This is a genomic window from Marinomonas sp. SBI8L (assembly GCF_001624705.1).
In the GTDB taxonomy this organism is placed as follows: Bacteria; Pseudomonadota; Gammaproteobacteria; order Pseudomonadales; family Marinomonadaceae; genus Marinomonas.
This window is the reverse complement of sequence record NZ_JSEO01000003.1, coordinates 346,028-403,698: the sequence shown is the minus strand read 5'-3', so window position 1 is coordinate 403,698 and position 57,671 is coordinate 346,028. Positions and strand designations below refer to the sequence as shown.

The following is a 57,671-nucleotide window of genomic DNA, read 5'->3' as shown; positions in this document are numbered from 1 at the left end:
AAACTCAAACTTATAATCTTGTTAACAATTTATAAAAATATACTGTGCTTTCTAACTTACCATTTGAGCCAAGTGCAAATTGTGGAATTTTACCTGCTTCAATGTAACCAATCGAACGATATAAGTTTGATGCTAAGTCACCTACTCTAGTATCTAATACCAAAAGTGTTAAGCCAATTTCGACAGCGACACATTCCATCAACTTCATCAGTTTTTTACTAATACCTTGGCCTCTTGAAGTCGTTTTTACCATGAGTTTTTCAACTTCCGCCCTATGGGCACCATTAGCTTTGGCACACAAAGAAAGCTGCACACATGCCACTAGTTCATCGCCCTCGAAAACTGCAAATAATTTACGTTTCGCCAAGGCGAGGTCCGACTCAATTCCATTCCAATAGGTACTAATTTCATCGCCCTTAACAGGTGTAATAAAACCAATTGAAGCGCCACTTTCGATGCTATCAATTAACAACTCTTTAAACCCGTTTTCATGCCCTTTGATAGAGCTTAACTCTCTAAATTCCATATCTCTCTTCTTATTTGTTTTTATACTTTGCATAGGTTCACTTTGTTCAATACACAAACCTCTTGATTTAAACGCATCATCAAATCGCACCTTTTTAGAGCAATGCAAAGCCGATTAGCCTTACAAGATGGCCAAAAAACCAGTATTAGGTGTAGAAAAAGCATTAAGCTAATCTCAGCAAAACCTATGCCATTCAGGCTTATAAAAAATAGAAGAAATGTCAGAAAGGAAATCAGTTCAAAAAGTAGCAGACTAGGGAACCTGCGATTAAGTCACCTATTCTCAGTCTGCTCTTCTAAGGTATATGAGAAAAAATATCACACAAGGCGTTACTTTGCGTTTACTAATAGAAAACCAGTGTAGGTACCTTTCGAGAAGTGACAACACAGGGCGTTACTTTTTCTGAAATGCCGTTTAGGTATTATTCAAAGACCCGAAGGGCGTGGTCTAAAAGACCTAGCTTCTTGCCCTGATTTTTTGGTAATACATACGTTTATCAGCCACATCTAAAAGTTTATCCATATTGTGACCATCCTCAGGGTAAACACTCACACCAAAAGTCGCTGAAACCTGCAAAGGCTTATTTTCAAAGGGGATAGGTTCAAGAATTTTGTCATTTAAGTGATTAATAATATCCTCTGCATTTACCAGATTATTAAAGACGATAACAAATTCATCACCACCCACTCTTGCCACCAAATCAGTACGTCTTATTGTGCTATTGATTCGATTCGCAATCGCCGTTAAAACCTGATCTCCAGCCTTGTGGCCATAGGTATCATTAATGGCTTTAAACTTATTCAGGTCCATATATAAAAGAGAGAACTTGGTTTTTTCTCGCTCAGATCGAGCAATAGCAAAGGCGATACGTTCACTAAGAAAGTTGCGATTGGCGCAGCCTGTCAAACTGTCATAGAGAGCAAGTTGTTTAAGCTGCTCTTGCTGCTCACTTTGCTCTTCTAGTAACTTAGAAATTCTTTCATGATCAAAAACATGTTGGAGCTCACTTTCAATCACTTTTTTCAACTGACCTAAGAGTTTCACAAAGCTCTCTGAATAATCCGTTGGGATAGTATCTATTACGCAAATTGAACCGAATAAAGAGTTATCAGGCCAAAAAAGAGGGTAACCAAGGTATGAGCGAACAGGCCCTTCACTAACAGGGGGAGCACTGCACCATTCATTCGAATTTTCTGCGTCATTCACATAAAGAACACTTCGCGTTTCCATAATACGGCGGCAAAAACTTTTCATTTCCCAAGGCCAACTGGCATTCACCTCAAGAAAGCTACCGTCATTGTTACTCGCCGAAACAACATTAAAAATATCATTTCTAAACTGAACGACAACGCCACTAGATGCACCGTAAATTTCAGCCATCATATTGACTAAAACTTGCCATTTTTCAAAATCGATATTGGGTTGTTCAAGAATACAGGTATTAAGGTTAATCATAGGATGAGGCTTCCTAAGTTAAATGCTTATCAATCACCGTCAGGCCTAATAAGTCATCCCTCTCTTACCTAACACACGTCATAAATAAGCATAGTAATTAACCCTTATTGGAGCAAATATGAAGGGCAAATAAGAGAGCTAAATATGAGGGCAAAAAGTTTCGCTCTGAATGAGCTTTCCATCCTTTTAACTGGTGTGAATGAAAGCCTATAAATGGTATGTCAGCGCCATTTGAATACAGACTCTAAGCGCTTCTTCAGGCAGCTCATCATCAAGTCTAAACACCACAGCTCTTGAGCCTTCAAAGGTAAAGGTATTAGGGAAAAGAGAATTAAAAGAATCAATCAAACTGGTTTGGCAGTTCACGTAGAGGGCATACTGATCTGGGCTTTTACTCTTCCAGTCAATACGAATTGTGGTACCAGGGGCTTTTGCTTTTTTGAGTTTGCCTGATTTATCTTCATATTGGATAGGCAGGGTAATATAAGCAGGCTCACCCCATTTTAGGGTCTCTTCTACTTCTCCTACCTTATTTGTATTAGCGGCCACTTCTAGAATAAGCTGTCTTAAGTACTCAAGCTTGGCTCTCACCTTAACAGGGTAAGTGTCAAACTTTTTCCTAACTACTTCATTCATCATAATTACCCTTCAAAGTGCCCTACTTAGGCTTTTTATGTAACACAAAGTCAGCTTTTGACTTTAAGGTTTCTTTATCGCGAATTTGAGCAAAAGGATCGGGCTTGGCATCTTCTCCATCCTTTTCATTTTGAGGCTCTTTTTCAGTGGTTTTTGCTGTAAATTTTGATGTGGCTTTCGATGTGGGAAGAGCACGCATTTTTGCGATTAGGTCATCTTCTAATTCGTCTTCATCATTTAATAGCTGGCCGTACTTTTTACGCTCAGCCTTACTAAGACTTTCTTTTTTAAAACTCTCTCGTTTAAAAAACAGATTCCAAGCAGTATATAGGCCAGTCACACAAGCAAAGGCAAACCATTTAAGTCCAAAGGAAACAGCAAGAAAGCTAGTATCTTCGTTAAGTTGACTGTAATTCACAAAGTCTTGATGAATTTTTTCGATTAGCCATAAAACTAATAAAAGTAAGGCAGTAGACAAGATTGTTTGCTTGTAACGCTTATAAATAAAGGTCACAAAGGTGATACGAAAAATTTGATTCATCATTAGAGCCAGCTCACACCTAATAGCGCTAGAACAGCTAGTAGTCCCTTACTCTTAATGTCAGATTTAAGCTTATTTTCTTCCTCTTGTACCACAGCCTCTAAGTCTTCCTGACTAAATTCTTCTGGAGTACGGCCAGCAATAATAATGCGTGTTTTCGCCCTTGAGATGGCCTTCTCACGGATAATTTTTTTATACTTTAGTTGCGGGTTATAAGCCTTTAAGCTTTTCACAATATCCAAATCCTTTACTGTTACATCCCTATGATATTGGTACTTTCCTTTCCAAAAACAAGGTTAAAAAAGAATCAATTAATCGCTAATTCACAATAAAGTCGTATTAAATACGGCTAAAAATTGTGCATAAGTCTGTTATTTAACCACACATTCATTCACATTCTCTGGAGTGCAGTAATAAAAGTCCTGATAGTAGATGTCTTTTTCAGGCAGTTTGTTTTGAGTTACATATTGATATAACAACTCTGTCCCTAAGCGCCCCATTTCAAAAGGCTTTTGTCCAATATTAATATTAGATAACTCTATTTCAATTGCTTTTAACTGAACCTCTTCGGCATCTGCTGAAATAATAACAGCCTTACCTGCTTTTATTTTTGCTTGATAAGGCTTAATTCTGTCAACGTAGTCAGGTGAAAACTGAGCAAATCCAGCTACAGCAAGAAAGATAGGTGGTTGTTCAAGATTAAGTATATATTCTAGCTGTCTAACGGCATGCTCTCTTTTACCTAAGGTATAAAACGGGCATCTTGAATACTCTGTCCAGCCATTTTCACCTTGTAATCGAGTCACATGGGTACCCGCTAAAGCATATCTAACACCATCAATTCTCGCATTCAAATTTGGCGTTGTATCATGTCCAGACTGAATGCATATCTGAGTCTCACCCGCTTTTTTAAATGCCTTTGCTTGGTTACCAAGCGCCACACCATAATCAAAATTATTAGTGCCCACATAAGCTAATCGATAGGCTTTATCTTTTGCTAATAAATCTGAATCAAAAGTAATGACGGGGATTTTTGCCTCTTTAGCCTGCTTTAATACCCGGTTAACGAGAAAGCTTGAGTCTGTGATTGAAATAAGTAAACCATCTACCCCTATCTTTAAATAAGACTCAATAATGTAAGCTTGAGAACGGATATTTTGAAAGTCCTGAGGTCCATCATAAATACAATTAATGTCACCCACAGTTTTGGCAAACTTTTTACAGCCTTCATAGGATTGTTCATAAAAACTGTCATTTTTAGTCTTGCCAATTACAACGATGTTTAGCTTTTTATTGGTTGCATCATGGTTAACTTCTGTTGCAGATAGTCCTGTTATATTTATTACACAAGCAAGGAGAAAAGCACTGATAGAGTAATGAAAAGACATACACTTCCTCAAAAAATTTGCATCGAGAGATAGTAAATAAACCATTGATATTTAATATAAAGTTCAAGGAACCTGCGATTAAGTCACCTCGTCTCAGTCTTATCAGAAAAAGTATCACACAAGGCGTTACTTTGACGTAATGTAGGTACCTTTCGAGAAGTGACAACACAGGGTGTTACTTTTTCTGAAAGACCCGAAGGGCGTGGTCTAAAAGCCCTATCTTTATGTTGAGAACCTTATCAATAGAATCACTATTAAGTTGCGCTCCTCGCCATAAATCTAGCGGCTTTTATCCACACGCTGAGGCGGGAGGACTTATTCGCAGGTTCCTTAATCTACATATAAGTGAAAACTAAATTAAGACTAACACCTATCTCTCTCAATGCAACTTGAAGGGAAGAAAGATTAATTTCTCTTAATGCGCTAATTAGCGTACCAAACTGTCTTGGTTTGCAGATATTGCTCAAATGCCTCTAAACCATTATCACGTCCACCGAAACCAGACATTTTATAGCCTCCAAAAGGTGTTGATATGTCCCCTTCAGAAAAGCAGTTAACCGAAACAGTCCCTGCTTTGATTGCCTTAGACACTCTATGAGCACGGCGAATATCCGCTGTATATAAAGACGCTGCCAAACCATATTCACTGTCATTAGCCAGTTTGATCGCCTCTTCTTCCGTGGCAAAACTCACCACGGCCAGCACAGGGCCAAAAACCTCTTGCTTAAACAAAGTCATCTCCGGTGTAACCTCATCAAAGACAGTCGGCTCAATACACATACCCGCCCCTAAATCAGATATCCTGCCACCCTGAATCAATTTCGCACCTTCTTGTTTGGCTATTTCCAAATGAGAAAGCACCTTATCAAAATGCACCTGTTCGACCATAGGGCCAATAGCGACATCTGGATCTTGAGGGTCGCCCAATTTCCAATCCTCAAGGCGTCTTTTTAATACGGCTAACAACGCCTCTTTGATATCTTGATGCACAATCAAGCGTGAACCACAGCTGCAGTTTTCCCCCATATTCCAAAAGGCTGCTGAGAGCACATCATCGGCAATTTCTTCGACAGAATAAACATCATCAAACACCACTTGTGGGCTTTTTCCACCGCACTCTAGCACCACACCCTTTAGATTTGATTGGGCCGCATAAGTTAGGAACAAGCGCCCTACTTCCGTGGAGCCAGTAAAAGACACCATATCAATGTCATTATGTAAGCCAAGAGGTTTGCCGACATCCTCACCAAAGCCTGTAATCAAAGAAAGCGCCCCTTCAGGGATGCCCGCTTGATAGGCCAGTTGCACCATACGATAAGCGCTCAAAGAGGTTTGCTCAGCAGGTTTTGCAATCACAGAATTCCCCGCTGCCAAAGCAGGAGCGACTTTCCAAGCGAACATAAGAGCCGGAAAGTTCCAAGGCAATACAGCCGCCACCACACCAACAGCTTCTTTCACTACAAGGGCAAGGTTATCCCCATGAGTGGGCGCGACCTTTCCAAAGACCTTATCTATCGCTTCTGCATACCAGGTGAAGGTTTGTATCGTTTCAGGAATATCTGTCGCTAAACATTCTGCAATGGGTTTACCTGCATCAATACAATCCAGTGCTGCCAATTCTTCAGCATGCTCCGTCAATAAAGCCACCCAATTTTGCATCACCGCTTTTCGCTCGGCCGGGTGTAAACTCGCCCATTCACCCGATTCAAAGGTTTCTCTAGCAACCTTAACCGCCTCATTAACATGCTTTTCATCACAAGATTCCACCTTACCAATGACACTATGGTCAAAAGGGTTCAGTGTCTTAAAGGCTTGCGCTTCATTATTTGCATAACCTTTGATCAAAGCACCTGCGTATAAGGCCTGTTTTCGCCCAAGCTGAAACACATCTTCTTTAAGAAGCTTTGAGCTAGAAGCTGACTTAGATGTTGAATTAAATGACTGCATACTGGCCTCCTATGCCGATAAAGCTTGGTCTAATAAAGCGATAAACTCAGCTTGAGATTCAGCACTCACAGGCAGTAAAGGGGCGCGGACATTCCCAACAGGCACGCCAACATGGGCACAACCTAACTTAGCTTTTTGATTATAATCTTCCGCTTCTTGATGCTTAATCACGGGTAAAATAGCTGTCATTATGTCTCTTACTTTCGCAAGATCATCCGCCTTAGCCGCTTCAATCAAGGCGACATGTTGAGAAGGTAAGTAGTTAGCTGCACCACCTATCCAAGCACGTACACCCCAGAACAAGTAGTCTGCCGCCTGATCGTCACTGCCGCACACCACTTGGAAGTTGTCTAACTTGGCATTAATTAACGACAAGGCACGGCTAAAGTCACCACTACTTTCCTTAATCCCAACAATGTTCTTATCTGTACTTAGCTCGATCACCGCCTCAACACTGATTTCAACACCAGAGCGCGCAGGGAAGTTATACATAATGATTGGCATATCAGCTTCTTGGCTGACTGTTTTATAGTGTTGAATAATTTCGTTTTCTTGCGGCAAGCAATAGATAGGTGGCGCGAGCATTAAGCAGGTATAACCTAGCTCTTTTGCCTGTTTAGCCTTAAGCACAGAACCTTGGGTATATAAGTCATTCACTCCAGCAATCAACAAGGCTCTATCACCCACATGCTCAGCAATAAAGGCCATTACTTTATAACGCTCTTCATCATTGAAGGTGTAATACTCACCTGTAGTACCACAGGCAACAATACCTTTCACACCAGCATCAATTTGAAAATCCAATAAGTTAGCAAGGGCCGCAAAATCTATACTGCCATCTGTAGTAAACGGGGTAACGACAGGAACTAATACACCTTCAATATTCATTTTCTTATCCTTTTAACATGAGGTTTTGGCTTATTTTAAAAGCCGATTTATACTTACGATTCAATTTATGTATATTTTATACAATTTATTTTTGCAAAATTTTTTAGCACCTTTTAGCTCTCAGTGATCAATCAACTTGATGTAAGAGAGCCTCTCTCAAGCAAACCTGTCATGACGAAATGGCGTCATATCTAACTTAGGTTTTTGGTTATGCGTTAAAGCATCCACCAGCTCACCTGTCACCGCGGCTTGCGTTAACCCTAAATGCTGATGACCAAAGGCTAATATCACCTGACCTTTGGCGCCAACCTTATCTATGATGGGTAAAGAGTCTGGTAAAGAAGGCCTAAAGCCCATCCAAGTTTGTCCAACTTGAGTATCAATTTTAGGTAACAACACTTGTGCATGCCTTGCTAGCATATGAGCTCGTTTCATATTTGGTGAGCTATGCAAACCACCAAATTCAACGGTGCCAGCAAGGCGCAGCCCGTCATTCATCGGCGTCATAATGAAACGTCTATCAGCAGAAGTCACAGGCACTTTTAAACTATTATCGACTTTGGGTAACATGAGGTGATAACCCCTTTCCGTATCTAATGGCACCTTCTTCTGAGTTAATGCCTGCACCCAATGTTTTGACCAAGCCCCTGTGGCTAAAACAAGTTTAGGTACCTGATATGAACTTCCATCAAGTTTCACCTCAACGCCATCATCATTCATGCCTAAGGCTTCTACTTCCTGCTCAATCAACTTGCCTCCCTGTTTGATAAAGTGCTCAGCTAATACACGAGTCAATTTATGAGGGTCAGCCGTATGGGCCGTATTGGGAAACAAAACACCATGACATATATTGCCTGATAGACCCGGTTCTAGTTCTCTTACCTGACAACCCGAAAGGGATTGAGTTTTAATCCCCTGCTCATTCAAAAAAAGATGAGTGTCTTCATAGTCTAAAACCGACTTCTCCGATTCAAATACCAAAAGAGAGCCATCCGCTTTAATTTGTTTTTGCTCACCTAAGCTTTCCAACACCTTTAACCAAGCAGGTAAAGCCGCATTATTTAATCCAGTTAAAGCATCCACCCCCTGACAAAAAGGGCCGCTTCTCGTATTGAGCATAAAACGAATTAACCAAGGAGTGATTTTATGTAGATAAGACCAGCGAATAGACACTGGCCCTAAAGGATCAAGTAGCATTTTAGGTATCTTCCACATCAAACCGGGTGTGGCGAGCGGTAGAATCTGTTCTGTTGCAAAGTGGCCAGCATTGCCTTTTGAGCAACCTTCCCCCACTCCATCCCTATCAATTAAGGTCACCTGATGGCCTGATTTTTGTAAGGCGAGCGCACAGCAGACACCAACAACACCTGCACCTAAAACAGCAATATCCGCTTGCAAAGACTTCATAAAATATCCTTTCATCCGAACTCTGTATATTGTATAAAATATCCTTTGATCAAAAATAAAGCAACGCTATTCATTCTAAAAACCTCAATTACGATAAAAACGGATAAGGAAAATAAGATGAGAGAAGGCACCTTTTTTTGCATTGATGCTCATACATGCGGTAACCCAGTTCGCTTAGTTGCAGGCGGTTATCCTGATCTAGAAGGTCAAACAATGAGCCAAAAACGCCAATTTTTTCTTAATAAGTATGATTGGATTCGACAAGCGCTAATGTTTGAGCCAAGGGGACATTCCATGATGTCTGGCTCTATCGTTTACCCTCCTTGTTCTGAAGATGCCGATGCTTCAATACTCTTTATCGAGACCAGTGGCTGCTTGCCCATGTGTGGACACGGCACCATAGGTACAGTCACAAGCGCCATTGAAAATGGCATTATCAAACCAAAAGTTCCGGGGCAGCTCATCCTAGATGTGCCGGCTGGCAAAATTAGAATTGAATACAAGCAAGATGGCGACAAGGTAGAAAGCGTGCGTATTTTTAATGTGGCGTCCTATCTCGCCCACACAGATGTCGTGGTACAGGTGCCGGAATTGGGCGAGCTTGTGGTCGATATTGCCTATGGTGGTAACTATTACGCCATCGTAGATCCACAAAAAAACTATCAAGGGTTAGAGCACTTTAGTCCTGATAAAATTTTGCAATTAAGCCCTATCGTACGCCAGCTTGTTGATGCAGCGGCAGAATGTGTTCACCCAGACGATGCCACAGTTAATGGGGTTTCCCATGTGTTATGGACAGGTACTCCCACACAAGAAGGGGCACGAGCGAAAAACGCTGTATTTTATGGGGATAGAGCCATAGACAGATCTCCTTGCGGTACAGGCACCAGTGCGCGAATGGCCCAATGGTTTGCCAAAGGCAAGCTCAAAGTCGGCGACGACTTTGTACACGAAAGCATTATCGGCAGTTTATTTCATGGACGAGTTGAGTCTCTTACCCAAGTCGGTAGTCATATTGGCATCATGCCAAGTGTGCAAGGTTGGGCTAAGGTGTATGGCCACAATACCATTTGGGTGGATGATGAAGACCCTTATGCCCACGGCTTTGAAGTTAAATAGTTTTTAGTTAAAGAACGCCAAAGTTAGATAATAACGACCAACTAGTGTTAAGTTTTATTAAAAGGGCTTTTAGAAATACTAAGCTGAGGGTTATATTAAACTTCAGCTTTTTATTAAGCTTTAAAGTGAAAGTGTTACAATAACCCCATAACGAGACTCCACCATACGACAGAAGCGCGGCCCCTACTCCATGATGACAAACTCTATGCCTGTTTATAAAACACGAACCCAAATGGTTGCAGACATATTAAGGAATAAAATCCTGTCCGGTGAAATTGTGGCAGGAGAAGCATTACGCCAGGAGGCCCTAGCCAAAGAATTCGACGTCAGCCGAATACCTGTTCGAGAAGCCCTATTACAATTAGAAGCCCAAGGTTTAGTGGCTTTCGAACCTCACAAAGGCGCCATCGCAACTGAACTCTCACCCGCCAAGATTCACGAGCTCTTTCAATTAAGAGCCATGATAGAGTGTCATGTACTAGAGAACTCTATCGATAATATGACAGAAGCTGACTTTGATGCGGCAGATAAGATAGTTCAAGCCTTTGAAACGGCAGTAGAAACGGGCTCTCAGGTAGAAAGCTGGAGTGATTTAAATTATCAGTTACATGCTGCCCTTTATAAGGCTGCCGACCTTCCCCAAGCCAAAGAAATTATCGAAAGCTTGAATCTAAAATCAGACAGGTATATTCGTCTACAACTACTGCTTACTTCACGCATTGATAAAGCAGAACAAGAGCACAGTGAATTGCTCGCGCTTTGTCGTCAGCGCAATAAAGTTGCCGCCTGCGCCCTGCTTAAAAAGCATATTTTAGAAGCAGGCCAAGCCATTCATGACCTATTAGTTGAACAACAAGAAAACGCAAAATAAAACCATTCTTAGGGAACCTGCGAATAAGTCCACCCGCCTCAGCGTGTGGACTTATTCGCAGGTTCCCTAGCCAGTTTTTCCCCTGATAAATTGGCCTTCACTTCTCACAAGCACAGATTCCCCATCTACTTCTTCCACTTTCAAGCAAACCTGTGCATGGGTTTAAGCAGAAGCTCAAACAGCAAACGCTTTTAACTTAAGCCAGTATCGAGTAATTTAGCTAATGGGACATTTTTGTCCTTTCCATAAAGTAAAAGTAAGGTATATGGCCCTTCAAACTTGGCATCATTCTTTCATTAGCTTTATTAGCAAAACGGCTCTTTAGTAAACAGCTGACGCTGACTTGATACCTAAGCTCTTCCAAAACAATAAAAATAGGATATTTGGAAATGGCAATAAAACGATTTTACTGGCTCTCACAGCTAGGAATTGGCAGTCGCTTATTTTTGGCTTTTGTGATGATTTCCTCTATCACCATCGTCTCTAGTGGGCTGGCGACAAACACCTATTTGCAGCTAAGCGATAGGCTAATGTTACTCAAGCATCAGGATATTCCTGGTCTAGATGCCGCAGCGCGCCTTAATGATAAAAGCCGTTTAATCGTCGCCACTGCGCCTTTAATCGTCACCAGTGACTCGAATGTCAGCCGTAATCAAGCCATGGATACTTTGAACATTGCGATTCAAGATATGGATGGTTTGATGCGTAATTTACCCGACTATAACCGCTATTTTTTAGAGCTCATCACCCAGATCCAAAACAACTTAACCCTGTTAAATCAGAGTGTTGAACGACGAGAAGTTATTCGCAAAAAACTCACTCAACAATCCAAACTCATCTTCCCTTTATTCCAAGATTTAATCGTTGAGTTCGATCGCCTAGAGCAAAGTGAGCAATTAGAAGAAGTCATCAGACGGCTTTATTACTTTTCAGGCCTTATCGAAAAAGTCAGTAACGAAGCCTCCTTTAACGATCTTGATTACACCTTTTTACGGCTTGAAGATTTAGGCCGAGAAATCAGTGCGCGCCTGCCTTTTTTGCCACAAATCCCCCGTTTAAAGCGTCAACTTCTTAGCCAGTTATTAGAAATGAGTTCACGCCAAGGACAACTCTTTTTATTGAAAAATGAAGAGTTAGATTTGCTCTATCAACAGAGCTTCTTTCTGGAAAATAGCCAGCAGCATATCCAACAATTAGCGGCGCAGATAAATCAATATACCAATCAAACCAATACCAGTATTCGTGGTTCTTTAGAAGGAGCGATTAAGTCCATCAATGCCAGTATTAGCAGCATACTTTTGCTCTCCTTAGCCAGCCTTGCTGTTGCCTGTGCCATCTCTTGGTTTTACGTCAGACGAGATGTGTTACAGCGCATTATTGAGCTACAAAAAAACATGCGCGCCATTGCCAGTTCCAAGCTTGATACCCAGATACTAATCAAGGGTAATGACGAAGTATCAGGTATGGCCAGAGACCTGCAATACTTCCAAAAAACCGCCATAGAAGTGGAAAAAACTAACCAAAAACTCGCCGCCGAGATTGAAGAAAGGCTGGCCGCCGAAGTCCAATTAAAGAGCACCCAAAACGAGCTAGTCCAAGCCGGAAAACTTGCCGCTCTTGGTCAATTGAGTGTGGGGATCACCCATGAAATAAACCAACCTTTAACCGCGATTGCTAGCTATTTGCACACGGCCGGACGCCATTTAGACAAGGCCCAGCCAGATAAAGCCAGACTCAATATCGAGAAGATGCGCCAGCTATTAGATAAAATCGCAGGCATTACTCGTCACCTTAAAGCCTTTGCTCGTGAAGCGGGTACAGCACTCAGCCCTGTGTTATTAGAGCCCGTCATTCTTGATGCCATAGAGTTAATGTCGAATCAGATTCGTGAACAAAATAGCCATTTAGAGTATCAAAACAATGTCAAAGACCTGAACGTATTGGCCGAGCCTATTCGCCTCGAACAAGTCTTGGTAAACCTTATTAGCAATGCGGTGGATGCCTTATCCAGCGCGCCTTTAAAGCAAATTCAAATAGCAGTAACAGAAGAAGAAAGCCAAGTACTCATCAGTGTCAGCGACACTGGCATTGGCATAGAAGCCGATAAGCTCAACCAGATATTTGACCCCTTCTTCACCCAAAAAGAAGTGGGCCGAGGTTTAGGGCTAGGCCTCTCCATTAGTTACAACATCATTCAAGATTTTAGTGGCCAAATCCGCGTCAGCTCAACCCAAGGACAAGGCAGTAGTTTCACATTGGTTTTACAAAAAGCGAGCACAAAATGAAGCAAGCGATTCGCATTCTTATCATAGATGATGAGCAAACCATCATTGAAGCCCTGACAGAGCTTTTAGAGTTAGAAGACTTTCAGGTAGACACCTTCTTAGATGCTCAACAGGCATTAGATTCTCTCAATAAAAATAGCCCTGTGGTTGTGCTCTGTGATGTAAAAATGCCAAAAATGGATGGCATGAGTGTGCTATCCAGACTCCAAGCCCTAGACTCTGAATTGCCCATTCTCTTGATGAGTGGCCACGGTGATATTCCTATGGCCATCGAAGCAATGAAAGAAGGGGCCTATGACTTTCTCGAAAAGCCGCTGCAACCTGCCAAGCTAATTAGCCAATTAGAAAGGGCCATAGAGAAGCGCCGCCTCATTTTAGAAAACCGTAGCCTCAAGCAAAATCTTGCCAATCAAACAGGCCTAGAGAACTTTATTATTGGTGAGTCCGCTGCCATTAAAGGCATACGCCAGCATGTAACAGCCTTCGCCCAAGCCAATGTGGACACCATTATTTATGGGGATACCGGCTGTGGTAAAGATGTGGTCGCCCGTGCCTTACACCAATTTAGCCGCCGCCATGAAAGCCGTTTTATCGCCATAAATTGCGGTGGTATCAGTGAAAGCTTGATTGAAAGTGAGCTCTTTGGTCACGAAGCAGGCTCTTTTACTGGTGCCAATAAACGTCATATCGGCAAGATAGAAGCCGCCAATGGTGGTACTCTGTTTCTTGATGAAATCGAAACCATGCCCTTGCCTGTGCAAATAAAACTTCTCAGAGTGTTGCAAGACAGGACCATAGAAAGAGTCGGCAGCACGCAGCCTATTCCCGTTGAACTCACTGTCATAGCCGCCAGTAAAGATGACCTTGCCCAATTAGGCGAAGAGGGGAAGTTTAGAAAGGACCTCTTTTATCGCCTCAATGTGGCAAGCCTCACCATACCGCCACTTAAAGACAGGCCAGAAGATGTACTGCCATTGTTTCACTATTATGCCCGTAAAGCCTCCGAGCAATTCGACCGCCCTTTGCCTGAACTTACCCCAGAGTATCTTGCCTTTTTATTAGAGCAAAAATGGCCTGGTAATGTGCGAGAACTCAAAAACGCAGTGGACAGGTTTGTCTTAGGTATCACAGAAACCTCTCTCGCAACCCTTAAACGTGATGAAGATTCTAACGGCAGCTACGAGGAACGCATGGAGCAATTTGAGCGCAGCATCCTTGAGCAAGGCCTTAGGGCATCGGGCGGTCAACTTAATGAAGCGGCGGAGCTATTAGATCTCTCTCGTAAAACCCTTTATCGAAAAATGAAGAAACATCAATTAGATAAGCAGGTTTTTAAGGCGACATAGAAGCTTCATCAAAGGGACTCAAGAAAAAAGACACATGTGTCCCATTTAACAAAAAACAATGAGACTAAAGCGTCCCAAAGCCGTGACTTAGATTTTTAAAAATATCGTAAACATATGAAATTAAACAATATTTTAGACTTGGTATTGCTTTTGCTCTAACTGGGTCAGATCCACAACATTGTGGGGCTGACTCATCTCCGATCAGGGTCTTGCCCAATTGGTGATAAAAATAAAAATATCTAATGAGGAAAAGTGAGATGCCAAACAAATTGCTTACCGGTTTACTTCTAACTAGTTCGTTATTCTTAGGCGCCAGCGCTGTACAAGCAGAAGACTGTAAATACCGTGGCGTATTAGACGACAAGTTTTGTGATGACAACTATGACCTTGTTGCCGACACACCAAAAGATCCTAGCAAGTGGCGTGATCCAAGCACTTTGGTTTTCACCTACACGCCCGTAGAAGACCCAGCGGTGTACAAGGATGCCTTTAGCGACTTTCAAAAGTACCTAAGTGATGTCACAGGTAAAAAAGTGGTTTATTACACAGTTCACTCAAATGCGGCCGAAGTTGAAGCCATTCGCTCTGGTCGTTTACACATTGCCGGTTTCTCCACAGGCCCAACTGGCTATGCGGTTAACCTAGGTGGTTTAGTACCCATCGCAGTAAAAGGCACAGCAGACGGTTTCCAAGGTTATAACCTGATTACTATTGCCCGTTCAGACAGTGATATTTATAAAATGTCTGACCTTAAAGGCCGTGTTGTGGCACATACCTCAGCTTCCTCTAACTCAGGTAACCTAGCCCCTCGCGCTATCTTCCCTGCATTAGGTATTACCCCTGATCAAGACTACAAGGTGAAATACTCTGGCAAGCACGACCAATCTATCATGGGTGTACTATCAGGTGACTATGAAGCCGCGCCTGTCGCATCAGATGTATTTAAACGTATGGTGGCAGCAGAACGAATTGATGCAGACGATTTCCGTATCATCTACACCAGCCCGCGCTTCCCTACCTCTTCATTTGGTTATGCTCATGACTTGAACCCAGAGCTAGTCGCTAAAATCAAAAAAGCTTTCTCTGAATTCCGTTTCCCTGCGGATATGCAAGAAACCTTTGGTGGCGCGGACCGTTTCTACCCGGTTACTTATAAAGTTGACTGGCAAGTTATCCGTGACATTGCCCACGCATCTGGCACGGCTTACACCAAAACAGGCCTAAAACGTTTAGCTGAAGCTGACGCAGCAAAAGCGGCGAAAAAGCGTGCTGCCGCAGCGGCTAAAAACAATGGTTAATGGCTAACAGGCCAAATTAACCACCTCAGTTTTACCGCACATTTAATTAATTGAAATAGCTCATCAGCGACCTGGGAAACCAGGTCGTTTGCACCTCTTATTGCTTGTAGGATACAGATTATGTCTTCAACTCACGCGGCGGTTGATCGCTCCAACTTCCTTGAAATCAAAGGATTACAGAAAGAATACGTGCCAGGTAACCCGATTTTAAAGGGCATCGACATTAATATCAGCGAACCCGGCATTGTCGCCATCATCGGTCCATCAGGCACAGGTAAAAGTACCTTATTACGTTGTATCAACCGTTTAATTGACCCAACCGCTGGGGCCATCTTGTTTGATAATGCAGACCTTAGCCAAGCTAAAGGGGGCGAATTACGTAAGCTACGCCGCCAAGTCGGCATGGTGTTCCAAGAATATAATTTGGTTGAACGTTTAACCGTGATTGAAAACGTATTAACCGGTCGCCTTGGTTATATGAGTGCGTGGCAAGCTTGGCGTCGTAAATTTAGCCAAGAGGACATTAATGGCGCATTTGAATTACTCGAAGCAGTTGGTCTAAGTGAACATGCCAATAAGCGTGCAGACAGTTTATCTGGCGGCCAGCGCCAGCGTGTTGGCATCGCCCGCGCTGTTATGCAAAATCCGCGAGTGTTATTAGCCGACGAACCAACCTCTTCCCTTGACCCGAAAACGGCGGTTGAGATCATGGAGCTACTAGAACGTTTCTCAGAGGAAAAAAACATCCCTGCTCTGGTCAATATTCACGACGTTAAACTCGCCAGCCGTTTTGCCAAACGCATGATAGGCATGAGTAATGGTGTGGTCGTATATGACGGCTCTCCAGAAGGCATCACAGATGAACACCTTAAACAAATTTATGGAGGTGAATCATGGCTGGACTAAGCACCTCCAAAGAGTATGAAAATCCCTTTAAGCGTAACTGGGTAAGCACAGGTATCTGGGCGCTTGTAGGCGTCTATCTGGTTTATTCTTTCAATGCTATGGGCCTCACATGGGATAGATTTTCACAAGGTTTAGGCCATGCGGACAAACTTTTAGGTCGTATGTTCCCACCTAACTTTGACCGTTGGGAGCTGTTATTAAGCGGCTTAGCAGAAAGTTTAGAAATTGCGGTTATCGCCAGTGTCTCAGGCATAGTACTGTCACTATTTTTTGGTCTCTTTGCAGCCCGCAACTTGATGCCAAACTGGGTCAGTGTGCCTATGCGAGGCTTCATTGCCTTGTGTCGTACGTTTCACCCTGTGATCATCGCCATTCTCTTTGTGAAAAGTGTCGGCTTTGGTGCTCTAGCAGGCATACTCACTCTGATCGTGGCCTCTATTGGCTTTATCGCTAAGCTGTTTGCCGAGGCCATCGAAGAGATTTCACTCAAGCAAGTAGAAGCGATTCGTGCCACTGGCGCAGGCTTTGTGAGTGTCATTCTTTTCTCTGTGATGCCACAAGTTTTCTCCCGTTTCATCGGTTTTTCTGTGTATCAGTTGGACTCTAACTTACGTAACTCCACCATGGTGGGAATCGTGGGTGCAGGCGGTCTTGGTGGCACCTTATTCTCTGCGTTCCAGCGCTTTGATTATGACTTTGTTGCTGCCATCTTAATCACCATTATTGCCTTGATCATGCTGGGCGAGTTTCTGTCTAACATAGTCAGAAATATCTTTAGATAAGCCTTTAGGAGCCAATTAAATGAATACAATGAATCATCAATGGCAGCGTTTTACCCTAAAGCAAAAGCTGTCCCGTTATGCGGTTTACCTAGTACTTATCATGGCTATGGTGCAATCGATTCAATCGGTCGAGGTCATCCCTGAGTTCTTCTTTGATGCACCAGAACAAATGGCAGACATGTTCAGCCGTATGTGGCCTATTGATTTTGCTTACTATCCTGTGACAGTCCATGACGCCATGATAGAAACCCTTAACATCGCCACCCTAGGTACGTTAGTTACCTTGATCTTCGCCCTGCCTTTGGCCTTGATGAATGCGAGCAATATTGTGGCATCCCCTTGGGTACACTGGATTGCACGATTCTTCTTAGTTTCTTCTCGATCAGTAAACTCACTGGTTTGGGCACTCTTGTTTGTGTCTATTTTTGGTCCAGGAGTTATCGCCGGCGTACTCGCCATTGCCTTTCGTTCTGTCGGTTTTGTCGGCAAGCTATTAGGTGAAGCGATTGAAGAGGTAAACATGGGGCCGATTGAAGCCTTAAGAGCTACTGGCGCCTCTTGGATGTCAGTACTACTAAAAGGCTACTGGCCGCAAATCCTGCCAGCCTTTTTCAGTATCGTGCTATTTCGTTGGGACATTAACGTACGTGAATCAGCGGTATTAGGCTTGGTCGGTGCTGGCGGTATCGGTGTGGTATTAAGTGACTCAATGAACCTGTTTGAATGGCAACGAGTGGCAGTCGCATTACTCTCTATCTTTGCCGTTGTTATCGTCGCTGAGATTATCGTGGTGAATATTCGTAAACGTTTAATCTAACGATTTCAGTTAACAATAGCATTCAAAAAAGGGCTCAACTTTATTCTAAAGGAGAGCCCTTTTCAGGTTTAATTAACGCCTGAGACCATTCATCTAAAATGATTTTTCGCTTCATTTCATCCGTTAAAACCAAGAGCTTTAGCCCTAATGCAATGGGCCTAGTATTACCCGTATCCGATAGATCGAACGAGGTATTCAAGTAGTCTTTTCTCACTTTGGCATTAATAGGAAATAAGTTCGATTGCTGAGCAAGTACCTGTTGCCCTTGCTGAGATAATAAAAAATCTAAAAACACTTTCGCGAGTTTCGCATTCGGTGCTGTTTTCGGGATAAAAGCCGTACGCATAATCGCGACTGTGTAATCTTTTGGAAGTACAAACTTAATTTGAGGGTAGGTTTTAGCCCAAGATTTAGCGTAGGAACCGAGCAAATTATAAGCGATTGCTATCTCTCCATCTGCTAAAGCCTTGAGCATAGCAGCGCTACTCGGATAAAGACGGACATCATGAATACCAAAAGACTCTAATACACGCCCATAACTACTAGATTGCTGACTATCATGTGCCCATAAAAGATAGCCAATGCCGACTTTTCCAATATCAAAAGTACCAATCAGCCCTTTAAGTCTGTGTGAATTTTGCCGTATAAACTCCAACATCTGTGCTCGGCTTTGCAAGCTCGGCGCTATGATGCTGGAATTACGAGAAATGAAATCATGGTTATAAGCAATGACTGCTGGCTCATAGGTAAAACCAAAAATTTCATCTCGCCAGTTCGCCCATTCTGGCAAGCTACGAGTTTGCTCAGAACGATAAGCTTGGGCATGGCCATCGTTAACTAACTTGATTTGTAAATCCATGGCGGAGCTTGTAATAACATCCGCATCAGCCAATTCGCCAGCCAGAAATTCTTGGTATAACTCACGTGAACCTAGCTCTTCATATTGCACAATAATATTCGGAAAGCGGTTCATAAAAGCGTTAAACAAAGGCGTTATTTCTGGCGTATCTGCCGCACCTTTTACTTTTAAAATCAGCTTACTGGCGCTCTCGCTCAAGGCATTTTCTTGCTTATTGGCTAGCGCAGTAAAACTTATCATCAAGAGGATAAAAGCAGATAAAAACTTTATCATATTAAGGTTCCAGCAATTCAAAGCTTATGTTCACAATAAGACCTGTGGGCGCATTATCAACAAGCTCTAAGGATGCCCCGTGATGATCAACTACCTCTTTGGCAATTGCTAAACCTAAGCCAGTGCCAGAACGCGGATTATTGGCACTACGATAGAAGCGCTCAAATACATGGGGCTTTTCACTATCAGGTATCCCTATCCCCTTATCTTGTACAGACAAGGCAATCTTAGGCGTTGAGCTGGCATCAATTTTGGCTAGACTCACCACAACAACTGAATGAGCTGGGCTGTATTTAATCGCATTTTCTAGAATATTTCTTAGCATCTGCTCTAATGCGAACTCATCTCCTAAAATGTGAGCTTGCTGCTCTTTTGCAAATGCTTTCTCTCCCTCAAAAGCAATTTCAACCTCTTGCTGTAACGCAGACACAACCACCTGTTTACATACTGTTTTTGTCATTTTAACAAGATCAATTTGAGTTAACTGTTGGCTTTGAAAACGATGGGATAAGGTTGCCTGCATCAGTAGCTGAGTTACAGTATGATTTAGCATATCGCATGACTCAATCACACGTAAAAGCTGCTTATGTCTGACATCTTCATCCTCTTCGGACACGGCGTTTTGTGCTTGGGATTTTAACCCAGCCAGTGGCGTTCTTAATTGATGGGCCGCTTCACTGGTAAAGCGCTGCAGTTGATTCAAGTTGTTCTCTAGCTGTCCCATAAAATGATTAATACTTTGCACTAACGGCTCAAGCTCTGTCGGCACGGGTAAATCAATTTTCGACAGATCAAAACCTGTACGAGAAGAAAGCGCTCGATTGAGTTTATTTATGGGCTTTAGTAATTGCCAAATACCTAGCATAACTAAAATAAAACCCACAGAAATAAAGGGAAAGACAAGCTGAATACCACGCCAACTAATTTCATTTGCTAGAGCCTCTCTAGCAATCACGGTCTGCCCAATTTGGATGCTCACATCACCAGAATAATTAGCTTCTGTCAGACGTTTTTTATAGACAAGAAACCTGACTGGCTCACCATCATAACTAGCATCAAAAAAGTAAGAATCAGGTTTATGCTGAGGAGCATCAAAGTTAGCTCTTTGTCTTTTATCCTTGCTAGTTGGTAAAGCATCATAGCCTGTTATTTTTTGCCCTGTTTTGTCTTTGATTTGATAAAAAACTCTATCATTTGGCGCTGAGGATAATATTTCAAAAGCAGACCAAGGCAGGTCTACCGTAATTCTCCCCTCCTTCATACTAATGCTTTCAGCCACTTGAATTGCCGCACTGGTAAGCAATCTGTCGTAGGAAATCTGAGCAGAACGCTGGCCATAACTATTAGCTAAAAAGAAAGTAATAAAACTCGCAATACACAAAAGGAGCAAGGTCATTAAGATCAATTGCCCACGAATAGATTTGCCAGAAGGGCTAATCATTCAAAGCTTCCAAAATATAGCCAAGCCCTCTTAGGGTGCGGATTTCAACCTGACTCTTTTGCAGTTTTTTTCTTAACCTTGCAACATAAAGTTCAATCGCATTAGGGCTTGGTGGCTCATCAAAGTTATAGAGGTGGTCGATCAAATCATCTTTACTGAGCACCCAACCTGTATGAGTTAAAAAGACTTCTAATAATCGAAACTCTCTTTGCTTTAGATCGATTAAAACCTGATCTACATACACACTACAGGCCTTTCTATCTAAGCTAAGATTGCCATATTGAATAAGATCATGGGCTTGGCCTTGTTGGCGCCTTAATAGAGCACGACACCTTGCATCAAACTCACCAAAATCAAAGGGTTTAGTCAGGTAATCATCTGCTCCAAGATCCAGTAACTGGATTCTATCTTTCACCTCATCTCTGGCCGTTAAAATAAGTACAGGAGTAATGGTTTTTCTGATTCTGAGTTTATTTAATACTTGCTCACCATTCATGCCTGGTAAGTTCAGGTCCAAGATCACAAGGTCGTATTCTTGGTGCCTTAAAATGTCATTTGCATCGGCACCACTGGTCACAAGATCCACCCCGTGACCTTGTTTTAAAATACGTTGATTAATGGCTTCGCCTAATACCTCATCATCTTCAACAATCAGTATTCTCATAAATCATTACCTAAGTGGCACTGGCTCTTTTCCTTAATCTATTCCATCCATCCTAGACTCATATTCAATAAAAATGTCTTACTGAATAATCAAAATATTAGCAGCCACTAATAAGTCTGTTAAGACAAATAAGTTTTTTCCATGACAGCTTGCTGACAGCTTTCAAGACTATGTAAACACGCCATTCACTGGGTGTTTAGAATCACTTCATCAGCGGCAAAAACACAATTTATGTGAGAATCTCCTGCTTGATCCAATCAATAAACTTCACCACATCAGCCCTTTGTGACAGGCTTTTAGTACATATTAGGTGATAGTTATATTTCGCCCTTAATGATTGCGGAAAAAGCCGAATTAAACGCCCTGTTTTTAAATCATCCGCTGCCAATACGCTGCTGGCCATCGCCACCCCTTGCCCATCTATTGCGGCCTGTAACACCATGCTCGACATACTGAATCTTGGCCCATGTTTAAAGGCGTCTTTATTTAGCCCATTCTCTTCAATCCATTCGGCCCAACCGGGAAAGGACTTGTCCGCAGAACGTCGCTCAAGGTGCAATAAAGGATAATCACTTAGGGCTTCTAAACTGGCACACTGGGTCATCAGGTGAGGGCTACAAACAGGAAACAGCTCTTCATGAGAAAGAGATTCCACATGCATTCCTTTCTCCTTGATTGCCCCATAACGAATCGAAATATCCACATCATCATGGGCAAAATCGATGAGTCGAGTTGAGGCGTCAATACGTAAATCAATATCAGGGTGTTTACGCCTAAACTGCTCTAATCGAGGCAATAACCATTTCGCGCCAAAAGAAGGCGCCACGCTAATGGTAATGAGCTTTTGTTCACTATAGGTTTGTGCTTTTGCTGCGGCATCACCTAACAGCTCAAACCCTTGCTCAATGAGAGGAAGACAAGCTCTACCCGCTTCTGTTAAGCGCACAGATTTATTTAAGCGCTTAAACAACTCAACGTCTAAATGGGCTTCCAACAACTTAATTTGCTGGCTAATAGCGCCTGTGGTGACACATAACTCATCCGCTGCTTTTTTAAGACTTTGATGCCGTCCAGCCGCTTCAAATGCCTGCATCGCTTTTAAAGGAGGTAAGCGTTTCATCGTATTTTCCACTTTTTCAGTTTAGTTATTCTATTATTTTTATAAGCGTTATTGGTAGAGATCATTTTTTCATTAGCGTTTCTAACTTATAAAACGATTTTTCTATAGCATCATTATTACTAAATCAAGATTCTAAAACCCTACAAAGAACAATCACTAAAGAAGAAAGATATTAAAAATAAATATAATTAAAACAATAAATTAGAAATATAATATTTTTCATCAACCCTAGATAGAAATCACTTTATTTTTAATTTTATCTATTGCGCTAATTTTTCAGTGTAGTTTTTCTATACCAAATAGCTAAATCTTATCGTTTGTCAGTCAAAAGCCTCCACGGTACTTTAGCCCACATCAGCAAGTCCTAAAATAAAAAACAGCATTTTGATTTAGAAAATCTAAACTATAGCTCGAGGTGACCTCATGCAAACATCCATTCCCTGCACCATGATGCGTGGCGGTACGTCACGTGGACCTTATTTTTTGGCGAATGATTTACCTAGGGATTGGGAAACACAAAAACAGGTTTTATTGTCAGCGATGGGATCATGTACGGGTCAACAAATTGACGGTATTGGTGGTGCCACCAGCTTAACCAGTAAAGCGGCGATCATTTCGGTTTCAGAGAGTCCAGAAGCGGATATTGATTATTTGTTTGCACAAGTCTCTATCGATGACATGTCCGTAGATACCGCGCCATCTTGTGGCAACATCCTCTCTGGCGCCGCCCCTTTCGCCATAGAGTCCGGTTTAGTCCGTGCTCAATTAGGCGAAACTTTAGTCAGAGTGCGCAACCTAAACACCAACTCTTTCATCCATGTCTTAGTACAAACACCTGATGGTTTTGTTAATTATGAAGGTGAAACTCAAATTGATGGCGTGGAAGGTAGTGCGGCACCTGTCATGCTCAACTTCTTGAATGTTGCAGGGACAAAAACAGGCAAGCTATTCCCAACAGGCCAGCTAAAGGATTCGATTCTAGGGACAGAAGTCAGTTGCATAGATGCCGCTATGCCTATGGTGCTTATCCCTGCCACAAGCCTTGGTATTAAAGGCAATGAGTCCAAACAGAGCCTAGATAATAATGAAAGTTTGCTTGCGCGTATCGAAGCGATTCGTTTAATCGCAGGCGAAAAAATGGGATTGGGAGATGTTTCTCATCAAGTGATTCCCAAAGTTGGTCTACTAAGTACACCACAACAGGGTGGCAGCATTACTTCTCGCTATTTCGTCCCCCACAACTGCCATGCCAGCCACTCTGCAACAGGTGCTATTTGCGTCAGTGTTTGCTCCGCCATTCCAGGCACAGTCGCAGAAGGCTTAACCCCCATAGCACTTGATAACCAAGTTAATAGCAAGGGTAGCGATAAAGCGAAGCAAGTCGTTATTGAACACCCAAGTGGAAAAATCACGATCGCGTTAAACATGACGCTTAAGCAAGAGCGTTCTGAAATTCATCAAGCAGGACTAGTTCGCACTGCTAGACGTTTATTTCGAGGCGACCTGTATGTCCCTAGCCGTATTTGGACGCCTTTAAAACTGCAAGCATCCTAATCAGTTTATCCATTTTCAATAAAACCACACCAAGTCGTCTGTGACAGCTTGGTGACAGCTTACCTTTTTAAGGTGGAGCAATAAGAGTAAACCCGACCATAGGCATGGTCACCCTTAATACAAAAATAATTATGAGGCTTACAATGAGTTATCAACTTAAAAAACAATCAATCACACGATTGATGCAAGGCATCATCACAGGCGCAAGTATTGTGCTTGCAACACTTTCAGTACCTGCTCAAGCCACTGATTTTAGTGGTAAACGTGTTGAATGGATTGTCCCTTTCAAAGAAGGCGGTGGTTCGGACACTTGGGCGCGCTTCTATGCACCTATGATCTCAAAAAACCTACCGGGTGAACCTGTAGTCGTGGTGAAAAACATCCCTGGCGGTGGCTCTACCAAAGGGGCAAACCAGTTCCAACGTCGTGCTAAAAACAACGGCCTTAACGTACTAGGCACCTCAGGTTCAACTCAATTCCCTTACCTATTAGGTGATCGTCGCGTTAAATATGAATATCAAGATTGGCACGCTGTACTTGCCACACCAACAGGTGGTGTCTTCTATGTGAATGCTGATCTGGGTATTAACTCAGCGCAAGACCTAGTGAAATTACGCAATCAAGAACTTAAGTATGGTAGCCAAGGCGCAACCTCGTTAGACCTAGTCCCACTACTTGCTTTAGACATGTTAGACATAGATGTTAAAGCAATCTTTGGCATGAAAGGTCGTGGCGCAGGTCGTCTCGCTTTTGAACGTGGTGAAGTCAATATCGATTACCAAACCAGTGCCGCTTACCTGAAAAAAGTGACACCTTTGGTTAAAGAAGGCAAAGCGGTACCTATCATGACTTGGGGTATTTTGGCTGAAGATGGTAGCTTGCAAAGAGACCCAACTTTCCCAGACCTACCTCACTTCGCTGAAGTCTATGAAATGATTCATGGCGAAGCCCCTTCTGGTACTGACTTTAAAGTTTGGAAAGCTTTCTTTGTCGCAGGCTTTGCTGCTCAAAAAGGGATTTTCTTACCTAAAGGGACCTCAGAAGAAGTGATTGAAACTTGGCAGAATGCCATTGCTAAAACCGTTGAATCAGACGAGTTTAAGAGCCGTTCTGAAAAGGTTTTAGGCCTTTACCCGCAAGCAATTTATGGTGACGCTACCAGTGCCTTTAACACAGCTCTTTCTATCTCAGACGCAGATAAAGAGTGGGTCCGCAGCTGGTTGACTGAAAAGTATAACGTACGCTTTTAATCCCTCACTATCTTTACTCTTTCACTTTGATAAGCCCTGTTTTCAGGGCTTTGAGAAGCTCATTTATCGGAGAGCGCACATGCCTCACCTAACCAACACCTGTGGTCGAAAAACCGTTCGCCATATCATTACTTTAAGAGGCTTGAGCGCATGATTGATGCATTCTTAATCGCCCTGCAAACCATACTCACGGGCACTCATCTTTTATACCTTTCTGGCGGCGTTTTACTGGGTCTCGCTATTGGTATTTTTCCAGGTTTAGGTGGCATAGCAGGCCTCTCTCTCCTGTTACCTTTTTTATTCGGAATGGAGCCCGTTTCGGCCCTTGCCATGTTAATTGGTTTGGTTGCTGTTATCCCAACGTCTGATACTTTCACCTCAGTATTGATGGGTATCCCCGGCTCAAGCGGGTCTCAAGCCACTGTGTTAGATGGCTTCCCCATGGCCAAAAAAGGCCAAGCAGCCAGAGCCTTATCGGCAGCTTTTTCTGCCTCTTTGTTCGGCGGTTTATTTGGTGCTTTAGTCCTAACCTTATTTGTTCTTATTGCTCGCCCTGTCATCCTAGCGTTTGGCTCGGCTGAGCTATTTATGCTGACCTTACTCGGACTGAGTATGGTAGGTGTACTAGCAGGTAATAGCCTAATTAAAGGCTTGAGCGCCTGCGGCATTGGCTTGCTGTTTGGCAGCATTGGTGGCGCTCCTGCGACCGGTGAATACCGTATGAGTTTTGATAATAGCTACCTAATGGATGGTATTCCGTTAGTGGTGGTTGGCTTAGGTATTTTCGCTATTCCCGAAATTATTGATCTATTAAGACAAAATCGCCCTATTGCTGAAGCCTCTAAATTAGGCAGTGGTTGGGTTGAAGGCATCACAGATCTAGTACGTAACAAATGGCTAGCGATTCGTTGTGCCATTATCGGTTGCATAGTCGGCGCACTCCCAGGTCTTGGTGGTAGCGTTGTCGATTGGATCGCCTATGGTCATGCGGTTCAAACCTCAAAAGACAAGTCAGAGTTTGGTAAAGGTGATGTGCGTGGTGTATTAGCACCAGAGTCATCCAATAATGCCAAAGAAGGCGGTGGTCTTATCCCTACCCTGTTATTTGGTATTCCAGGTTCTGGCAGTATGGCTGTCTTCTTAGGTGGCATGGTACTTATCGGTCTTGAACCAGGCCCTGCTATGGTCAGCACAGACCTAGACATCACTTACACCATTGTCTGGTCTCTTGCGATGGCGAATGTTATTGGTGCCGGTGCTTGTTTAATCCTATCTAAGTGGGTCGCTAAGCTCACGACCATACCTTACGCCTTAATGGCCCCATTCATGATCATGGTGATCTGCTTTGCGGCTTTCCAAGCGACCCGAGATCTTGGCGACTTGATGGCACTATTGGGTATCGGTTTATTAGGTATTTTAATGAAGCGCTTTGGTTGGCCAAGACCGGCTTTTTTAATCGGTTTTGTACTCGCTGGCGGTATGGAAACCTATTTATATCAAGCGGTACAGTTTGATGGTTGGGGCTTCTTATTAAAACCGGGCGTTATCATCATTGGCATCATGACGGCGGTTTCTATTTACTTTGCAGCAAGACACGCAAGCAAGTCAGATGATACTAGTGACGCTGAGAGCGCTGAGAAAGACAATCTAACTCAAACACAAGCTAAAGCTCAGCACTCCATTCGCCCACAGGTAATATTTGCCGCTGCGGTTTGTCTAACCTTCGCCTATGGTTTGTACGACTCTTTACAGCAATCCTTTTTAGGGGGCGTGTTTACCGCAGGCTTATCTGGTCTCATGCTCATATTATCCAGTATTGTGCTTTATAAGCTTGTTACTAATAAGTTTGATGACCCTGTGAACTTTGATAATGAAATCGTCGCAGGCTATAAGGGCGATCAAAGTGTTGCCAGCTTGATGCATTATATCTATTGGTTAGTTGGCCTTATCCTGGGTTGTTTTGTACTTGGCTATCTTATTTCTATCAGTCTCTTTTTTATTGCCTTCTTGGTCTTAAAAGCGCGTACCTCCTTTATAAAAACCGCCTCCCTAACTATGAGTGCCGTTTTATTCTTAAGTGTTCTATCTCATGTCATGGTGTTAGATCTTCCCCGTGGCCTGCTACAAGATCTAGTTCAACTTCCCTGGCCGATAGGCTAGGGAGTTTTCTCACGGAGATTTTTTATGATTACCCCAAAATCCTTATTAATGCCCCTCTCCACCAGTGGCCACATTAATGAACGCCTTGAAGGTGCGCTTTCCGTGGCTAACTACTTTGATGGTCATTTAGAAGTGCTGCATGCTCAAGTTAGCCCAAGACAATTTATCCCAGAAGGTGCGATAGGTATTCCTACCAAGCTAGTACGAGAATTAGAGTCACTGGCGGGGAAGTTCTCTCAGTCTGAATCACAAACCCTGCAGACAGAATTCGCTAAGTTATGCCGTAAGCTAGATATCAAACTGAGCGAAAAAGCATCTAGCCGAAATACCACTGCCCACTGGGTCGAAGTGAATGGTTTACGCAGTGAGCTAGTCGCGGAAAAAGGCAAGGTATCTGACCTTGTCATTATCCCTCAGTCTAAATCAGGTAGCTCTACCGCTACCTTTGAAGCCGCCATTATGCGCAGCGGCAAACCTGTTTTGCTAGTCCCTAGAACCATGACCCAATTTAAAGCGGATAAGGTCTTGATTGCTTGGAATGCCAGTACTGAAGTGGCCCGAGCAATAAGCCATGCGCTGCCAATTTTAAAACGAGCCCAGCAAGTCATTATCACCACAGGTACTCGTAAGGGATATCGTCAACCAAGCCCCAATGAGCTAGCCGATTATCTTAAATGCCATGGCATCAATACCATTATTGAACAGTTCGATAATAGCCATAGCGCCACAGGTGAAGCTTTAATGAGTTTCGCTAAAAACCATCAAAGCCAACTCATCATAATGGGCGCCTATACAAGACGACGTGTGCGTGAACAAATCTTTGGCGGTGTTACTCGTCATATGCTGGCCAAGTCTGATCTTCCTATTTTTATGATGCACTAAAAAATAAAACAAACCTTCATCACCTAGGAGCACTAAGATGCAAATCCCTCATATCTCCATTAAAAGTAAACTCCTTTTGCTCTCAGTGCTCCCAGTGGTTGGCCTACTTATTGTGGTCGCCACCTCCTTAATCCAACTAAAAACAGCTAATCAAGGTGTCGAAAAGGTATACCAAGAGCATATGGTACCTCTTGAAAACCTAAAGATTATTGCGGATGACTATGCCATTTATGTCACTGACTCAGTCAATAAAGCCAATGCAGGGTTGATCAATGCAACCCAAGCCTTAGAGGGTATTAACCGAGCACAAGCAGAAATAAGCGAGAAGTGGCTTGCTTATCGTAGTCGTAACTTAAGTACTGAAGAGCGATTACTCGCTGAAGAAGCCGAAGTCTTATTTGTAAATGCCGACAAAGCCATAGAGAAAGTCACTCAGAAGATCACCAGATTAAGCGAGATGAGCCCAAAAGTCGCCTCTCGTTTAAATCGTCAAATTGGCCCTTTATATAAAGATATTGATCCCATTAGTCATAAGATTGCGGCTCTCATCAATTTACAAATGCGCCTAGTGGAAAAAGAAAACAAAGTACTTAAAGCAGATTATCAAGTCCATCTTATTTGGCTCACTAGCCTAAGCCTTTTTCTTATCAGTCTATTAGTTTTTCTCAGCTTTATTCTCTATCGTGCCGTGAAGAAGCCCATCGACGATTTAAGTAATAGTATGGAGCGCATTATTAGAGATGCGGATTTTACCACCAGTATCCCAATCGAAAGACAAGACGAAATTGGCACCATGGCAACCCATTTCAATGCCACTATCTCTATGATTCGCCATGTAATTAAAGAGCTCAACAATGTGACCGCTAAGCTTGCTAACTCCTCTTCAGAGCTCACCCAAATCAGCGCTGAAACCAAGCTAAGAATCAATGCCCAGCGCGAGGAAGTTGAACAAGTCAGCAGCGCTATGCAACAAATGGTCGAATCCACCAATAAGGTGACAGGTCAATCTGAAAGCGCTAATAAAGAAGCCCAAAACACCAGTAATCAAGCAAATGAAGGTTCTGAAGTCGTACAAGATTCAATGCAAACAACCAACGCCCTGATCGAAGAGATAAATAAGTTATCAGGTCAAATCAGTATCTTAGATGCTGATAGCAACAACATAGGCCAAGTGGTTGATGTGATCACAGACATCGCTGATCAAACCAATTTATTAGCCCTTAATGCGGCGATAGAATCTGCCCGTGCAGGGGAGCTCGGCCGTGGTTTTGCCGTGGTTGCCGATGAAGTTCGTACCTTGGCACAAAGGACACAAGCCTCTACAGACCAAATTCGTGATGCCATAAAAAGCCTGCAAACTGGCACAAGTTTAGCCTCAAAAATAATGCAGCTGTGCTCCACTCAAGCCGATAGCGCAGAAAACAAATCTCAACTTGCTGCTGAGACGTTAACTCAAATTGCCAAAGCTGTTGAACGTATGACACACATGAATTTAGACATAGCAGATGCATCGGATTTGCAGTCCCATGTGGCTGAAAATATTAATACTTCATTAGCCACCATCAACACCCAATCCCAAGAAGTAAATACCGGTGCAGATAAAGTCACCCAAGCAAGCCAAGAACTAGAGACATTATCTAGCGAGCTACAAAGGCTTTTAGGCCGCTATCAAGTGTGATGCCTAGGGAACCTGCGAATAAGTCCTCCCGCCTCAGCGTGAGGATAAAAGCCGCTAGATTTATGGCGAGGAGCGCAACTTAATAGTGATTCTATTGATAAGGTTCTCAACATAAAGATAGGGCTTTTAGACCACGCCCTTCGGGTCTTTGAATAATGCCAAAACGGCATTTCAGAAAAAGTCACGCCCTGTGTTGTCACTTCTTGAAAGGTACCTACATTACGTCAAAGTAACGCCTTGTGTGATACGTTTTCTGAAAAGACTGAGAAGAGGTGACTTATTCGCAGGTTCCCTAGTACTGCGTATCTGGTTTCTACCTAAAGATTCTCGAAAAATAGAGGCTAAGCACTAGCCTCTATTTTTAATCTCCTTTCATTAAGACGATTAACTTAATTTAAATTTATTCAACATTTTATCTAAATCAGCCGTTAAGTCAGACACCTCTAGGCAGGTTTCTTCAATCATATTGGTGCCTGTTAAGGTATTAATCGATGCTTGATGTATGGATTTAATATTAACGTTTAGCTGATTGGTCACATTACTTTGCTCTTCAAAAGTATTCGTCACTAATTCATTTCCGCCTGAAATTTCTTTAACTTTTTCGATCACTTGATGAATTGAATCACTACTACTCTCGACGAGTTTTACGCTACTTTCTGACAGTATCTGACCCTGTTTCATCGTATTAACGGATTCACTGGTGGTTTTCTGAAGTCTCTCAATTTTAGACTTTATTTTTTCTGTGGATTCTTGCGTGCGTAAAGCAAGAGAACGTACTTCATCGGCAACAACGGCAAAACCTCGACCTTGCTCACCCGCTCTAGCGGCTTCAATAGCAGCATTCAGGGCGAGGAGGTTGGTTTGATCTGCGATACCACTTATATCCTCTAAAATGCTACCTATTTCGTATGCCTCAATTTCTAATTGCTCTATGGTCTCTTCAGCAATAGTAATATTACTCGCAAGTGAACTAATACTATCCGCTGTTGAATACATAGAGGATTCAACATCATTCGCAACACTAACAGCCTCATGCGCATACCTTGAAGCAAGGCTTATATTGGTAGACATTTGTTGGGCAGTTTGTCCCATATCACCCATTGCATTTGCTAATAAGTCAGCTTCCGATTGCTGATTTAACATCAAGACTTTGGCCTCTGCTGATTGCTTGGACATATTGGCCGTTACTTCTACTAACTTACGGGAAGAGCCAGCCACTATTACTAAGGCTTGTTGCATGGCACTCATGAGATTATTAAAGGCATGGCTTGCCTCTGCAATTTCATCTTTGCCTTTAATTTCCGCTCTCATACTCATATCACGGCTATCACTTGTCTTGATAATGACATTCGTTAGTTCTTTAAGCCTTGGTACAGAGATAAAATATAAAACATAGCAGCCCAAACTCACGATTAAAATTAATACAATGCCACTGCCAATATTTGCATAGTTAATAGCATTAAACGTTCTATTAATCTCGTTATTAGACTCTTCTCTTAAAAATTTAAAGTTTTCATTCAGTTTTTCAAAAGCTTTCAAAGCCTTACTATCATCTATTTTAACTAAAGAATCGATTAAATCAGGGGCATCACCCTTTATAACCATAGGCTCTATTTTACTTAACATATTAAAATATTGCTCAGCTACTTCTTGAACACTATTTAAAGATTCTATTTCAACATCATTTATTAAGTGAATTTTTTTATAAATTTTAATTTTATCAGTAATTTCAATATATTTTTCAGTAACTTTTTTTGAGTGCTTAAAATCACCACGTATTACAAAATTCTTAAAATTATGAATCAAACCGCCATATCCAAAACTTTCTTTTATTTCCATTAACATTCTTTGTCTTTTCTCGACATCGCTTAGATATAACTCCCATTTATTTTTAACTTCATTTTGAGAGACAACTGAAAAAACACCAAATGAAGTCACAAAAATTGATAAAAACACTGAAAACACAATAAACTTAAACTTTATAGTAGTCACTAAACACACCTTAAAAATTATTTTTCAGCCTTATAAATTCAAAAGCAGGAGAATAAAATTGAATTTTTTATAAAAACTAAATTACCATTCATAAAATTCGTGATAATTTATACATTAACTCAGATTGAGTGATGATTTAGTTGTCAATAAGTCGCGGTTAGTTTGCAAAAAGTACAAATAGTTAACAGAGTTAAAAAACATGTTAGAAAAATTCAATCAAAGCCAAGCAGAACTCAGTTCTCCACTTAGCCAATTAAAAATGAGTAGCGTTTTTTATACTCACTCTACAATGAAGCAGCCATGGGGTGTTAAAATGCCTGCCATCCCTTCTAGCACAATGTTTCATCTTGTATTGGAAGGGACTGCCGTTGTTGTCATTTCAGGAAAGAATATTGTATTAAATCCAGGGGACTTTATTTTACTGCCGAGAGGACGTGGCCATGACATAATTGATAAAAACCTCTCACCAGCAGAAGAATTAACGGAGCAAAGTTTATCGAAAGTAACTGAGTTTTATGAACGTCTGACAACAGGTGGTGATGGAGATATTACTACCACCTTATGCGGAACCGTTTTATTTGAGAATGAAATAACTAAATCAATTATTAACTCTATGCCAGACTATATTCTAATACCGAGTAGTGAAAAGTCTCATTCAACAATTAAAAGTACGGTTAACTCTATAAAAAGAGAAACAAGAAATTTTGATTTTTGTGCTGGGTTAATTGTTTCAAAACTAGCTGATATATTAATATTACAATGTATTAGGACTTGGGTTTCACAGTTTTCAGATATAAATAAAAACTGGATAGTTGCTTACACAGATAAAAACCTATCGGCAGTTATGTATCATATTCATAATGATACAGCTTCAAAAATCGATTTAGAAAAACTATCTCAAATGGCAAAAATGTCTAGAACAAGTTTCATCAATCACTTTAAAAATATAGTAGGACAAACACCTAAAAAATATATCAACAACTGGCGATTAGCGATAGCTAAAGACCGCTTAAAAAACACGAACGAAAACGTTCTTAATATTGCATTTGAAACAGGTTATCAATCAGAATCATCATTTAGCCGAGCCTATAAAACAAAATATGGCGAATCACCCTCCATTACAAAATCAAAATCCCCCCATATGATTTTATAATGAGAACTAAGATCATATACTTAGTTTTCATGTTTAAAAAAATTCAATATAAGTCAATTATTTATAAAGCTTCAACATAAAGATAGGGCTTTTAAGCAGCGCTCTGCGGGTCTTTTAGAAAGGGTGTTAATCTGTATTCTTTCTTCTCGAAAAGTGTCTAGATTACGTCAAAGTGACGGCTTGTTTAAAAAGACTGAAAAGAAGTAACTAGTTCCTAGCTTCCTTGCAGCAGCTTTGATAGGAAGTTTTTTTAAACCTATTTAAGCATGAGTTTATGTAATGCTTCTATGTCATTAACTCGATTGCCCCTTCCCCTGCTTTCCTCTTTTATAGGCGTTTATATAACAAATATAAAAGAGGCTAAGTCATGTCAGCCAATGACTTTTCGTTAGACTGTAAATTAGACAATCAACTAGACAGTCCGTTAGAAACGCGCGTAGAAACAGACTTGATTGGCGTACTAGAAGTGCCTGTTGATGCGCTATATGGTGTACAAACTCAAAGGGCCATTGCGCTCTATCCACTCAATGGTGAAAAGCCGTTAAGCGCTTACCCTGTGCTAATAAAAGCCATGCTGAGGGTGAAGAGAATTGCGGCTCAAACTAACCTCAACACAGGGGAATTAGAGCCTAAAATTGCCCAATCGATTATCCAAGTGATTAACAGGCTATTAGACGACTTACCGCTTGAGCAATTTCCAGTGCATGCCTGTCATGGTGGTGGCGGCATTTCGACCAATATGAACATCAATGAAGTGGTCGCAAACCTAGTAAATCGTGACGCATTTTTTCGCCCATTGGGCACTTACTCTCCAGTTCATCCCAACGATCATATCAATCTCAATAATTCCACCAGCGACGCTCAAACCACTGCTTGCCACTTTGCTGTGATTGAGCAATGGCAATCGTTAGAAAGCAGCATAGACAAGCTTATTAACGAGTTTAATGCCCAAGGAGCGAAATGGCAGCATGAACAAAAAATCGCCCGCACCTGCTTGCAAGATGCTGTAGAGATCAGCTTTGCCGACCTGTTTAGTGGTTATCAAAGCCTGATAGAGAGAAACAAAAAACGCCTTAACCAAGGGGTAATAGAACTTTATAAGATTAACCTTGGTGGCAATATTATTGGTCGTAAAGGAGATGTATCACAGGCATTTTTTGAAAGCATCATAGACCAGGTGAATACCCAGATGTACACCAGTCTATTTTGCCATAGTGACAACCTGTTTGATAGCTCTCAAAACCATGATGACCTTATCTCCATTGCCAATCGTCTTGAGTTATTTGCCCGTGGCTTGATTAAAATCGCCAAAGACTTTCGCCTCATGTCATCAGGCCCTGAAACAGGCTTCGCCGAGCTCAATTTACCCGCCGTTCAACCTGGCTCCTCTGCCATGCCGGGTAAGGTGAATCCAACCATTGCAGAGTATTTAGTGCAGTGTTGCATGCAAGTCTGTGGGCGTTGCTACACGATACAAATGACGCAAGATCATGGGGAGCTAGACCTTAACGTCTGGCAGTCTCTTGTTATACATAACTTATTAGATGCCATGACTTGTCTAGAGAATGGCATCCAAGCGTTCACCCAGCATTGCCTGAGTGGTGTGACCCCCAACAGCCAACAAAATCAGCAGAACATACAAACCATGATCCCGACTTTAATTCGCCTTAAACAAGAAAAGGGCTATTCCTATGCCTCAAAAGTATTCAAGGAGAGCCAAGGTGATATTACAAAAGTCAGGGCGCACCTTATAAAAGATAAACAAGGAAGCTAACAAGCGAGAAAACGGAATGAGAACCAAGGAATGAGTTTTTAGCCATAGCAGTATTCAATAATCTCAATTGTGGCTTGAGGCAGGGCTTTCTAAACTTAAAACAAGTCACCAACACACTATTTTTGACAGCAAGATCAAAATAAAAATTAACCAACAGGATATGAAAATGACAACAGCACAAGAGATCCCGCTAGCTTGGGCAAACGACTGGCTAACTAAGCCAAAACAGCAGTATATCAATGGCCAGTGGGTCCAAGGTGAAAACACGGATTGGCAGGTTAAGAACCCAGCCAATGGCGACACACTTTGTGCGATTAGCATGGCGAGTGAAACGCAAGTTGAAAAGACAGCAGAAATCGCCAAACACCATCACAACATGGGGACTTGGAATAAGGTAAGCCGAACTGAACGTGCTAATTTATTGCGCCAAATTGCGCGTTTAATCCGTGAAAATGTCGAAAAGCTGGCCCTATTAGAAACCTTGCCTAACGGGAAGCTGTTCTCTGAATCCATGGCGGATGATATCCCAACCTGTGCCGATATTTTCGATTATTATGCGGGTTGGACAGACAAGTTCTACGGGGAAACCTCACCTGTTGATGAAGGTTTTTTAAACTACACATTAAAAGAACCTATTGGTGTTTGCGCCCTGATTGCCCCTTGGAATTTCCCTCTATATCAAGCCAGTTTAAAAATCGCACCTGCCTTAGCCATGGGCAATACAGTGATTATTAAACCTTCTGAATACACGCCTTTAACCACGATTTTCCTAATGGAATTAATCGACGAAGCGCTAGATATTCCAGCCGGTGTGATCAATATGTTGCTAACCAATGGCAGCAGCGCCAATCAACTTACCTTGAGCCAAAATGTGGATAAGGTGTCTTTTACCGGTAGTACAGGTGTGGGCCGTAAAATTGTGCAGAACTCAGGACAGTCTAACCTAAAAGCCGCTACTTTAGAGCTTGGCGGTAAGTCTCCATGTATCTTCTTTGATGATACGCCAGACCTAGATGGCGCGATTGATAGAGCCTTTAATGTGATGTTTTCTCATAAGGGTGAAAAGTGCTCCGAGCCTACTCGCTTCCTGATTCACGATAGCATTTACGACTATGTACTAGACAAGCTAGTGGAAAAAGCCAATGCGGTAGTTTGCGGCAACCCGCTAGCAGAAGGTGTTGACCAAGGTCCACAATGTAATCAGGTCCAGTTTGACAAGATCATGGAATACATTGAAATAGGTAAAACTGAAGCCAAACTAGTGGCGGGTGGCTATGCGGATACCCAAGGTGACAATGCCAAAGGCTACTTTATCAGACCAACTATATTTGCCGATGTTGCCCCAGATGCCCGTATTGCCCAAGAAGAAATCTTTGGTCCAGTACTTAGCTGTATTCGTTTCAATACCACAGAAGAAGCTGTCGCCATTGCCAATAGCACTGAATACGGTCTAGCGGCCGGTTTATACACGGCCAATGTTTCCCGTGCTCACAAAGTTGCCGAACAATTAGACGCAGGCATGCTCTTTATCAACCGCTACGGTTGTTATGGTTTAGCAGCCCCTTTTGGTGGCTTCAAGCAAAGTGGCTGGGGCAAAGAAATGGCAATACATTCTCTCTCTTCCTACACCAAAACCAAAGGGGTTTGGGTCTATTACGGGGATGCTTAAGCGGTTATTAGCTCTCTCATAACAGCTCTTAAAGCTGCAACACACTTACACCCATGTTAGCGCTCCTAGGAGCGCTTTTTTTATTTCAGAAAGACACTCATAAGCTTAAAAAAATCGGTTCAGAAATTATAATTAATCATTTATAAATCAATATATTAGCAAAGCATTACTTAAAGTCATGCTAGTTTGAATTTAAGTGATTTTTAAATTAATTAAGGCTAGTTCACTCTTGGTGGCTCTTACGATAAAGCCATTTTAACCTGCTCAATAAATAAAATAATAATTGGAAGATCATATGAAAAACATTCGCCCTATTACGTTTTGGCCAGCCTGTATTGGCTTGCTGCTAACAGTAATATATACCATCTTGGATAAACAAAATTTCATTGCTGCCACCTCAGCAATCAATACGGCCATCATAGATAATCTGTCTTGGTTATTTAACCTCAGTGCACTCTTTCTAGTGGGTGTTGTTGCTTATGCTTTTTTCGCACCGGTTAGCAAAGTAAAAATTGGCGGTGAAGGCGCTAAACCTATGCTTTCACCGTTTCAGTGGTTTGCCATTTCACTAACAACCGTTATCGCTATGGGCATATTATTCTGGTCTGTGGCTGAGCCTATTTTGCATTACCACACACCACCTGCTTATCTTGGCATTACCCCAGAAAGCCCAGAAGCAATGCGCTTTTCCATGTCTACCATATTCGTACACTGGACTATCACTCCCTACAGCATTTACACAGTGGCAGGCTTAGCCTTTGCCCTTGCTTTTCATAACCTAAAACTGAACTTTTCCATCGGCTCCATGTTGCGCCCTTTATTAGGCCGTTGGGTTGACGGTGTTGGCGGTCAAATCATCGACGGCCTAGCGCTGCTATCGGTTGTATTAGGTATGTCAGCCACTTTGACGTCTGGCCTACTTGTAATTGCCGATGGTATGAACTCAGTATTAGGCATTGAAAAGAGCCCTTTCATTTACGGCCTCATCGCTATCGCTATCATTGGCTCCGCCATTATCTCAGCAGCATCAGGCTTATATCGAGGCATTCAAACTCTAGCTCGTATTAATACTTGGTTATATTTTATCGGTGCAGCCTTCATTTTCGTTGTTGGACCAACCGCTTTCATACTCTCTCTTGGCGTTGAATCTCTGGGTGTTTATCTGTCTGAATTTTTCGCTCGTAACCTAGTCACTGGCGCATCAGGTAACGACCAATGGCCAGGCTGGTGGACAGTGGCTTTCTTTGCTAGCTGGTTCGCTTGGGCACCTGTCAGCTGTCTTTTCCTTGGCAAGATTGCCCGTGGTTACACAGTTCGCCAATTCATCATCGTTAATATGTTATTACCTTCTGCCTTTGGTTTTCTTTGGTTCAGTACCTTCAGTGGTTCAGCGCTTTTCTTCGATACCACCATGGGTGGCATCATGTATGACGCTTATCAAGCAGATGGTTTTGCGGCGGTTATCTATGTGCTATTCGATCAACTCCCTGGCAGCACCTTACTTAGTGGTCTGTTTGTTTTTGCCTGCTTTATTACCTTTATCACAGCCGCTGACTCAAATACGGATGTTATTGGTGGTCTTTGCACCAAGGGTAATAACTCTGAAAACCAGAAATCCCCTCTTTGGGTAAAAGCCTTATGGGGCAGTGCTATCGCTTTTGTGGCTTGGATTAGTGCCTCTTTCATTGGTGTTGATGGGGTCAAAATGCTGTTCAACCTATCCGGTTTGCCCGGCATGTTAATCGTCCTCGGCTCAGGTTTTGCCTTTATTCGCCTAGCTCAGAAAGTCGAAATCAATGGCCAAATAGTTGAGATCAAACCTTCGACACTTGCTGCTCTTGAGTCTCCAACCAAGGCTCAGACGTCAGGTGTCACAACCCCTGCTAACTAAAGCAAACCACTTATTAAGATCAGGTGTCTGAGCACAAACTTGGACACCTTGTTAGGAGTTAACTATGCAATACGTTCGTCTTGGTCAATCCGGCCTAAAAGTTTCTCGCCTCTGCCTTGGCACCATGAACATGGGCTCAAAGGATTGGAAACCTTGGATTTTTGATGAAAAAGAAAGTGAGCCAATTATCCATCACGCACTCGATAATGGGGTTAACTTTATCGATCTTGCAGATTTTTATTCCATTGGTGCCGGCGAAGAAGTGGTGTGTAATGTGCTTAACCGTATTGGCCGTCGTGATGACTTAGTGATCACCACCAAGGTAGGTTATGCCATGAGCGATGACATCAATGCACAAGGTCATTCTCGCAAAAATATTTTTAAAGCGATCGATGCCTCCCTCACTCGTATGGGAATGGATTATGTAGACATATATATGCTGCATTATTTCGATACCGATACTCCAGTCGAAGAAACTATGGGCGCATTGAATGATCTCGTTCTTGCAGGTAAAACTCGCTATATTGCTGTGTCTACCATGTACACTTGGCAGCTAGCTAAGATACTACAAGTGTGTGATCAAAACGGCTGGGCACGTCCTATTAATATGCAGTTACAGCTAAACTGCGCTTATCGTGAAGAAGAGCGTGAGATGCTACCTTTTTGCCAAGACCAAGGTATCGGTGTTTCCGTCTTTAGCCCTCTGGCGCGCGGTATTCTTACCAGCGACTTACAGTCTACCCGTAACAAGACAGACTTCTTTACCGCTGAAATGTATAACGACGAAGCGTCTCGAAACATTGCTCATTCGGTTGCGAAAGTGGCTGATGCCCGTGGTTGCTTGCCAGCACAAATAGCACAAGCTTGGGTTTTGAATAAACCTGAAGTGGCCTCTATGTTGGTGGGAGCAGACACTACCGCACAATTTGACAGCGCTTTAGCAGCACTTGAAATGCAGCTCACTGCAGAAGAAATTTATGAATTAGAGCGTCACTATACGCCATGTGATCTTATCAATGATTACACATCAGGAAAGCGAACACCGAGATTTTCGCGTCCGGCTAAAGCGCCCTTTGCTTAAAGCTTGAGGCTTGAGTTCATGAACAAAAAAAGCGTTTGTGCTTACAACACAAACGCTTTTCTAGTGACTTTTGGCATTTAAACTTCCAGTGAAGCTTGTTGCTTTAACCATTCTGTAAAACGCATGACCTTAGACAAACCTTGTTTTTCAGCAGAGACATCAAGCCAATAACCATAAGGGCCTTGTGTACTTATCTCACTAAACTGTACCAGTTCACCTCGATTTAACTCTTCACCTATCATGTGCTTATCAATGATGGCAAAGCCAGCTCCAGATTTAAGGGCATTAATCACCTGATCCAAAGTACTAAAACCCACCCCTCTGGCCGTATCGACTAACCCATCTAGCCCTGCAGCAACCAACCAATCCTGCCAAACAGGTAGCTTTTTACCTTCGTGCACTATGTTTAATAAATTACTACTTTCTAGAGGTAATTGTGCCGCCCTAACTTGCATATCAGGCACACAAACTGGCAGGTGCTCTTCAAGGAATAAGAGCTCACTATTGGCTTTCGCTTTCGGGCCAATACCAAAGCGAATTTCACAATCAAATAACACTTGATCATTCGGTCTGTCGTAGATACTTAATTCGAACTCAGGAAAGCTTTGCCTAAACTTGGCTAATCGCTTTACCAACCAACGTGTCGCCAAAGTGGGAGGTAATAAAATGTTAAGTTTCTGTCTTAAATTAGGGTCTCGAATATCAGCTATGGTGGTTTCAATCAGGTTGAAGGAAATATCCAGTTTTTGCAGTAATTCTTGCCCTGCATCCGTGAGTTCTAATTTATGATGCAACCTCACAAATAAGGGGACACCTAAATAATCTTCAAGCTGTTTTATCTGACGGCTGACTGCCCCTTGAGTTACATGTAACTGCTTGGCAGCTAAGGTAAAACTAAGCTGTTTAGCCGCGGTTTCAAAGACACGTAGGGCGGTAAGAGAAGGCAGTGAGCGCATAAAAATAAAACTCTAACTTAGGCTGAAATTAAGACCCTAAAGTCTCTTAAAATAATCTCCAAGTATACGCCGAAAAAAGAGCCGCTTGAATGCAAATTAACGGCATTTAAGGGAGAAAAAACACCGCAAATTATTAACCTGTAAAAAGCTTTTTTAGTAGTGAACTTTATTCAGAAAAAAAGAGAGTAATAACTTGTTATTGAATATGAGATTTAGTTCATATAACCTGCCCTTCTTGCGAATTTGATGGTCAATTATTCTGTACTTTTTGATCACCCATCTCTAAAAAAATCCTTCATAAAAACAATAAATTGAAAGTGCTCTTAGGTTGTTTTTTCTGTGTTCAGAAAAGATAAATTGCGCCTTTCTGACTTTTTTATTTCGTACCAAAACACTCACAAAATTAGCAGGAATAAGGACTAGGCTATAGAAACATTTAGACGATAAAAATAAGTCACGACATTAATCTGATCTAACTCACAGGTTGCGAACGAGCACCTGATAACAATGAGCCTTTCTAAAAACAAAAACCCCAGTGCTTAACTTTTGTTACTTTGATCAACTTTTATTTCATTTATGCAATAAAAATGTCATCGCCGATTAATAGTATTTTGAAAAATACATCTCTTTTGCTGGGATAGGAATCCCGCAATTTGTAATCACCTACACACCAGATTTACAGGGGTCCTCATGGTCAACTTAGGCTTTAAGCAAACATTATTGCTAGCAGTGTCATTAATCATCGCCTTAAGCGTTGGTTCATCCAATTACTTTTCCTATAACGAGTTTAGTCATGAACTGACAAATACCATTTATCAAAGCACGGAAGAACGCATCAAAGTCGAAGCAGAAAAACTCGAAGCTTATATCCAAGCAAAAACCCATGCTGTCGAGAAATTAGCTGATGATTATCAGCAACATCAATACCAAACAGGTCACGCAGAAAGAATGAGAATTGCCTCCCATGGAGCAGATGTCTTTGCCCTAATGATAGGCTTTGCTAATGGTGATGCTTATACCTCAGCCAATTACGATACCTGGATTGATAACAAAAACCCGCCAAATTATGACCCAAGAAAACGTCCTTGGTACCAAGAAGCTATTCGTACTTCTGGCTCTATTTTTACTCAACCATATACAGGCGCAAGCACAGGCTTACTTATGGTGAGTATTGGCAAAAACTCTGGTAACGGTGTCATTCTGGCAGATATTACGCTAGAGATACTTAGCCAAACTGTCTCTGACATTAATATGAAAGGGGCCATCGCTATGATAATGACGGAAGATAATACGGTTCTTGCTAGTAGTTCACCTGTCGTTAAAACCGGTAAAAAGTTAACTGATTACAGTGAGTTATCTCATATCAGTAGAGAAGTGCTAGGTACTGAAACAAACACCACAGACTATGAGCTAAATGGCACAGATAAGGTGATGTTTTCTAAGAAGATAAACTATGGTGACAAGAGCTGGTATCTACTAATTGGCCTAGATAAAAGCGTTGTCTTTAGTAAGCTAAGCGAAACAAAAAACACAGCAACCCTGCTAACAATTACTTATGTCGTCCTAAGTACCTTGATTACCTTGTTAGTTCTCACCTTCCTATACCGTCCTATCTTAGCCCTTAAAGAAACCATACTTGGTCTATCTAATGGTCATGGTGACCTAACCCATAGACTTGAGATTAACTCTAATGATGATCTTGGGCATATCGCAAAAGGTGTGAATAGCTTTGTCGAGCACATTCACAGCCTCATCATTGACATAGATAGAGCTTCCAAAGAACTTAAGCATAATGTGTCAGAGCTAGAGTTAAAATCTAATGAAAACACAGCAATGTTAGATCATCATGTCCAAGAGACAGAGTTAGTCGTTACGGCCATAGAAGAAATGAGCGCCACTGCAAACACCGTTGCGCAAAATGCAAGTGATGCCGCGCAATCAACTCAACAAGCAGCCCAAATTGGTGTGCATTCATTAGAGGTGGTCACAGAGGCACAGTCTAAGGTTTCAGAACTAGTAAGCGACATGGATAAAACCGCTAATAGCCTACAAGCCATGAGTGATGAAACTAAGAGCATCAACTCTATTTTGAATGTGATTGGTGATATTGCCGAACAAACTAATTTGCTGGCATTAAATGCAGCCATCGAAGCGGCACGAGCAGGTGAATACGGTAGAGGCTTCGCTGTGGTGGCTGACGAAGTCCGAGCCTTGGCATCTCGCACTCAAAACAGCACATCTGAAATAGAACAAGCCTTAACAAAGCTAGTTTCTGGCAATGATATTGTGGTGAAAGCCATGGAAAGTACTAAGTCGAACTGTGATGAGGCCTATCATAATACTGACAAGGTAAACGAGAGTATTAACAAGCTATCTACCCATGTTCACGATATCACAGGCTTAACCATGCAAATTGCAACCGCTGCAGAAGAGCAAAGCAGTGTGACCCATGAAGTTAGCCAAAACATGAATGCACTGAACGGCATAGTAAATCAGCTAAATCGCAACAGTGAAGAAGCCTCTAGCCAAACTGAAAACATCACCCATGTGAATGAGAAATTGGCATCGATTGTTAATCAGTTCAAGCTCCAGTAATCAGAGATTATTTGATACCCAGAGAAGTGACACTTTGGGTATCAAATAAATAGACATTTTATTGAGGAAAACACTTAGTTTCAAATTCACTTCGCTAAATAACCTTTGCTAAGCGATGTATCTTTTTAACAACCTCAATAAAAACTAAAAACATTATTCTTCAAGAGAAGCTAAAACCCTAACGTTTAATCGGTGACTGTATTCAAGCAAGATAAAGCAGACACAGTTTATCCAAGATAAAATAGGTTTCTTTGACCATAGCAGGATAATCATAAGGCGAGAGTTCTGAACCATCTTCAGAGTGTAAGGCAAAATCGACCTGTAAACTCAATTTGGCACTATAACAGCCATCCAAATCTAACTTTTTCTGTACTAAGACAACATCAAGCGCTGACTTGAGTGTTTGTGCCTTAAAGAAGTCTTCTCCAACCTTATTAGCACCCTGGGCGATTATGTCGTCCATTGCCAAGTCGAGTTGCTCCACAGCGTTATAAGCTAGTTCATAATCTTGTGTGCTTTGAAGAAAGCGTAAAGTATTAATCACTTCAGTGATGACATTGAGATGGCTATGCTCGACTCTGCTCTCTGTTTGATCCATTGCAGACACTGGCAAAGTTAGTATTAGAAGGCTAGCCATAAAAAAAGTGATTAGATATTTGAAGATCATCAACTGGAGTCCACTTAAAACTTACAGGCATAATCTTAAAGGGATTCAGCTAATAAAGGTATCTCTTATGCTTTAAGCCGTTTCTTGCTAAACCCTTGTTAAGCGCTTCATTCAAGACTTAACAAGGGCATTACTTAAGGAACCTGCGAATAAGTCTTCCCGCCTCAGCGTGTGGATAAAAGCAGCTAGATTTATGGCGAGGAGCGCAACTTAATAGTTATTCTATTGATAAGATTCTCAACATAAAGATAGGGCTTTTAGACCACGCCCTTCGGGTCTTTCAGAAAAAGTAACACCCTGTGTTGTCACTTCTCGAAAGGTACCTACATTACTTCAAAGTAACGCCTTGTGTGATACTTTTTCTGAAAAGACTGAGAAGAGATGACTTAATCGCAAGTTCCTTAAGCAAACAGGATATTAAAGGTGAAGCCTGCGAAAACCGCCATGCTAAAAATCACCATTAAGAAGGCGACTAGCATAGGCCAATGGAAAAGGCGTTTTAGCAAAATCAGTTCAGGTAAACTTGCGCCACCACTACCAATTACCAAAGCCATAACAGCGCCAATACTCACACCTTTAGCTAAGAAAGAACCAACCAAAGGCAACAAAGTCGATACTCGAATATAAAGCGGAATACCAATTAAAGCAGCGGTTGGTACTGCCGCTGGATTATCTGCATTCGCTACTTGAGAGAAAAACTCAGCCGGTACAAAGCCGTGAACCAAGGAGCCAATCATCATGGCAATAATCATATAAGGCAGCATAGATAGGAATAAAGGCCAGGTCTCTTTCCAAGCAGTTTGCCAAATGCTTGGGGCTTTTTTACTAGCAGAGCAATCTGAACCAGCACAACCACTTGCTTTAGTACTTGGTAATAACATTTCCTGTTTGATAAAACGGTCAAAGCCCAGTGACTGTAATAGAACCCCTGCAAGCACAGAAACCACCAAGGCCAGAGACGCATATAAAAGCGTTACCTTAAACCCTAAAATGGGCACAAATAGCGCGATCACAATGGGGTTTAATAAAGGTGATGTAAACAAAAAAGTAATGGTCGGCCCAAAGCCTGCCCTAGCTTTTAACAAACCGATTAACATAGGGATAGTCGAGCAACTGCAAAAAGGCGTAATCGCACCAAGCCCTGCAGCAGTGATATAACCACGGCCTTTTTTACCACCTAATAACGCCTGAATCTTATCCGCTGGCAGCTTTTGGTTAATCACAGAGACCAAATAGCTAATCGCAAGAAACAGTATGGTTAGCTCAACAAATAAATTAATAAACATGTGCAGGGAATCCATAAGCATTACCTGCATGTCGCTTGTTAGGCCCAAACTAGATAGATCTATCATAACCACCTTCTCATTAATCTCTTTTTTAAAGTTTATTCTTCAAAACACTTAAATATTTTTAAAAATGTCGAAATATAATTTTAAAAAAAATGACCAACTACTTCTAAGTAGTTAGGTCATTTTTTGTCATCGATATCTATTATCTGAAACCTATAAGCAGCTCAATTTAGCGCCTTACAAGGTACAGCACTCATCTTCCAGGTAGCTCATCACATCACGAAAAGCATCCAGTTGAGCCACACAATATAAACTGCGCCCTTCTCTGTTTTGTTTAACCAAACCCACAGAAGTAAGCCTTCGAATATGGTGCGAGAGTGTTGGTCCCGAGATATCCAAATGTTGTTGAATATCACCCACGACTAGTCCTTTATCTCCCGCTTTGACTAACAAGCGAAAGACAGAAAACCGAGTTGAGTGGCCTAACTCACATAAAATATTAGTTGCGTTGTCTTGATTCATGTTGGCAGTATGGATCAAGATAAATAATACTTCAATACTTTTGGAAATATTAAAATATAATAACTTAAGACCAAATATTTAATTCGATTCATAGAAGTTATAACTTTGTTACAACAATAAAATACTTAATTCATTGCCAACTAGTTATAACAAGGTTATAACTATATAAAATTAATGAGGTACTTCTTATGAAGGTTCAACTTAAAAGTTTAGGTAATAGCATTGGAGCAATCATTCCAGCCGCTTATATTCGCGAACTTAATCTTATAAAAGGCTCTGAGGTGGATATCAAATTAGATGAAGGGCGCATTGTTATTGAGCCAATTAAGCCAAAAAAGAGACAGCTTAAATTCACTGAATCTGAACTTTTAAAAGATTTGACCCCTTATTCAGCTCATGCTGATGAAGTTGCCCATATCTCATCTAAAGAAATGGGGGATGAATGAGTAACTACATCCCCAAGCGTAATGATATTATTTTTATCGATTTTAAGCCGGTTAAAGGTAAGGAAATTGGCAAATACCGTCCCGCTCTCGTGCTTTCCAGCCTTGCCTATAACAAATCAACAGGGCTGCTAATATGCTGCCCGATTAGTACAAGCATTCGTGGCGGTGCAACAGAAGTCCCTGTCAATAACCTAGATAAACCCTCTGTTGTCGCTGCTAGTCTGATTCAAACCCTATCGTGGAAAGATAGAGAAGCTAAGTTTGTTGCTCAAGCTGAAACTGATGTCATTGATGAAGTTCTCATGCGAGTCATTCCTTTGATTGGGGCTGATGTATTTTTTAACGAGTAAACACATAAAATCAAATGGATTGATAAGAATGGTCTCAAAAATTGATATAACGATGATAATCGCTATTTCCTTTCTATTCGGTTTTGGAGTAGGTGAACAAGAGGACTACGAAGAAGCTAAAACTGTATTTGATGTAATAGTCGCTCTTGGTACAGGAGTATTAGCTTTCATAGCATTTAGGTCATTTAGTAGTTGGAAAGATCAATACAAAACATCACGACAAACAGAGTGTATTAAAGCAATACAAGCAACTATTTATGCTGCTCAAGATGTAGATGATGAGCTAATCGATAATTTTAAAAAGCAAACTGATTTAGAGTGGCGGCTTGAAAGAATCACCAAAGAAATTGCTGAAAGACTACAAAAACAAGCACTATTATTACAAAGCGTAAATTCAGATAGCCCTAACTCTGAAAAAAATAAAATAATAACCAAAATAGAAAATTCAGACTCCGAAAACAAGCCCTTCATAAATTTACAGGAAACTTGGCAATCAGAAATTTATGAGTTAAGTGCAATTAAAGCAGAGCTATCTTTTAAGCAAAATAAAACAGCTCATCAGCTCCATAAAAAGTGCATCGAACTGAAAAATGTAAATAGTCAAATCGATACGAGAAAAATAATTTCAAACCGAGAAAGTATGAATTCTCACATTCAAAACAACAATGCATTTGATATTGAAACAATTCAACAGGCTCAACTAGCCGAGCTAGATATATTTTATTCAATAGCAAACCCATTTCAAAAGTAAAGCTTAACTAAACGATTTTATTACTCACACTTAAACTTAGCTGTCATGGTGAGTAAGTCTTTAGCTTGTTCACTTACCTGATCCACGTAGTCTAAGACTTGTTGGCTTTGTTCTTTATTGCTGGAGACGTTTGAGGCCACTTGGTCCATGTTCTCAGCAATCATCTGGGTCGCTTTTGAAGCTTCATCTATGCTGATGGCAAGCTCTTGATTACGCTCGTTCACATCAAAAACCAAGCCTTTGATTTGCCCAACAGCGGTTGCAGCTTCATCACCTCGCAGCTTGCCATTATCCACATGATCGCTGCCCTCTTGCATGACTTTTAACAAGGACTGAATACTCGTATGCATGGCACCAATAATGTCATTGATGCTTTGTGTGGCGTTGACCGTTTTCTCTGCAAGACTTCTTACCTCATCTGCCACCACTGAAAAACCACGGCCAGCATCACCCGCACGAGCAGCTTCAATGGCGGCATTGAGAGCCAGTAGATTAGTTTGCTCTGCCAAACCATTGATCATTTCGGTCACCCCATCCACCTTGCGATAGGTGCCTTCAAGTTCGCTTACTTGCTCATTAAGATGCTCAAAAACTTGGGCTAATTGTCCTAAACTGCCAATGGCATTGGTAATCACCTCGCCCCCTTGTTCGGCAGATTCATGGGCCTGCTGTGTCTTTTGTTGAGCCAGATTCGTCGCACTTGCCATATTAGCAATGGTGGAACTGATCTCTTCGGTTGCGACCGCTACAGACCCTGCTTGCTCGTTAGTCTTGGTGCTCTTTTCTAGCATGTGTTGCAACTTAGAGGATAAGTCTCTGGCCCCAAGGTCAAGGCTTTGGCTGGTACAAGTCACCCGATTAAGTATTTGGTTAAGTGAGGATGTCATTTCATTAACCGCTATACCCACCTTGTCGAGCTCATCTTTACGGTCCTGATTTACCACAAGCTTCTGAGTTAAATCTCCCTCAGCCAGTTGATACATCACCCCTGACATACGCCCCAAACTGCCTACCAAACTTCGGCTCGTCGCAATCAATAAACCGACCACCAGCAAGGCGACAGCAATCGCGACACTAAAAATTTGTGTCTGAGCTTGGTCACTCACCAAGCTAGCATCTTGCTTTGCCAGCGTAAGTTGTTCGCCAAAATAGGCATTAGACAAGAGCACGCCTTTAGCCAGGGTGTGATAGGCTTTTTTGGCCTTTACTGCTTGCTCATTCATACTAAACAAAGCGGTTGCAAGTTCGGTTAACAGGCCCTCAATTTCGCTGATATTAGCGTCATATAATTCCTCAAACTCCATCTCATAGGTCAGTGTTTTAAAGCCTGTTAGGGCAAGCTTCATCTTTTGATATTCAACCTCATTTCTCTGATCCATAAAGCCTGTAAAGCTTTGCTTAAGCTCGGCAAAAGGCTTACGAAAATTGGCAAATAAGTTTTCTTCTAAGGCGCTAAAGCTTGCTTGTATTTTCGCTCTTAAACCGTCTTCGGCACTGGCCCCAACTTTTTGATCCTGAACTAGCCAAAGCATTCGACTAACAGTAAAAGCCCCAAGTGATAATTGAATATCGCTGACGATTTGCGCTTGCTCGATAGGGGCCTTTTGTACAATTTGATCTAGCTGGTCTTTATAAATTTCAGGCAAGGCTCTGAGTCTGCCTTCATCGGTATTCTGATTAATTTTCAGCACTTCAATTTGCAGGTCTTTAAGCAGGTTCGCATCATAGCGAATATCATCAACCCGTTTTGAAGCAATTTCTAAGGTGTTTAATACATTGGATGTGAGCACTAACAGTAAGGAGAACCCCATTAACGCTAAGGTGATAACTGTGTAGAGTTTATGCTTTAAACTCAAGTGAATTGGCATCATGGGGCTCTCCTGCTTTAAGCACATTTGAATAGATTACAATTGAAAGAGTTAGTTAAAACTTGGCGCTCTTTTTTCTAAAAAAGCGGCCATGCCTTCTACCTGATCAGGGCTTGAGAAGCTCAAACCAAACTGATCACTTTCCATGATGCAGGCGTTATCTAGAGGTAAATCCTGTCCTCTTTGTACCAGTTGTTTAATGAGTTGCAGAGAAGTCCGACTTTTACTCACTATGTCTAATGCCATCTCCATCCCTTTTGTCATCAAGACCTTTTGAGGGAAGATATGATTCACCAAGCCAAAACGCTGAGCTTCTTCCACCCCTAAAATGCGCCCTGTATAAAGCAGCTCTAAAGTCATTGGCCGGCCAACAAGGCGAGTTAATCTTTGGCTACCACCAAAGCCTGGGGTAATACCCAAATTAATTTCAGGTTGACCAAATTTGGCATTGTCTGAGGCTAAAACCAGGTCGCAACTCATGGCTAATTCACAACCCCCACCTAAGGCAAAACCGTTAACCAGAGCGATCACAGGGAAAGTGGCATTTTCTAAGCGCCTCAATACACCTAGCCCAAAGGCAGAGAAAGCCTTAGCTTCAAGGGCGCTGAATTGGCGTATTTCTTCGATATCCGCCCCAGCAACAAAGGCTTTATTGCCTGCACCTGTGATTAATAACAAGCGTGTATTCTTATCTGCTTCAAGCAGGTCTAATACCTGTTCTATCTCTTCTAAGGTTGCCCTGTTAAGCGCATTTAACACCTCAGGACGATTAATCGTCAGGCGCATAACACCTGCTTCTATCGGCTCAAGTAAAATATGTTGGTAACGCATTACTTGCTCCTAATAAGTATAAAAACCACGGCCAGTTTTACGGCCTAAATAGCCCGCATCCACCATTTGTACTAACAAAGGACAAGGACGGTATTTGCTATCATTAAAGCTGGTATATAACACCTGCATTATGCTCAAACAGGTATCTAAACCAATCAGGTCAGCAAGCGCTAAAGGCCCCATGGGGTGGCTCATACCAAGCTTCATCACCTCATCAATATCCTCTGCTTTGGCTAAACCTTCATGCAGGCAAAAAATGCCTTCGTTGATCATGGGCAGCAGAATTCGATTGGCCACAAAACCCGGTGAATCCTTCACATCCACGGGTGTTTTTCCGATTTCTTTTGCCACTTGGGTGACCTGATCAAACACCGCTTCTTGAGTTTGCAAACCACGTATAACTTCCACCAGCGCCATCACAGGTACTGGGTTCATAAAGTGCATCCCCACTACTTGTGAAGGGCGCTTAGTCACAGCCGCAAGACGCGTAATAGAAATGGAAGAAGTGTTGGTGGCTAAAATGGCATCTGGATGACAGATATCATCCAGCTGTCGAAAAATACTTTGTTTAATGCTCTCTTGTTCACTGGCAGCTTCTATCACTAAATCTGCTTGAGCCATTGAGCTAAGCTCTGTTGAGGCTGAGATATTCGCCAAGCAGCCTTGCATCTCATCTATAGTGAGCTTTTCTTTTTTGATCAATCTTTGCAGGCTGGTCGCTATGCCTGATAAGGCCTTTTCAAGGGCTTCACCGTTCAAGTCAAACATGATGACTTGATAGTCTGCTAGCGCACAGACTTGGGCAATACCAGCGCCCATTTGTCCTGCACCCACTACCCCGATTTGTTGAATATTCATGCGTTATTCCTTACCGATTTCTTGGTAATTACGCCTTCTCTATTCACGCTTTATGAGAGAAGTCTTACCAAGAAAATTGAGAATTAAAAAAGGCGCATGGCATAACGCCATGCTCCCTGTAACCAAGGCCTTCTCGTATTAAGCTAAGGGAACGAGAAGGGCTAAAAGGGTTACTAAGACCGAAATTTAAAATTTATAAGCCCTCTTGTGTGCATGGTGATTGGCTCATGGCTTTTTATTCATTTGTTTTTTTGCATGGAAAGCAACATACGATTCACGGCTTCAAGGTGTTCTGGCTCGTTATGGCACATACCTTGGTAGCCAGCGCACACATCTAAAAAGTCTTTTAATTCAGTGCGCTGTGCCATCTTCATCAGGCGTTTTGTTAAGCGCGTAGCTTTAGGTGGTTGGCTAGCAATACGCTCAGCCAAAGCTAAAGCAGCTGGCATTAACTGATCGGGAGCGACCACATCCAAAACAATACCTAGGGCTTTGGCTTCGTTGGCATCAATCACGCGGCCCGTTAAGGTAAGTTCGAATGCTTTTTGATAGCCAATTAAGCGCTGCATAAACCAAGCACCACCATCGCCTGGGATAATGCCAAGGTTTAAGAAGGTCTCACCAAACTTGGCTTTTTCAGAGGCGATCCGCATATCCGCCATATTGGCTAAATCAAAACCTGCCCCTATAGCAGGTCCATTAACCGCCGCTATGATAGGCACTTCCACTTCTTGCAGGGCCAACGGAATACGCTGAATACCTCGACGATAGCGCTCTTCACACTCGGCCACATCGCCAGCAAAATCACCCGCTCGCTCGGCCATGTCCAAAATATTGCCGCCAGCGCTAAAAGCTGACCCTGCGCCTGTCATCACCAGCACTGACACGGCTTTTTCGTGATTCACCCAGCTAGCCGTTGTCACTATGTCATCAATCAAGTGAGAACCCGTCAGTGCATTGCGCAGATCATGACGATCAAAAGTCAGTATCGCCACACCCTCTTCAAGGGTTAACTTAGCGTCTTTTAACGCTGGGATTTGATAGTTTTGTGTCATCTTTATTTCTCCTGAAAGACAATGATTCTGGCATCGACAATGGCGTAAGCTTTGTCATAGGCGATCACAGGATTAAGGTCTAATTCACTAATGTCTGGGTGGTTTTCCACAATGGCTGAGACGGTTAACAAGAGGTCAACTAAAGCATCTTTGTCTAGAGGTAATTCTCCTCGAACACCGTCAAACACCTTGCTAGCTTTAATCTGATCTATCATGGAAATAGCGTCATAACGACTAAGAGGAATGGCTCTAAAGGACACATCTTTTAATATCTCGACAAAGATGCCACCTAGCCCAAACATGAGCACTGGGCCAAAGATAGGGTCTTGGCTCATGCCGATAATGACCTCTGTTCCTTTGCGGGCCATAGGTGTTATCAAAACACCTTCAATATCTGCATCGTCGTTATAGGCAAGACAGGAAGCTAAGATGGATTCTCGGGCGGTATAAAGCGCATCTTTTCCAACTAAATTGAGCTTTACCCCACCCGCATCGGACTTATGCAGTATGTCTTTAGAGACGACCTTCATCACCAATGGGATATCACCGAACTCAGCAAAAGCACCCTCTAACTCGCTTTCATCACGCACGATAATTTCTTTTGCCACCTCAAGTCCGTAAGCACTCAGTAAGTTTTTCGCTTCATACTCAAACAAGTCTCGCCCTTGGCTTTTGGCGTTTGCTAGCGTATCGGCACAGGCTTGATTGATCGTTAAAGGGGCTTTTCGTGCTTGATGCTGATTGTTTTTTAGATAAGCACCACGTTCGCCTAATGCAGACATGATCTTGACCGCATGTTCGATAGAGGCATACACAGGCAGGCCTGCTTGGCGTAATTTCTCAAGTGGCTCAGGTTTTATATGGGCATAAAGGCTGTCGATAATCAGAGGCTTATCTGTCTTTTTCGCAAGCGCTATCATCTCATCCGCACATTGCAGCTCTTCTTCGATGAGCTCCTTAGCAAAACGAATCCCGTACCCACCAAACATGCCAACTAAAAAGACCATATCGACATTCTTATCGGCGACAAGTATCTCCATGCATTTTGATAACAGCCCCGGCGCCGCATCTGTACTACCCGCCACATCAATTGGGTTCACCAAGGAAGCTTGTGGAAAGAGAATTTGGCTTAAAGCAAGGCGTGTTGCAGTCTCAAGTTCAGCAAGCTCTAGGCCAGCTTCAGAAATACGATCCGAGGCAATGGTTGCTTGTCCGCCACCATCGGCGAGCACGGCGACACGCTTGCCCGACGCTTGTTTCATCAAGCCTAAACCTTCAGCGACAGGCAGGATCTCATCGGAATTTGCCACCACGCTGACACCCGCTTGCTGAAGCAGGTCCACCGTCATCTGATAACTACCGGCAAGTGCCCCAGTATGAGAGCTTGCTGCTTTCTGACCTGCTTCTGTACTGCCAGATTTATAAACAACAACCGGTTTTAGCTGGCTAGTTCGTTTTGCTTCATCTAAAAAAGCACGGCCATCTTTAAAGCCTTCCACATAGAAGGTTGCCACCCCTGTATGCTTATCGCCCCCTAGGTAAGCCAGATAATCAGCAAAGCCAACATCCGTTTGATTACCCGGGCCCACATAGGTACTAAAGCCAATATGGCCATTAGATTGGGCTTCTAACGCAAGGGATAACAGCATGTTGCCAGACTGGGAGATAATGCCGATATCACCCGCTCTGACATTATCTAAAGCCAACAAATTCACCTTTTTATGCAGGTTAAACATACCCGATGTATTTGGGCCGATAATGCGAACACCCGCATTTTGTGCCGCTTGCAGTACCTCTTGCTCAAGACGGGCACCCACTTCATCAACTTCACCAAAACCACTGGCAAGAATAATCGCGCCTTTTACTCCGACCTCACCACACTCTTTAATCAAAGCAGGAATACTGCTTGCTGGGGTACAAATCAGCGCCATATGCACGCCTTCTGGAATCAAGCTCACAGAAGCATAAGCAGGTTTACCTAAAATGGTGTCAGCTTTTGGATTAACAGGATAAATAGCGCCTTGGTAGCCACCATCCATTAGACCCATCATGGCCTTATAACCACGCTTGGTTGGGTCATTCGATGCCCCTACTATGGCAATCGAATCTGGCGCAAGCACCTGCTCTAATGAAGAAAAGGATTGGGGGTTAAATTGGGTGTTAAATTGCGTGCTCATGCTTAACACCCCTTAAACTTAGGTGCGCGTTTTTGTGCAAACGCATCCACACCTTCTTGCCAATCATGTGTGGTTGTACACACAAACACCGCATCTAACTCATGGATGAGCTGGGCATCTAGATTGTTATAAGAGGCTTGATTTAACAGCTTTTTCGCAGACCTCATGGAAACAGGTGCTTTGCTTGCCAGCTCAGAGATAAAATCTTGGGCGCTTTTCGCAAGTTCATCTGTCCCTACAGCCTTAGTCACTAAACCAATACGAGCCGCTTCTTTGCCATCAATCTTGTTACCTAAAAAGATCAACTCGCGGGCTTTTGCTAACCCCACCAGACGAGGTAAAAACTGAGTCACACCGCCGCCAACACATGTGCCTATGCTGATTTCAGGGAAACCTATTTTGGCCTCTTCCTCCATGATGACAAAGTCACAAGCACATGCCATTTCAGCACCTGCGCCTAAGGCATAGCCATTTACCGCAGCCACAACTGGCTTATCTAATTCAAAGATGGTTTCACACACATCATTACCGAGCTGTAGATATTGGCGACGATCAAACAAGCTACGTTCACCTGCCCCATGCTCTTTCATATCCGCACCGACACAAAAGGCGCGGCCTTCTCCTGTCAGTAATACCGCACGTACTTCTTCATCTGCTTCAGCATGAGCAAGGGCAGCAATTAACTCTTGGTAAAATAGTTCCACCACAGCATTTAGCCTGTGTGGGCGGTTAAAGCGAATCTCTACATAATTCGCTGCTTTGTTATAAATTAGGGTTTCAAACTTCATGGTTATCTCGCATTTTTGGATCAAAGCAACCCCTCTCGCCCTATTTGGAAAAGGTAAGGCAAAAGTAGGATGGGATTTAGGCTTAATAAAAAACGAGAGGAACTAGTCGGTATTACCGCGACGGCTCCAATGGCCAGGCCGCATCAAGATAGGCAACTTAAGCTGAAACACAGATAACAGAAATACCATTCCCTTTATCAATGACAGTCCTTGAGTAGAGGCCTTTAAAGGTGAGAATAAGCGCTGAGGCGAGGATAAGAGCAAGCCCCTTTTTAAGGCCTTTAGCCTAAAAGAGAGCGTCAACTTGCTTAATGTTTCATTCAATCCTGACATACAAGATTACCCACAGCGTTATTTTTTTAATTGTTAGATAAACTATAGGACTCTGCTTGGTGGCTCGACAATTTCGCAATCAGTCAAAAACTGACGCAAGTTGACGCTCATTCAGCGCCAAATCACTCACACCTCTCCCATCATTCAAGTCCCTAGGTTAGTCATAACAGCACCATGACAGTGCAGGTCTCCTGAAATTAAATAGGAAACGTAAAAATCAGTCTTTTTAGCCCTTTTAATCGCTCGAGGTAACCATTAACAAGGTGAGCAAATCGACGCACCAAAGGCTCAAACTTGCGTCAGGTAACCATAGAGGGCGAAATTGAACCCCAACTCACTCCAAGCCTATAGTGGAAACAGAGTTAGTTAAGGGCAACACACCCAAACAAACTCTTCTGAAGTAGAGAATAAAACAGATAGAAACACTTCAAGATTAAAGGTAATGCCAGCAGGTTTACCGCAAGAAAAGATAGCAAGGTTAAGCCTGATACCTCTCTTGTAATAATGATGAACTTTCTAATCTAGCATTAATGCTAGATACCTTATTTTCACTTCTTTAGTACTCACGATTATCTAACCCCTTGTTTAACCAGAGTGTTAGATAAACCAAGTGAAGTAGCCAGATTATGCCAAACTTAATAACAACAATTCCTGGAGAATCTAGATGTTTAACCTCAACACCCTAAGCAAAAATGTGCAAAGAACCCTATGCACAGGTGCCACCTTAATCGCACTTACCACTGCTATGTCGGCCTCAGCGGCTGATCTTAGACTAAAATTTGCTGGCACCCTGCCTTTAGATCATCCAGGCACCAAGATGATGAAGCAGATAGAGAAGGACATTGAATCAGCGGACGTAGGTCTAAAAGTCTCTGTATTCCCAGCGAACCAATTAGGCTCAGGAGAAGAACTGTTTGAAGACAGTATCCGTGGCAACATTGATATGGTGGCAGGCTTTATTTACTCCCATAAAGACCCTGTACTTGAGATCAACTCCCTACCTTATCTTGCAAGCTCTTGGGCTGAGATGGACAGTGTTGTACGTAATAAAAACTCTGCCTACAACCAGATCATGCGTGAGCGTTTAGACAAACTTGGTATTCACCTAATGGAAAACATTCCTGAAGGCTTCACAGGCATAGTGGCAAGCAAAAAGCCAAAGAACTGGGAAGGTGTCGGTGAGAAAGGTATGAACATACGCGTTTGGTCCTCTAACGTGGTGAAAAACCTAGTCGAAATGATGGGCTATCGCTCAACGACTATGGCTTGGGGTGATATTTTCCCAGCATTGCAATCTGGCATAGTCGATGGTGCTATTTGCTGTACTAGCCAAGCCACTTACACCATTTTCGCTGTCAGTGATGTGGGTAAATACTTTATCGCTAACGATGCCATTATCGATATTTCCTCTTACTACATTTCTCAAAAAACTTGGAACAAGATGACCATAGAGCAACGTACTGTTGTCTCTAAAGCTTTCACTAAAGCGGCGGATCAATTGTTCGAAATGAATAAGAAGAATGATGAAATCTATCGCGCCAAATTGGTCGACAAGGGCTATGAAGTACTGGTACCTACCGATGCTCAAAAGCTCGCTTTGAAAGAGAGAGTAAAAGCTGAGATCTGGCCACAAATTGAGCCAACTGTGGGCAAAGACACACTTGATCGCATTAAAGCTGACGCTAACTAAGCCAGCCCTTTAAGAGTATGGGAGCCTCCCACCCATACTCTCGTTTCAAGTTATCAGTTCACTAAAGTAAGGCTCATTTCATGGCAAATTATACGAATCAACTCCCCTCTGGTCTGCGGATACCACTGGATTTAATGATGAAGTTAATGAACGGCATCATTATCGCGTCAGGCACCATCATGGCGCTTACTTTTTTCTTTGTGGTGATTTTTCGATATGGCTTTGGGGCGGACTTGTTTGCTTATGAAGAATGGTTGATGACAATCGCCTTCTGGATGTTTTTTATGGCCAGCGCCGTAGCCAGTCATGACAGAGCCCATATTAATGCCGACATTCTAGGCACCATGATACATAACCCTAAACTCATCTGGTGGCGCTCTGTCATCGTCGAGAGCATAGAGCTATGCATAGTGGTGGTTGTGGCTTATTGGGGCTTCTTAATGTGTCAGGAGGAGTTTAATACTTACCCTAATTGGCAATCGACTATCGCCTTAAAGATCCCTTTTCTGGTGCCACGTATTGGTATTTTCCTTGGTTTTCTAATGATGGCTATCTATACCGCGCTTCACCTTTATCTGCTGTTAAGCAATGGCCCTGAAACACGCAAACAACAGCCAGCATTACAGGACGCTCTAAAATGATTATTGCAGGTACTCTTTTTATTCTTTGCATGCTCTTGCTAATTGGTGTGAGTGTGCCCATTGCCTTTGGCGGTGTACTCATGTTTTTGGCCACCATGGGTGGTCATGAGGTATCCGGTTACCTTCCAACAGGTCATTGGAAGATGAACTCCTTAGTTCTATTGGCTATCCCACTGTTTATCATTGCGGGTGCCATCATGG

The 57,671-nt window shown here is 42.3% G+C and carries 49 protein-coding genes (1 of these 49 cut by a window edge); 25 read left to right on the top strand and 24 right to left on the bottom strand.

The genetic code is table 11. The features are described from left to right. Window positions 1-10: 10 nt before the first annotated feature. The 9 genes from OA91_RS05925 to OA91_RS05885 all read right to left on the bottom strand — a co-directional run bounded on the left by OA91_RS05925 (window position 11) and on the right by OA91_RS05885 (window position 8,788). On the bottom strand, window positions 11-559 hold the full coding sequence (locus OA91_RS05925; RefSeq protein ID WP_231870315.1) for a GNAT family N-acetyltransferase: 549 nt from the start codon (window positions 557-559) through the stop codon (window positions 11-13). A 423-nt stretch (window positions 560-982) separates the two neighbouring features. After that, window positions 983-1,981 carry a sensor domain-containing diguanylate cyclase gene (locus tag OA91_RS05920; protein ID WP_063336731.1) on the bottom strand — a complete coding sequence of 333 codons (999 nt, stop codon included), beginning with the start codon at window positions 1,979-1,981 and terminating at the stop codon, window positions 983-985. Between the two features lie 207 nt (window positions 1,982-2,188). Beyond that, a complete protein-coding gene (locus OA91_RS05915; protein WP_063336730.1) occupies window positions 2,189-2,620 on the bottom strand; it encodes a DUF1801 domain-containing protein in 432 nt (143 codons plus the stop codon). A gap of 19 nt (window positions 2,621-2,639) precedes the next feature. Next, complete coding sequence (locus OA91_RS05910; protein ID WP_063336729.1) at window positions 2,640-3,161, bottom strand: hypothetical protein; 522 nt, start codon at window positions 3,159-3,161, stop codon at window positions 2,640-2,642. After that, on the bottom strand, window positions 3,161-3,391 hold the full coding sequence (locus OA91_RS05905; protein WP_082827798.1) for a hypothetical protein: 231 nt from the start codon (window positions 3,389-3,391) through the stop codon (window positions 3,161-3,163). The genes OA91_RS05910 and OA91_RS05905 overlap by 1 nt, the downstream gene beginning before the upstream one ends. Window positions 3,392-3,529: 138 nt before the next feature. Then, window positions 3,530-4,546, bottom strand: coding sequence for a substrate-binding domain-containing protein (locus tag OA91_RS05900; RefSeq protein WP_063336727.1), 1,017 nt, complete (start codon window positions 4,544-4,546; stop codon window positions 3,530-3,532). A gap of 423 nt (window positions 4,547-4,969) precedes the next feature. After that, a complete protein-coding gene (locus OA91_RS05895) occupies window positions 4,970-6,493 on the bottom strand; it encodes an aldehyde dehydrogenase (protein WP_063336726.1) in 1,524 nt (507 codons plus the stop codon). Between the two features lie 9 nt (window positions 6,494-6,502). Further along, window positions 6,503-7,381, bottom strand: coding sequence for a 4-hydroxy-tetrahydrodipicolinate synthase (gene dapA, locus OA91_RS05890; protein WP_063336725.1), 879 nt, complete (start codon window positions 7,379-7,381; stop codon window positions 6,503-6,505). 156 nt (window positions 7,382-7,537) lie between these two features. Then, on the bottom strand, window positions 7,538-8,788 hold the full coding sequence (locus OA91_RS05885) for an NAD(P)/FAD-dependent oxidoreductase (protein ID WP_063336724.1): 1,251 nt from the start codon (window positions 8,786-8,788) through the stop codon (window positions 7,538-7,540). Between the two features lie 117 nt (window positions 8,789-8,905). On the opposite strand from OA91_RS05885, the gene OA91_RS05880 reads away from it, so the two are divergent. The 8 genes from OA91_RS05880 to phnE (OA91_RS05845) all read left to right on the top strand — a co-directional run bounded on the left by OA91_RS05880 (window position 8,906) and on the right by phnE (OA91_RS05845) (window position 18,212). Beyond that, window positions 8,906-9,907 carry a 4-hydroxyproline epimerase gene (locus OA91_RS05880; protein ID WP_063336723.1) on the top strand — a complete coding sequence of 334 codons (1,002 nt, stop codon included), beginning with the start codon at window positions 8,906-8,908 and terminating at the stop codon, window positions 9,905-9,907. A gap of 190 nt (window positions 9,908-10,097) precedes the next feature. After that, entirely contained in the window at window positions 10,098-10,778 is a 681-nt protein-coding gene (locus OA91_RS05875) for a GntR family transcriptional regulator (RefSeq protein WP_082827796.1), read from the top strand. 389 nt (window positions 10,779-11,167) lie between these two features. Then, window positions 11,168-13,063, top strand: coding sequence for an ATP-binding protein (locus OA91_RS05870; protein ID WP_063336722.1), 1,896 nt, complete (start codon window positions 11,168-11,170; stop codon window positions 13,061-13,063). Then, window positions 13,060-14,409, top strand: a complete 1,350-nt coding sequence (locus OA91_RS05865; RefSeq protein WP_063336721.1) for a sigma-54-dependent transcriptional regulator — start codon at window positions 13,060-13,062, stop codon at window positions 14,407-14,409. Before OA91_RS05870 ends, OA91_RS05865 begins: the two co-directional genes overlap by 4 nt. 257 nt (window positions 14,410-14,666) lie before the next feature. After that, entirely contained in the window at window positions 14,667-15,707 is a 1,041-nt protein-coding gene (phnD, locus tag OA91_RS05860) for a phosphate/phosphite/phosphonate ABC transporter substrate-binding protein (protein WP_063336720.1), read from the top strand. A gap of 120 nt (window positions 15,708-15,827) precedes the next feature. Next, window positions 15,828-16,613, top strand: coding sequence for a phosphonate ABC transporter ATP-binding protein (gene phnC, locus OA91_RS05855; protein ID WP_063336719.1), 786 nt, complete (start codon window positions 15,828-15,830; stop codon window positions 16,611-16,613). Further along, window positions 16,601-17,395: a phosphonate ABC transporter, permease protein PhnE gene (gene phnE / locus OA91_RS05850; protein ID WP_063336718.1), complete on the top strand. Its 795-nt coding sequence runs from the start codon at window positions 16,601-16,603 to the stop codon at window positions 17,393-17,395. The genes phnC and phnE (OA91_RS05850) overlap by 13 nt, the downstream gene beginning before the upstream one ends. A gap of 19 nt (window positions 17,396-17,414) precedes the next feature. Next, window positions 17,415-18,212: a phosphonate ABC transporter, permease protein PhnE gene (gene phnE, locus OA91_RS05845; protein ID WP_063336717.1), complete on the top strand. Its 798-nt coding sequence runs from the start codon at window positions 17,415-17,417 to the stop codon at window positions 18,210-18,212. 40 nt (window positions 18,213-18,252) lie between these two features. Here the strand turns inward: phnE (OA91_RS05845) and OA91_RS05840 are convergent, their stop codons facing one another. The 4 genes from OA91_RS05840 to gcvA all read right to left on the bottom strand — a co-directional run bounded on the left by OA91_RS05840 (window position 18,253) and on the right by gcvA (window position 22,569). Further along, a complete protein-coding gene (locus OA91_RS05840; RefSeq protein WP_082827795.1) occupies window positions 18,253-19,344 on the bottom strand; it encodes an ABC transporter substrate-binding protein in 1,092 nt (363 codons plus the stop codon). Between the two features lies 1 nt (window position 19,345). Further along, window positions 19,346-20,785, bottom strand: a complete 1,440-nt coding sequence (locus OA91_RS05835; protein ID WP_063336715.1) for a sensor histidine kinase — start codon at window positions 20,783-20,785, stop codon at window positions 19,346-19,348. Next, window positions 20,778-21,449 carry a response regulator transcription factor gene (locus tag OA91_RS05830; protein ID WP_063336714.1) on the bottom strand — a complete coding sequence of 224 codons (672 nt, stop codon included), beginning with the start codon at window positions 21,447-21,449 and terminating at the stop codon, window positions 20,778-20,780. Before OA91_RS05830 ends, OA91_RS05835 begins: the two co-directional genes overlap by 8 nt. A 229-nt stretch (window positions 21,450-21,678) precedes the next feature. Continuing rightward, window positions 21,679-22,569 (bottom strand): transcriptional regulator GcvA, encoded by an 891-nt coding sequence (gene gcvA, locus OA91_RS05825; protein ID WP_063336713.1) that lies wholly within the window; start codon window positions 22,567-22,569, stop codon window positions 21,679-21,681. A 423-nt stretch (window positions 22,570-22,992) separates the two neighbouring features. On the opposite strand from gcvA, the gene OA91_RS05820 reads away from it, so the two are divergent. From OA91_RS05820 to OA91_RS05800, 5 genes are all read left to right on the top strand, one after another. Continuing rightward, window positions 22,993-24,123, top strand: a complete 1,131-nt coding sequence (locus OA91_RS05820) for a 4-oxalomesaconate tautomerase (protein ID WP_063336712.1) — start codon at window positions 22,993-22,995, stop codon at window positions 24,121-24,123. 143 nt (window positions 24,124-24,266) lie between these two features. Further along, window positions 24,267-25,373 carry a Bug family tripartite tricarboxylate transporter substrate binding protein gene (locus OA91_RS05815; RefSeq protein ID WP_063336711.1) on the top strand — a complete coding sequence of 369 codons (1,107 nt, stop codon included), beginning with the start codon at window positions 24,267-24,269 and terminating at the stop codon, window positions 25,371-25,373. Between the two features lie 150 nt (window positions 25,374-25,523). Then, a complete protein-coding gene (locus OA91_RS05810) occupies window positions 25,524-27,533 on the top strand; it encodes a tripartite tricarboxylate transporter permease (RefSeq protein ID WP_063336710.1) in 2,010 nt (669 codons plus the stop codon). Window positions 27,534-27,557: 24 nt separating this feature from the next. Then, entirely contained in the window at window positions 27,558-28,415 is an 858-nt protein-coding gene (locus OA91_RS05805) for a universal stress protein (RefSeq protein ID WP_046018464.1), read from the top strand. Between the two features lie 37 nt (window positions 28,416-28,452). Next, on the top strand, window positions 28,453-30,093 hold the full coding sequence (locus OA91_RS05800; protein WP_063336709.1) for a methyl-accepting chemotaxis protein: 1,641 nt from the start codon (window positions 28,453-28,455) through the stop codon (window positions 30,091-30,093). A 384-nt stretch (window positions 30,094-30,477) separates the two neighbouring features. Here OA91_RS05800 and OA91_RS05795 read toward each other — a convergent pair whose 3' ends face one another. Beyond that, on the bottom strand, window positions 30,478-32,049 hold the full coding sequence (locus OA91_RS05795; RefSeq protein ID WP_157203762.1) for a methyl-accepting chemotaxis protein: 1,572 nt from the start codon (window positions 32,047-32,049) through the stop codon (window positions 30,478-30,480). Between the two features lie 235 nt (window positions 32,050-32,284). Here OA91_RS05795 and OA91_RS05790 point away from each other — a divergent pair, with 235 nt between their 5' ends. The 5 genes from OA91_RS05790 (at window position 32,285) to OA91_RS05770 (ending at window position 39,653) form a co-directional block, all read left to right on the top strand. Then, window positions 32,285-33,238, top strand: coding sequence for an AraC family transcriptional regulator (locus OA91_RS05790; RefSeq protein ID WP_063336707.1), 954 nt, complete (start codon window positions 32,285-32,287; stop codon window positions 33,236-33,238). A 367-nt stretch (window positions 33,239-33,605) separates the two neighbouring features. Beyond that, the gene (locus OA91_RS05785) at window positions 33,606-35,012 is read left to right on the top strand and encodes a lyase family protein (protein ID WP_063336706.1); all 1,407 of its coding nucleotides are present in this window, start codon (window positions 33,606-33,608) and stop codon (window positions 35,010-35,012) included. A gap of 166 nt (window positions 35,013-35,178) precedes the next feature. Continuing rightward, entirely contained in the window at window positions 35,179-36,681 is a 1,503-nt protein-coding gene (locus tag OA91_RS05780; protein WP_063336705.1) for an aldehyde dehydrogenase family protein, read from the top strand. A 295-nt stretch (window positions 36,682-36,976) separates the two neighbouring features. Then, window positions 36,977-38,572: a BCCT family transporter gene (locus tag OA91_RS05775; RefSeq protein ID WP_046018247.1), complete on the top strand. Its 1,596-nt coding sequence runs from the start codon at window positions 36,977-36,979 to the stop codon at window positions 38,570-38,572. 64 nt (window positions 38,573-38,636) lie between these two features. Continuing rightward, window positions 38,637-39,653: an aldo/keto reductase gene (locus OA91_RS05770; RefSeq protein ID WP_046018246.1), complete on the top strand. Its 1,017-nt coding sequence runs from the start codon at window positions 38,637-38,639 to the stop codon at window positions 39,651-39,653. 77 nt (window positions 39,654-39,730) lie between these two features. Here OA91_RS05770 and OA91_RS05765 read toward each other — a convergent pair whose 3' ends face one another. Then, window positions 39,731-40,609: a LysR family transcriptional regulator gene (locus OA91_RS05765; RefSeq protein ID WP_063336704.1), complete on the bottom strand. Its 879-nt coding sequence runs from the start codon at window positions 40,607-40,609 to the stop codon at window positions 39,731-39,733. 690 nt (window positions 40,610-41,299) lie between these two features. Here OA91_RS05765 and OA91_RS05760 point away from each other — a divergent pair. Beyond that, entirely contained in the window at window positions 41,300-43,204 is a 1,905-nt protein-coding gene (locus OA91_RS05760) for a methyl-accepting chemotaxis protein (RefSeq protein ID WP_063336703.1), read from the top strand. Window positions 43,205-43,406: 202 nt separating this feature from the next. Here the strand turns inward: OA91_RS05760 and OA91_RS05755 are convergent, their stop codons facing one another. From OA91_RS05755 to OA91_RS05745, 3 genes are all read right to left on the bottom strand, one after another. Continuing rightward, a complete protein-coding gene (locus OA91_RS05755) occupies window positions 43,407-43,802 on the bottom strand; it encodes a hypothetical protein (RefSeq protein ID WP_157203761.1) in 396 nt (131 codons plus the stop codon). A gap of 470 nt (window positions 43,803-44,272) precedes the next feature. Then, window positions 44,273-45,223: a permease gene (locus OA91_RS05750; protein ID WP_063336701.1), complete on the bottom strand. Its 951-nt coding sequence runs from the start codon at window positions 45,221-45,223 to the stop codon at window positions 44,273-44,275. 174 nt (window positions 45,224-45,397) lie between these two features. Further along, window positions 45,398-45,682 carry an ArsR/SmtB family transcription factor gene (locus OA91_RS05745; protein ID WP_063336700.1) on the bottom strand — a complete coding sequence of 95 codons (285 nt, stop codon included), beginning with the start codon at window positions 45,680-45,682 and terminating at the stop codon, window positions 45,398-45,400. A 188-nt stretch (window positions 45,683-45,870) separates the two neighbouring features. Between OA91_RS05745 and OA91_RS05740 the strand changes: the two genes are divergently transcribed. From OA91_RS05740 to OA91_RS05730, 3 genes are read left to right on the top strand one after another with little or no spacing between them, the layout of a single operon-like run. After that, window positions 45,871-46,128, top strand: a complete 258-nt coding sequence (locus OA91_RS05740) for an AbrB/MazE/SpoVT family DNA-binding domain-containing protein (RefSeq protein WP_063336699.1) — start codon at window positions 45,871-45,873, stop codon at window positions 46,126-46,128. Continuing rightward, entirely contained in the window at window positions 46,125-46,478 is a 354-nt protein-coding gene (locus tag OA91_RS05735) for a type II toxin-antitoxin system PemK/MazF family toxin (RefSeq protein WP_063336698.1), read from the top strand. The genes OA91_RS05740 and OA91_RS05735 overlap by 4 nt, the downstream gene beginning before the upstream one ends. 28 nt (window positions 46,479-46,506) lie before the next feature. Then, the gene (locus OA91_RS05730) at window positions 46,507-47,229 is read left to right on the top strand and encodes a hypothetical protein (RefSeq protein WP_063336697.1); all 723 of its coding nucleotides are present in this window, start codon (window positions 46,507-46,509) and stop codon (window positions 47,227-47,229) included. A 20-nt stretch (window positions 47,230-47,249) separates the two neighbouring features. Here OA91_RS05730 and OA91_RS05725 read toward each other — a convergent pair whose 3' ends face one another. From OA91_RS05725 to OA91_RS05700, 6 genes are all read right to left on the bottom strand, one after another. Further along, a complete protein-coding gene (locus OA91_RS05725; protein WP_063336696.1) occupies window positions 47,250-49,100 on the bottom strand; it encodes a methyl-accepting chemotaxis protein in 1,851 nt (616 codons plus the stop codon). 48 nt (window positions 49,101-49,148) lie between these two features. Beyond that, a complete protein-coding gene (locus OA91_RS05720) occupies window positions 49,149-49,928 on the bottom strand; it encodes an enoyl-CoA hydratase-related protein (RefSeq protein ID WP_063336695.1) in 780 nt (259 codons plus the stop codon). Window positions 49,929-49,937: 9 nt separating this feature from the next. Beyond that, entirely contained in the window at window positions 49,938-50,786 is an 849-nt protein-coding gene (locus OA91_RS05715; protein WP_063336694.1) for a 3-hydroxybutyryl-CoA dehydrogenase, read from the bottom strand. Between the two features lie 239 nt (window positions 50,787-51,025). After that, complete coding sequence (locus tag OA91_RS05710; protein WP_063336693.1) at window positions 51,026-51,841, bottom strand: enoyl-CoA hydratase-related protein; 816 nt, start codon at window positions 51,839-51,841, stop codon at window positions 51,026-51,028. A gap of 2 nt (window positions 51,842-51,843) precedes the next feature. Beyond that, window positions 51,844-54,018 carry an acetate--CoA ligase family protein gene (locus OA91_RS05705; RefSeq protein ID WP_063336692.1) on the bottom strand — a complete coding sequence of 725 codons (2,175 nt, stop codon included), beginning with the start codon at window positions 54,016-54,018 and terminating at the stop codon, window positions 51,844-51,846. Window positions 54,019-54,020: 2 nt separating this feature from the next. Beyond that, window positions 54,021-54,806, bottom strand: coding sequence for an enoyl-CoA hydratase/isomerase family protein (locus OA91_RS05700; protein ID WP_063336691.1), 786 nt, complete (start codon window positions 54,804-54,806; stop codon window positions 54,021-54,023). A 997-nt stretch (window positions 54,807-55,803) separates the two neighbouring features. Here OA91_RS05700 and dctP point away from each other — a divergent pair. The 3 genes from dctP to OA91_RS05680 all read left to right on the top strand — a co-directional run. Next, window positions 55,804-56,829 carry a TRAP transporter substrate-binding protein DctP gene (dctP, locus tag OA91_RS05690; RefSeq protein ID WP_063336689.1) on the top strand — a complete coding sequence of 342 codons (1,026 nt, stop codon included), beginning with the start codon at window positions 55,804-55,806 and terminating at the stop codon, window positions 56,827-56,829. Between the two features lie 80 nt (window positions 56,830-56,909). Continuing rightward, the gene (locus tag OA91_RS05685; protein ID WP_063336688.1) at window positions 56,910-57,470 is read left to right on the top strand and encodes a TRAP transporter small permease; all 561 of its coding nucleotides are present in this window, start codon (window positions 56,910-56,912) and stop codon (window positions 57,468-57,470) included. Beyond that, window positions 57,467-57,671 carry the start of a TRAP transporter large permease gene (locus OA91_RS05680; protein WP_063336687.1) on the top strand. Its footprint extends 1,091 nt past the window's final position, so the window shows 205 of its 1,296 coding nt (coding positions 1-205); it begins with the start codon at window positions 57,467-57,469; its stop codon lies off the right edge, out of view. The genes OA91_RS05685 and OA91_RS05680 overlap by 4 nt, the downstream gene beginning before the upstream one ends.

Bases quoted from the DNA above. Each gene is read 5' to 3' on its own strand.
- OA91_RS05685 (WP_063336688.1), top strand. From the start codon at position 56,910: ATGGCAAATTATACGAATCAACTCCCCTCTGGTCTGCGGATACCACTG.
- OA91_RS05920 (WP_063336731.1), bottom strand. From the start codon at position 1,981: ATGATTAACCTTAATACCTGTATTCTTGAACAACCCAATATCGATTTT.
- OA91_RS05805 (WP_046018464.1), top strand. From the start codon at position 27,558: ATGATTACCCCAAAATCCTTATTAATGCCCCTCTCCACCAGTGGCCAC.
- OA91_RS05785 (WP_063336706.1), top strand. From the start codon at position 33,606: ATGTCAGCCAATGACTTTTCGTTAGACTGTAAATTAGACAATCAACTA.
- OA91_RS05750 (WP_063336701.1), bottom strand. From the start codon at position 45,223: ATGATAGATCTATCTAGTTTGGGCCTAACAAGCGACATGCAGGTAATG.
- OA91_RS05895 (WP_063336726.1), bottom strand. From the start codon at position 6,493: ATGCAGTCATTTAATTCAACATCTAAGTCAGCTTCTAGCTCAAAGCTT.
- phnE (WP_063336718.1), top strand. From the start codon at position 16,601: ATGGCTGGACTAAGCACCTCCAAAGAGTATGAAAATCCCTTTAAGCGT.
- OA91_RS05740 (WP_063336699.1), top strand. From the start codon at position 45,871: ATGAAGGTTCAACTTAAAAGTTTAGGTAATAGCATTGGAGCAATCATT.
- OA91_RS05765 (WP_063336704.1), bottom strand. From the start codon at position 40,609: ATGCGCTCACTGCCTTCTCTTACCGCCCTACGTGTCTTTGAAACCGCG.
- OA91_RS05870 (WP_063336722.1), top strand. From the start codon at position 11,168: ATGGCAATAAAACGATTTTACTGGCTCTCACAGCTAGGAATTGGCAGT.
- OA91_RS05710 (WP_063336693.1), bottom strand. From the start codon at position 51,841: ATGACACAAAACTATCAAATCCCAGCGTTAAAAGACGCTAAGTTAACC.
- OA91_RS05725 (WP_063336696.1), bottom strand. From the start codon at position 49,100: ATGATGCCAATTCACTTGAGTTTAAAGCATAAACTCTACACAGTTATC.
- OA91_RS05915 (WP_063336730.1), bottom strand. From the start codon at position 2,620: ATGATGAATGAAGTAGTTAGGAAAAAGTTTGACACTTACCCTGTTAAG.
- OA91_RS05880 (WP_063336723.1), top strand. From the start codon at position 8,906: ATGAGAGAAGGCACCTTTTTTTGCATTGATGCTCATACATGCGGTAAC.
- dctP (WP_063336689.1), top strand. From the start codon at position 55,804: ATGTTTAACCTCAACACCCTAAGCAAAAATGTGCAAAGAACCCTATGC.
- OA91_RS05835 (WP_063336715.1), bottom strand. From the start codon at position 20,785: ATGATTAGCCCTTCTGGCAAATCTATTCGTGGGCAATTGATCTTAATG.
- OA91_RS05775 (WP_046018247.1), top strand. From the start codon at position 36,977: ATGAAAAACATTCGCCCTATTACGTTTTGGCCAGCCTGTATTGGCTTG.
- phnD (WP_063336720.1), top strand. From the start codon at position 14,667: ATGCCAAACAAATTGCTTACCGGTTTACTTCTAACTAGTTCGTTATTC.
- OA91_RS05810 (WP_063336710.1), top strand. From the start codon at position 25,524: ATGATTGATGCATTCTTAATCGCCCTGCAAACCATACTCACGGGCACT.
- OA91_RS05820 (WP_063336712.1), top strand. From the start codon at position 22,993: ATGCAAACATCCATTCCCTGCACCATGATGCGTGGCGGTACGTCACGT.
- OA91_RS05745 (WP_063336700.1), bottom strand. From the start codon at position 45,682: ATGAATCAAGACAACGCAACTAATATTTTATGTGAGTTAGGCCACTCA.
- OA91_RS05885 (WP_063336724.1), bottom strand. From the start codon at position 8,788: ATGAAGTCTTTGCAAGCGGATATTGCTGTTTTAGGTGCAGGTGTTGTT.
- OA91_RS05830 (WP_063336714.1), bottom strand. From the start codon at position 21,449: ATGAGAATACTGATTGTTGAAGATGATGAGGTATTAGGCGAAGCCATT.
- OA91_RS05925 (WP_231870315.1), bottom strand. From the start codon at position 559: ATGCAAAGTATAAAAACAAATAAGAAGAGAGATATGGAATTTAGAGAG.
- OA91_RS05735 (WP_063336698.1), top strand. From the start codon at position 46,125: ATGAGTAACTACATCCCCAAGCGTAATGATATTATTTTTATCGATTTT.
- OA91_RS05900 (WP_063336727.1), bottom strand. From the start codon at position 4,546: ATGTCTTTTCATTACTCTATCAGTGCTTTTCTCCTTGCTTGTGTAATA.
- OA91_RS05800 (WP_063336709.1), top strand. From the start codon at position 28,453: ATGCAAATCCCTCATATCTCCATTAAAAGTAAACTCCTTTTGCTCTCA.
- dapA (WP_063336725.1), bottom strand. From the start codon at position 7,381: ATGAATATTGAAGGTGTATTAGTTCCTGTCGTTACCCCGTTTACTACA.
- OA91_RS05875 (WP_082827796.1), top strand. From the start codon at position 10,098: ATGATGACAAACTCTATGCCTGTTTATAAAACACGAACCCAAATGGTT.
- OA91_RS05780 (WP_063336705.1), top strand. From the start codon at position 35,179: ATGACAACAGCACAAGAGATCCCGCTAGCTTGGGCAAACGACTGGCTA.
- OA91_RS05715 (WP_063336694.1), bottom strand. From the start codon at position 50,786: ATGAATATTCAACAAATCGGGGTAGTGGGTGCAGGACAAATGGGCGCT.
- OA91_RS05910 (WP_063336729.1), bottom strand. From the start codon at position 3,161: ATGATGAATCAAATTTTTCGTATCACCTTTGTGACCTTTATTTATAAG.
- OA91_RS05840 (WP_082827795.1), bottom strand. From the start codon at position 19,344: ATGATAAAGTTTTTATCTGCTTTTATCCTCTTGATGATAAGTTTTACT.
- OA91_RS05700 (WP_063336691.1), bottom strand. From the start codon at position 54,806: ATGAAGTTTGAAACCCTAATTTATAACAAAGCAGCGAATTATGTAGAG.
- OA91_RS05760 (WP_063336703.1), top strand. From the start codon at position 41,300: ATGGTCAACTTAGGCTTTAAGCAAACATTATTGCTAGCAGTGTCATTA.
- OA91_RS05865 (WP_063336721.1), top strand. From the start codon at position 13,060: ATGAAGCAAGCGATTCGCATTCTTATCATAGATGATGAGCAAACCATC.
- OA91_RS05770 (WP_046018246.1), top strand. From the start codon at position 38,637: ATGCAATACGTTCGTCTTGGTCAATCCGGCCTAAAAGTTTCTCGCCTC.
- phnE (WP_063336717.1), top strand. From the start codon at position 17,415: ATGAATACAATGAATCATCAATGGCAGCGTTTTACCCTAAAGCAAAAG.
- OA91_RS05720 (WP_063336695.1), bottom strand. From the start codon at position 49,928: ATGCGTTACCAACATATTTTACTTGAGCCGATAGAAGCAGGTGTTATG.
- phnC (WP_063336719.1), top strand. From the start codon at position 15,828: ATGTCTTCAACTCACGCGGCGGTTGATCGCTCCAACTTCCTTGAAATC.
- OA91_RS05815 (WP_063336711.1), top strand. From the start codon at position 24,267: ATGAGTTATCAACTTAAAAAACAATCAATCACACGATTGATGCAAGGC.
- OA91_RS05755 (WP_157203761.1), bottom strand. From the start codon at position 43,802: ATGGATCAAACAGAGAGCAGAGTCGAGCATAGCCATCTCAATGTCATC.
- OA91_RS05790 (WP_063336707.1), top strand. From the start codon at position 32,285: ATGTTAGAAAAATTCAATCAAAGCCAAGCAGAACTCAGTTCTCCACTT.
- OA91_RS05730 (WP_063336697.1), top strand. From the start codon at position 46,507: ATGGTCTCAAAAATTGATATAACGATGATAATCGCTATTTCCTTTCTA.
- gcvA (WP_063336713.1), bottom strand. From the start codon at position 22,569: ATGAAACGCTTACCTCCTTTAAAAGCGATGCAGGCATTTGAAGCGGCT.
- OA91_RS05705 (WP_063336692.1), bottom strand. From the start codon at position 54,018: ATGAGCACGCAATTTAACACCCAATTTAACCCCCAATCCTTTTCTTCA.